The 56371-nt window shown below is 72.2% G+C and carries 54 protein-coding genes and 2 pseudogenes (2 of these 56 cut by a window edge); 36 read left to right on the top strand and 20 right to left on the bottom strand.

Annotation, left to right across the window (positions count from 1 at the left end; translation table 11 throughout):
* On the bottom strand, window positions 1-912 hold the 5' portion of the coding sequence (locus QF034_RS40155; RefSeq protein WP_307179571.1) for a hypothetical protein. Its footprint begins 423 nt before the window's first position; 912 of the gene's 1335 nt are visible here — the first part of the coding sequence; it begins with the start codon at window positions 910-912; its stop codon lies off the left edge, out of view.
* Between the two features lie 96 nt (window positions 913-1008).
* Between QF034_RS40155 and QF034_RS40150 the strand changes: the two genes are divergently transcribed.
* Together QF034_RS40150 and QF034_RS40145 are read left to right on the top strand one after the other, a co-directional pair.
* Window positions 1009-1623: a P-loop NTPase family protein gene (locus QF034_RS40150; RefSeq protein ID WP_307179570.1), complete on the top strand. Its 615-nt coding sequence runs from the start codon at window positions 1009-1011 to the stop codon at window positions 1621-1623.
* 8 nt (window positions 1624-1631) lie between these two features.
* A pseudogene (locus tag QF034_RS40145) lies at window positions 1632-1985 on the top strand (hypothetical protein); the annotation flags it as partial.
* Window positions 1986-2057: 72 nt separating this feature from the next.
* On the opposite strand, the gene QF034_RS40140 reads toward QF034_RS40145, so the two are convergent.
* Complete coding sequence (locus tag QF034_RS40140; RefSeq protein ID WP_150484855.1) at window positions 2058-2294, bottom strand: hypothetical protein; 237 nt, start codon at window positions 2292-2294, stop codon at window positions 2058-2060.
* A 342-nt stretch (window positions 2295-2636) separates the two neighbouring features.
* Here QF034_RS40140 and QF034_RS40135 point away from each other — a divergent pair, with 342 nt between their 5' ends.
* From QF034_RS40135 to QF034_RS40110, 6 genes are read left to right on the top strand one after another with little or no spacing between them, the layout of a single operon-like run.
* Window positions 2637-4238: an ATP-binding protein gene (locus tag QF034_RS40135; RefSeq protein ID WP_307179569.1), complete on the top strand. Its 1602-nt coding sequence runs from the start codon at window positions 2637-2639 to the stop codon at window positions 4236-4238.
* Window positions 4235-4657 (top strand): roadblock/LC7 domain-containing protein, encoded by a 423-nt coding sequence (locus QF034_RS40130; RefSeq protein WP_307179568.1) that lies wholly within the window; start codon window positions 4235-4237, stop codon window positions 4655-4657. Before QF034_RS40135 ends, QF034_RS40130 begins: the two co-directional genes overlap by 4 nt.
* A complete protein-coding gene (locus QF034_RS40125) occupies window positions 4654-5016 on the top strand; it encodes a DUF742 domain-containing protein (protein WP_307179567.1) in 363 nt (120 codons plus the stop codon). Before QF034_RS40130 ends, QF034_RS40125 begins: the two co-directional genes overlap by 4 nt.
* Window positions 4988-5614 carry a GTP-binding protein gene (locus tag QF034_RS40120; RefSeq protein WP_307179566.1) on the top strand — a complete coding sequence of 209 codons (627 nt, stop codon included), beginning with the start codon at window positions 4988-4990 and terminating at the stop codon, window positions 5612-5614. The genes QF034_RS40125 and QF034_RS40120 overlap by 29 nt, the downstream gene beginning before the upstream one ends.
* Complete coding sequence (locus tag QF034_RS40115) at window positions 5611-6849, top strand: cytochrome P450 family protein (protein ID WP_307179565.1); 1239 nt, start codon at window positions 5611-5613, stop codon at window positions 6847-6849. Before QF034_RS40120 ends, QF034_RS40115 begins: the two co-directional genes overlap by 4 nt.
* Window positions 6846-8072 (top strand): cytochrome P450 family protein, encoded by a 1227-nt coding sequence (locus tag QF034_RS40110; protein WP_307179564.1) that lies wholly within the window; start codon window positions 6846-6848, stop codon window positions 8070-8072. The genes QF034_RS40115 and QF034_RS40110 overlap by 4 nt, the downstream gene beginning before the upstream one ends.
* Before the next feature lie 230 nt (window positions 8073-8302).
* On the opposite strand, the gene QF034_RS40105 is transcribed toward QF034_RS40110, so the two are convergent.
* Window positions 8303-9796, bottom strand: a complete 1494-nt coding sequence (locus tag QF034_RS40105) for a helix-turn-helix domain-containing protein (RefSeq protein WP_307179563.1) — start codon at window positions 9794-9796, stop codon at window positions 8303-8305.
* A gap of 172 nt (window positions 9797-9968) precedes the next feature.
* Between QF034_RS40105 and QF034_RS40100 the strand changes: the two genes are divergently transcribed.
* The 5 genes from QF034_RS40100 to QF034_RS40080 all read left to right on the top strand — a co-directional run bounded on the left by QF034_RS40100 (window position 9969) and on the right by QF034_RS40080 (window position 15141).
* The gene (locus QF034_RS40100; RefSeq protein ID WP_243377919.1) at window positions 9969-10589 is read left to right on the top strand and encodes an L-threonylcarbamoyladenylate synthase; all 621 of its coding nucleotides are present in this window, start codon (window positions 9969-9971) and stop codon (window positions 10587-10589) included.
* A 144-nt stretch (window positions 10590-10733) separates the two neighbouring features.
* Window positions 10734-11489 carry a dienelactone hydrolase family protein gene (locus tag QF034_RS40095; protein WP_307179562.1) on the top strand — a complete coding sequence of 252 codons (756 nt, stop codon included), beginning with the start codon at window positions 10734-10736 and terminating at the stop codon, window positions 11487-11489.
* A 121-nt stretch (window positions 11490-11610) separates the two neighbouring features.
* Window positions 11611-12465, top strand: coding sequence for an MHYT domain-containing protein (locus QF034_RS40090; RefSeq protein WP_307179561.1), 855 nt, complete (start codon window positions 11611-11613; stop codon window positions 12463-12465).
* A 46-nt stretch (window positions 12466-12511) separates the two neighbouring features.
* Entirely contained in the window at window positions 12512-14017 is a 1506-nt protein-coding gene (locus QF034_RS40085; RefSeq protein ID WP_307179560.1) for a metallophosphoesterase family protein, read from the top strand.
* An 89-nt stretch (window positions 14018-14106) separates the two neighbouring features.
* On the top strand, window positions 14107-15141 hold the full coding sequence (locus QF034_RS40080; RefSeq protein ID WP_307179559.1) for an LLM class flavin-dependent oxidoreductase: 1035 nt from the start codon (window positions 14107-14109) through the stop codon (window positions 15139-15141).
* A 414-nt stretch (window positions 15142-15555) separates the two neighbouring features.
* Here QF034_RS40080 and QF034_RS40075 read toward each other — a convergent pair whose 3' ends face one another.
* Both QF034_RS40075 and QF034_RS40070 read right to left on the bottom strand, forming a co-directional pair.
* Window positions 15556-16320 (bottom strand): hypothetical protein, encoded by a 765-nt coding sequence (locus QF034_RS40075; protein WP_307179558.1) that lies wholly within the window; start codon window positions 16318-16320, stop codon window positions 15556-15558.
* Complete coding sequence (locus tag QF034_RS40070) at window positions 16313-16894, bottom strand: RNA polymerase sigma factor (protein ID WP_307179557.1); 582 nt, start codon at window positions 16892-16894, stop codon at window positions 16313-16315. Before QF034_RS40070 ends, QF034_RS40075 begins: the two co-directional genes overlap by 8 nt.
* A gap of 154 nt (window positions 16895-17048) precedes the next feature.
* Between QF034_RS40070 and QF034_RS40065 the strand changes: the two genes are divergently transcribed.
* The 3 genes and pseudogenes from QF034_RS40065 to QF034_RS41765 form a co-directional block, all read left to right on the top strand.
* Window positions 17049-17528, top strand: coding sequence for a cupredoxin domain-containing protein (locus QF034_RS40065; protein WP_307179556.1), 480 nt, complete (start codon window positions 17049-17051; stop codon window positions 17526-17528).
* Window positions 17518-17913, top strand: coding sequence for a hypothetical protein (locus tag QF034_RS40060; RefSeq protein ID WP_307179555.1), 396 nt, complete (start codon window positions 17518-17520; stop codon window positions 17911-17913). The genes QF034_RS40065 and QF034_RS40060 overlap by 11 nt, the downstream gene beginning before the upstream one ends.
* A gap of 23 nt (window positions 17914-17936) precedes the next feature.
* Window positions 17937-18378, top strand: a pseudogene (locus QF034_RS41765) (transposase); the annotation flags it as partial.
* A gap of 169 nt (window positions 18379-18547) precedes the next feature.
* On the opposite strand, the gene QF034_RS40050 reads toward QF034_RS41765, so the two are convergent.
* Complete coding sequence (locus QF034_RS40050) at window positions 18548-19120, bottom strand: dihydrofolate reductase family protein (RefSeq protein ID WP_307179553.1); 573 nt, start codon at window positions 19118-19120, stop codon at window positions 18548-18550.
* A gap of 82 nt (window positions 19121-19202) precedes the next feature.
* A complete protein-coding gene (locus tag QF034_RS40045) occupies window positions 19203-20177 on the bottom strand; it encodes a TauD/TfdA dioxygenase family protein (protein ID WP_307179552.1) in 975 nt (324 codons plus the stop codon).
* Between the two features lie 184 nt (window positions 20178-20361).
* Here QF034_RS40045 and QF034_RS40040 point away from each other — a divergent pair, with 184 nt between their 5' ends.
* From QF034_RS40040 to QF034_RS40025, 4 genes are read left to right on the top strand one after another with little or no spacing between them, the layout of a single operon-like run.
* The gene (locus tag QF034_RS40040; RefSeq protein ID WP_307179551.1) at window positions 20362-21771 is read left to right on the top strand and encodes an extracellular solute-binding protein; all 1410 of its coding nucleotides are present in this window, start codon (window positions 20362-20364) and stop codon (window positions 21769-21771) included.
* Window positions 21768-22724 (top strand): carbohydrate ABC transporter permease, encoded by a 957-nt coding sequence (locus tag QF034_RS40035; protein WP_307179550.1) that lies wholly within the window; start codon window positions 21768-21770, stop codon window positions 22722-22724. Before QF034_RS40040 ends, QF034_RS40035 begins: the two co-directional genes overlap by 4 nt.
* A 17-nt stretch (window positions 22725-22741) precedes the next feature.
* Window positions 22742-23596 (top strand): carbohydrate ABC transporter permease, encoded by an 855-nt coding sequence (locus QF034_RS40030; protein WP_307179549.1) that lies wholly within the window; start codon window positions 22742-22744, stop codon window positions 23594-23596.
* The gene (locus tag QF034_RS40025) at window positions 23593-24990 is read left to right on the top strand and encodes a glycoside hydrolase family 32 protein (RefSeq protein WP_307179548.1); all 1398 of its coding nucleotides are present in this window, start codon (window positions 23593-23595) and stop codon (window positions 24988-24990) included. Before QF034_RS40030 ends, QF034_RS40025 begins: the two co-directional genes overlap by 4 nt.
* Here QF034_RS40025 and QF034_RS40020 read toward each other — a convergent pair.
* Entirely contained in the window at window positions 24953-26017 is a 1065-nt protein-coding gene (locus QF034_RS40020; RefSeq protein WP_307179547.1) for a LacI family DNA-binding transcriptional regulator, read from the bottom strand. The genes QF034_RS40025 and QF034_RS40020 overlap by 38 nt on opposite strands.
* Before the next feature lie 110 nt (window positions 26018-26127).
* On the opposite strand from QF034_RS40020, the gene QF034_RS40015 reads away from it, so the two are divergent.
* Genes QF034_RS40015 through ligD (QF034_RS40005) form a run of 3 tightly spaced genes read left to right on the top strand, consistent with a single transcriptional unit; the run spans window position 26128 to window position 28648 of the window.
* Window positions 26128-26958, top strand: coding sequence for an aldo/keto reductase (locus QF034_RS40015; protein ID WP_307179546.1), 831 nt, complete (start codon window positions 26128-26130; stop codon window positions 26956-26958).
* Between the two features lie 38 nt (window positions 26959-26996).
* Window positions 26997-27611 carry a DNA polymerase ligase N-terminal domain-containing protein gene (locus QF034_RS40010; RefSeq protein ID WP_307179545.1) on the top strand — a complete coding sequence of 205 codons (615 nt, stop codon included), beginning with the start codon at window positions 26997-26999 and terminating at the stop codon, window positions 27609-27611.
* Window positions 27612-27616: 5 nt separating this feature from the next.
* Window positions 27617-28648 (top strand): non-homologous end-joining DNA ligase, encoded by a 1032-nt coding sequence (ligD, locus tag QF034_RS40005; protein ID WP_307179544.1) that lies wholly within the window; start codon window positions 27617-27619, stop codon window positions 28646-28648.
* Between the two features lie 6 nt (window positions 28649-28654).
* Here the strand turns inward: ligD (QF034_RS40005) and QF034_RS40000 are convergent, their stop codons facing one another.
* The 4 genes from QF034_RS40000 to QF034_RS39985 all read right to left on the bottom strand — a co-directional run bounded on the left by QF034_RS40000 (window position 28655) and on the right by QF034_RS39985 (window position 32712).
* Window positions 28655-30994 carry an ATP-binding SpoIIE family protein phosphatase gene (locus QF034_RS40000; RefSeq protein WP_307179543.1) on the bottom strand — a complete coding sequence of 780 codons (2340 nt, stop codon included), beginning with the start codon at window positions 30992-30994 and terminating at the stop codon, window positions 28655-28657.
* A gap of 61 nt (window positions 30995-31055) precedes the next feature.
* Window positions 31056-31523: a peroxiredoxin gene (locus tag QF034_RS39995; protein WP_307179542.1), complete on the bottom strand. Its 468-nt coding sequence runs from the start codon at window positions 31521-31523 to the stop codon at window positions 31056-31058.
* Window positions 31520-31900, bottom strand: coding sequence for a DoxX family protein (locus tag QF034_RS39990; protein WP_307179541.1), 381 nt, complete (start codon window positions 31898-31900; stop codon window positions 31520-31522). The genes QF034_RS39995 and QF034_RS39990 overlap by 4 nt, the downstream gene beginning before the upstream one ends.
* A 50-nt stretch (window positions 31901-31950) precedes the next feature.
* The gene (locus QF034_RS39985; protein WP_307179540.1) at window positions 31951-32712 is read right to left on the bottom strand and encodes an AraC family transcriptional regulator; all 762 of its coding nucleotides are present in this window, start codon (window positions 32710-32712) and stop codon (window positions 31951-31953) included.
* 90 nt (window positions 32713-32802) lie between these two features.
* On the opposite strand from QF034_RS39985, the gene QF034_RS39980 reads away from it, so the two are divergent.
* Window positions 32803-33960 (top strand): MFS transporter, encoded by a 1158-nt coding sequence (locus tag QF034_RS39980; protein WP_307180095.1) that lies wholly within the window; start codon window positions 32803-32805, stop codon window positions 33958-33960.
* A gap of 10 nt (window positions 33961-33970) precedes the next feature.
* On the opposite strand, the gene QF034_RS39975 is transcribed toward QF034_RS39980, so the two are convergent.
* On the bottom strand, window positions 33971-34486 hold the full coding sequence (locus QF034_RS39975) for a MarR family winged helix-turn-helix transcriptional regulator (RefSeq protein ID WP_307179539.1): 516 nt from the start codon (window positions 34484-34486) through the stop codon (window positions 33971-33973).
* Between the two features lie 464 nt (window positions 34487-34950).
* Between QF034_RS39975 and ligD (QF034_RS39970) the strand changes: the two genes are divergently transcribed.
* From ligD (QF034_RS39970) to hemC, 4 genes are all read left to right on the top strand, one after another.
* The gene (gene ligD / locus QF034_RS39970; protein WP_307180094.1) at window positions 34951-35931 is read left to right on the top strand and encodes a non-homologous end-joining DNA ligase; all 981 of its coding nucleotides are present in this window, start codon (window positions 34951-34953) and stop codon (window positions 35929-35931) included.
* Between the two features lie 138 nt (window positions 35932-36069).
* On the top strand, window positions 36070-36843 hold the full coding sequence (locus QF034_RS39965) for an NPP1 family protein (protein WP_307179538.1): 774 nt from the start codon (window positions 36070-36072) through the stop codon (window positions 36841-36843).
* A gap of 100 nt (window positions 36844-36943) precedes the next feature.
* The gene (locus tag QF034_RS39960; protein ID WP_307179537.1) at window positions 36944-37966 is read left to right on the top strand and encodes a questin oxidase family protein; all 1023 of its coding nucleotides are present in this window, start codon (window positions 36944-36946) and stop codon (window positions 37964-37966) included.
* A 68-nt stretch (window positions 37967-38034) separates the two neighbouring features.
* On the top strand, window positions 38035-38970 hold the full coding sequence (hemC, locus tag QF034_RS39955; protein ID WP_307179536.1) for a hydroxymethylbilane synthase: 936 nt from the start codon (window positions 38035-38037) through the stop codon (window positions 38968-38970).
* Window positions 38971-38994: 24 nt separating this feature from the next.
* Here hemC and QF034_RS39950 read toward each other — a convergent pair whose 3' ends face one another.
* From QF034_RS39950 to QF034_RS39935, 4 genes are all read right to left on the bottom strand, one after another.
* Window positions 38995-39516 (bottom strand): hypothetical protein, encoded by a 522-nt coding sequence (locus QF034_RS39950; RefSeq protein WP_307179535.1) that lies wholly within the window; start codon window positions 39514-39516, stop codon window positions 38995-38997.
* Between the two features lie 191 nt (window positions 39517-39707).
* Complete coding sequence (locus QF034_RS39945; RefSeq protein WP_307179534.1) at window positions 39708-40568, bottom strand: ABC transporter permease; 861 nt, start codon at window positions 40566-40568, stop codon at window positions 39708-39710.
* Window positions 40528-41385, bottom strand: coding sequence for an ABC transporter ATP-binding protein (locus QF034_RS39940; RefSeq protein ID WP_307179533.1), 858 nt, complete (start codon window positions 41383-41385; stop codon window positions 40528-40530). Before QF034_RS39940 ends, QF034_RS39945 begins: the two co-directional genes overlap by 41 nt.
* On the bottom strand, window positions 41382-41837 hold the full coding sequence (locus QF034_RS39935; protein WP_307179532.1) for a MarR family winged helix-turn-helix transcriptional regulator: 456 nt from the start codon (window positions 41835-41837) through the stop codon (window positions 41382-41384). Before QF034_RS39935 ends, QF034_RS39940 begins: the two co-directional genes overlap by 4 nt.
* Window positions 41838-42114: 277 nt before the next feature.
* Between QF034_RS39935 and QF034_RS39930 the strand changes: the two genes are divergently transcribed.
* On the top strand, window positions 42115-42906 hold the full coding sequence (locus QF034_RS39930) for an RNA polymerase sigma factor SigF (protein WP_307179531.1): 792 nt from the start codon (window positions 42115-42117) through the stop codon (window positions 42904-42906).
* Between the two features lie 27 nt (window positions 42907-42933).
* Here QF034_RS39930 and QF034_RS39925 read toward each other — a convergent pair whose 3' ends face one another.
* The gene (locus QF034_RS39925; RefSeq protein WP_307179530.1) at window positions 42934-43254 is read right to left on the bottom strand and encodes an ANTAR domain-containing protein; all 321 of its coding nucleotides are present in this window, start codon (window positions 43252-43254) and stop codon (window positions 42934-42936) included.
* Window positions 43255-43506: 252 nt separating this feature from the next.
* Between QF034_RS39925 and QF034_RS39920 the strand changes: the two genes are divergently transcribed.
* Window positions 43507-44310, top strand: a complete 804-nt coding sequence (locus QF034_RS39920) for a VOC family protein (RefSeq protein WP_307179529.1) — start codon at window positions 43507-43509, stop codon at window positions 44308-44310.
* 41 nt (window positions 44311-44351) lie between these two features.
* On the opposite strand, the gene glgX is transcribed toward QF034_RS39920, so the two are convergent.
* Complete coding sequence (gene glgX / locus QF034_RS39915) at window positions 44352-46499, bottom strand: glycogen debranching protein GlgX (RefSeq protein ID WP_307179528.1); 2148 nt, start codon at window positions 46497-46499, stop codon at window positions 44352-44354.
* On the bottom strand, window positions 46496-47008 hold the full coding sequence (locus QF034_RS39910) for a pep a2 (protein ID WP_307179527.1): 513 nt from the start codon (window positions 47006-47008) through the stop codon (window positions 46496-46498). Before QF034_RS39910 ends, glgX begins: the two co-directional genes overlap by 4 nt.
* Window positions 47009-47372: 364 nt before the next feature.
* On the opposite strand from QF034_RS39910, the gene QF034_RS41690 reads away from it, so the two are divergent.
* From QF034_RS41690 to QF034_RS39880, 6 genes are all read left to right on the top strand, one after another.
* Window positions 47373-47795 carry a DUF5133 domain-containing protein gene (locus tag QF034_RS41690; RefSeq protein WP_370880919.1) on the top strand — a complete coding sequence of 141 codons (423 nt, stop codon included), beginning with the start codon at window positions 47373-47375 and terminating at the stop codon, window positions 47793-47795.
* 74 nt (window positions 47796-47869) lie between these two features.
* Window positions 47870-49867, top strand: coding sequence for an alpha-1,4-glucan--maltose-1-phosphate maltosyltransferase (locus QF034_RS39900; protein ID WP_307179526.1), 1998 nt, complete (start codon window positions 47870-47872; stop codon window positions 49865-49867).
* On the top strand, window positions 49864-51582 hold the full coding sequence (gene treS / locus QF034_RS39895) for a maltose alpha-D-glucosyltransferase (protein WP_307179525.1): 1719 nt from the start codon (window positions 49864-49866) through the stop codon (window positions 51580-51582). Before QF034_RS39900 ends, treS begins: the two co-directional genes overlap by 4 nt.
* A 28-nt stretch (window positions 51583-51610) precedes the next feature.
* A complete protein-coding gene (locus QF034_RS39890; RefSeq protein WP_307179524.1) occupies window positions 51611-52981 on the top strand; it encodes a maltokinase N-terminal cap-like domain-containing protein in 1371 nt (456 codons plus the stop codon).
* 3 nt (window positions 52982-52984) lie between these two features.
* On the top strand, window positions 52985-55192 hold the full coding sequence (gene glgB, locus QF034_RS39885) for a 1,4-alpha-glucan branching protein GlgB (protein ID WP_307179523.1): 2208 nt from the start codon (window positions 52985-52987) through the stop codon (window positions 55190-55192).
* Window positions 55193-55303: 111 nt separating this feature from the next.
* Window positions 55304-56371, top strand: partial view of a glutamate--cysteine ligase 2 gene (locus QF034_RS39880; RefSeq protein ID WP_307179522.1) — the 5' portion only. It continues 21 nt past the right edge of the window; 1068 of the gene's 1089 nt are visible here — the first part of the coding sequence; the start codon lies at window positions 55304-55306; the stop codon falls past the right edge of the window.

The following is a 56371-nucleotide window of genomic DNA, read 5'->3' as shown; positions in this document are numbered from 1 at the left end:
GTCCGGGACCCCCGGGTCGGTGGCCAGGGTCTCCCACATGCGGGCGTCGTCGTCGAACGGCGGCGGCAGCGGACGGCCTTCGGACAGGGCCGTCAGCGCGCCCGCGACCCAGTCGAGGGCGGTGAGACCGGCCGCTTCACACGCCCGGCGGGCCGCGAACAGGGCCACCGCCCGCTGGGTGGCGGGGCCGGACGCGTCGATCGCGTGGACCAGGGCGGGGTCGAACTCCAGCAGGCCGCGGACGTTGCCGCCGACGTCACGCAGGGCCTGGCTGGGCAGCTGCCCGCCCCATTCCCATCGTTCGAAGGCGAGCCGGCGTTCCCGCTCCGCCGTTTCCTCGGCGAGGCGGGCCTGGCGTTCGGCTTCGGCGCGTTCGGCCGGGGTGGGAGGCGGCGGCAGTTCGCGGGCGTAGCGGTGCCAGTATGCGGCGACCTGCGAGGTCTGCTTCAGAACACGATCCGGCTCGGGCGCGGCAGGCCAGAACTGCAGGAGGTAGCAGTCGAGTCGGGGCTCGCCGTCCGTCCGGGTGTCCCGCTCGCTCGCCTGGTCCATGCCCTGGGCGCAGTACCGCACCCGGTAGTCGGTCTCCTCCAGATCGAGCTGCCAGGAGTCTCCCCCTCCCCATTCCACCAGCGCGCTGTCCGCCGACACCGGGCGGAAGGACACCTCCACCACGTCCTCCCAGGCCGGATCCAGCGGCGGCGCCTGCTCGTGCACCTCGACCGTGAAGCCCACCGAGCCGGTGTGCAGTCCGGTGTTCAGCCACAGGGCGCCCGGTGTCGCCGCCCCGCACAGTCCCGCACTCTGCCCGGCGAACGCCTCCGCGAGGCCCGGCCCGAAGCAGTCCGGATCGGTCTCGACGTAGATCTGGCCGTAGTGCACATGGGCCTCTCCCTCGACCGGTCTGCGCACGATCAGCTCCTTCTCGTCCGGGGATGGGATGGTGAGCTGTCGGCATCGTGGCATCCACCACTGACAATCAGAACGCGATCACGGGAGAGCGCAAGCATGCGGCACGTCTACTGGATCGGGGGCGGAAGCGGCGCGGGCAAGTCCACGATCGCCCGCCGGCTCGCCGCTCGGCACGGCTGGCGTCTCTACGCCACGGACGATGTGATGGGGGATCACGCCCGCCGGACCACACCCGACGAGGCGCCGCTGCTGCACGAGTTCATGGCCATGGACATGGACGAACGCTGGGTGAACCGGTCTCCGGAGACCATGCTCGAGACGTTCCACTGGTTTCGCGGCGAGGGCTTCGGGCTGATCGTCGAGGACCTGCTGCGCATGCCGCCGGACACCTGTGTCGTCGTCGAGGGCTTCCGGCTGCTGCCGCACCTCGTGCAGCCCCTGCTCCCCGGGCCCGGGCACGCCGTCTGGCTCCTGCCCACACCGGAGTTCCGGCAGGCCGCGTTCACGGGCCGGGCCGCGCCGGGCGGAAAGTTCACGGGGCGGACCAGTGACCCGGAGCGGGCGAACCGCAACATCGCCGTGCGGGACCACCTGTTCACGGAACGCCTCCGCGAGGAGACCGCACGCCTCCAACTGCCCACCGTCACGGTCGACCTCACGATGTCGGAGGACGAACTCGCCGAACGGGTGAGCGGGATTTTCGGGTTCTGACCCCGTACAGCGCGGACTCCGCCGCACGGCAGACCCGGCAGATCGCCTCGTCCGTCCTCGGCTCCGACTACAAGATCACTCTCACCGCGCTGCGTTCGACGCAGGACGAGTACGCCGCCTCGGTGCGCCTCCAGGTGTACCCGCAGTCCGACGGCGCCTGGAAGGAGTCGGACCGTGTGACCGTGGGTGACGTGGACGGCTGGTTCTGGTACCCGCTCACCGGCAAGGGCGCCGTCTGCGAGTTCTCGGCCGCGAGCACCGAGCCCGCGCCGCTGACGGTGAGCCTGCTGCGCACGCCGTCCCTCGGCTGCTCCGACCCGGCCGAGTACGTCGTGAAGGAGGGCAAGGTCTACGCCGGCTGAACCCTCCCGGACATGACAGGGCCCGGACGCCGCCGACCGGCGGTGTCCGGGCCTCGTGGCCCCGGTAGGGCCTCAGCCGCCGTTGAGGCGTGCGCGCAGGAGGTTCTTGCCCAGTTCGGCACCCTTGCGGCTGTCCGCCTGCGCCTTGCGGAACAGATCCGCGACCTCGGTGTCCTTGGCGCGCTCCGCGTCCTGGATGTAGCTCTCCAGACGCAGGGCGTTGTTCAGGCACGCCTCGACGTACCAGATCAGGTTGTAGTCCTTGTCCTGCGTACCGGTCACGCCGCCGGTCTCCGTCTCGCTGGCCATTCGGACCTCCTTCTTGCGGAGCGGACCTCTTCAGGCGCCGGACGGGTACCCGTCCTCCGGTCGGACACACAGCCCGCACGCATCACGTTCCGTGACCTTCCGGTCACGTTCTCGCCGGACGGGCGGCCGACCTGACGGTCAGACCCGTACGGACCACCAACTCCCCTCACCCGTACGGCAATACCGACAGTTGCCACAGAAGCGAACAGACGCTGGTCAGTTTCAGAACGAAGTGCCGTTCCACCGTGCGAGACCGGTCGATGACAGTGTGTACTGTGCTGCGGGTGGCTCGTGAGAGCACCTCGGACTCCGCCCTGCCCGACTCTCCCTGGACTCGACTCGATGATCGAATTACCGGACCTGGTCGTCGGCGGTCTCGCCGTCGGCACACTGTCCGCGTTCGCCCTCGGCGGCGGGTTGCTGCGCTCACGGCGGCAACTGGCCGCACAGCGCGCGAAGACGGCCGCTCTGCGGGCACAACTCGATGGCACCACACGGGCGTTCACGGCCGAGGTCGAGCACCTGGCGGCGCGGCGCGTGCCCGCCGCGGCCCGGCAGGCGGCCCATCCGCACGTCGCGGTGCCCGGCCCGCTCAGTCCGCAGCTCTCCGGTTCACCCCTGGGTCTCGCGCTGGAGCAGGTACTGAAGGGGCTGCACACCGAACTCGCCGCGCAGCGCACCCGGATCGACGCCGCCGCGCAGGCCGGGATGCGTGGGGCCACGCGGGAGATCCAGGCGGCGCTGTACCGGTTGCAGGACGCTCTGCGCGGTTTGCAACAGCGCTACGACGACCCCGAGTTGACGCAGACGCTGTTCGAGCTGGACCACGAGAACGAGCAGTCGCTGCGGCGCGCGCAGATCGCCGCGGTGGTGTGCGGGGCCTGGGTGGGGCTGGCCCGGGAGGAGTCCCACCTCGTGGACGCGGTGACGGGCGGTCAGGCCCGGCTCGCGGGCTACCAGCGTGTCCGGATCCACAACCACCTTCAGGCCGGGACGGCCCTGGTGTCCCACGCCGTCGAACCGGTCGCCATCATCGTCGCCGAGCTCCTCGACAACGCGCTGCGGCACTCCGCGCCCGACACCGAGGTCGTGGTCAACCTGGAGGTGGTCCACCACGGAGTCTGCGTCACCGTCGACGACGCCGGGCTGGGCATGACGCAGGACGAACGGGCCCGTGCCCAGCGGATGGTGGCCGGTTCCGAGCCGATCCTGCTCACCGAGCTCGGCGACCCGCCGCGCATGGGACTCGCCGCCATCGGCCGGCTGACCCGGCAGTTCGATCTGAGCGTGGACCTGTCCTCCCCGTCCCCGTACGGCGGTGTGCGGGCGGTGCTGCGGATCGACAGCCACCTGCTGACCCGCATCGATCCCGAGGAACTGCCCCCGGCGGCCAGCGCTCCGCGTTCGACGCGCAGGGCGGAGCGGGACACGGCGGGCGGTGCCGCCTCGTCCCCCGGTGGCGCGTCGTCCCACAGCGACGAGCCGGGCGTACCCGCCCCTGCCGCCCCGGCCTGCGAACCCGATCCGGCCCCAGCCCCCGCCTCCGGGAAGCCCGAGCAGCCGTCCGCCCCCACCTCACCCGACGATCACGGCTACGGCACTGACAAGGACGACCAGGACTCCGCCCCGGCCCCGGGCCACCACGGCCCCCGTGACAACGGCGGACTCCCCCAGCGGCGTCGCCGCAGCCGGGCCACGCCCCTGCCGGGCACCCCGGCCGGCACGCCCGCACCCGCACCGCAGCGCCGCCCGCGGCGTCCCGAGGAGTCCGCCGCCGCCCTCGGCGCCCTCCAGTCCGGCACGGCGGCCGCACGTTTCGCCGCCCGGCCGAACAACGGCGCCCCTCCAGCCGTACCTGAGGGTGCCCCGGCCGCGACCACGGCCGACGGGCCCGACGACACCGGCCGAGACCGGAACGACCACGAAGGGGGAACGGCTCGATGACCAGCCGCGCAACGGGGGACACGGCCTGGGTGCTCGAACCGGTTCTGGAGGTGCCGCACGTCCTGGCCGCCGTCCTGCTCACCCGGGACGGGCTCGTGACCGGCTACACCGACGCGCTGTCGCAGCCGTCGGCCGAGCGGGTCGCCGCCATCACCAGCACCGTGCAGGGCGCCTGCCGTACCGCGGCGGCGGCGTTCGCCGACACCGACCGGGCCGACATCCGGCAGGTGGTCATCGAGTCGGACCACGGCTATGTACTCATCGTGCCGACGGACCACGGCACCTGCGTGGCCGCGTACGGCGACCCCGAGGTGCGTCTGGACCTGCTCGCGCACCGGGTGCACTCGCAGGTCGCGCGGCTGGGTGAGAAGGCGATGGCCGCCGGGCCCCGAGGTGCCGACGGCGACACGCCGGCATGACCGGCCGCCGAGGCGGCCGTCCCCTGGTTCCCGCGTATCTGTCGACCGGCGGCGTGGCCCGGCCCAGCCGTTCCCATCTGGAGCGGCTGTCGGTCCTCACCGGCAGCGGCGAGCCGGCTCCCGCCGATCTGCCCGCCGCGCAGGCGGCCCTGCTGGAGGAGCTGGAGTACGGGTCGCTGACGGTGGTGGAGGCAGCGGCCCTGCTGCGGCTGCCCGTCTCCGCCGTGCTGGTGCTGGCCGCCGACCTCGTCGACCGTGACCTGGTGCTGGCCCGCGCGCCGATCCCGCCCGCCCGGCGCTTCGACCCCGACCTGCTGAAGAGAGTGGCCGATGGCCTCCGCGACCTCAAGCACCGTTGACGCCGCCTCGGGCGGCGACGGCATCCATCTCCCGGACACCGCCCGCGACCTGGTGAAGATCCTGGTCACGGGGCCCTTCGGGGTGGGCAAGACCACCCTGATCGGCTCGGTCTCGGAGATCCGCCCGCTGCACACCGAGGAGCAGCTCACCGAGGCGTCCGCGCAGGTCGACGATCTCGCCGGGGTCCGGGACAAGTCGACCACCACGGTCGCCATCGACTTCGGCCGGATCAGCCTGCCGGGCGGCATCGTGCTGTATCTGTTCGGCACGCCCGGCCAGGAACGGTTCCGGTCGCTGTGGGACGACATCGCCCATGGTGCGCTCGGCGCGCTCGTGCTGGTCGACGCCCGCCGGATCGACGCCTCGTTCGACGTGCTCGGGCTGGTCGAGGAGACCGGGCTGCCGTACACCGTCGCCTTCAACACCTTCCCGGACGCGCCCCGGCACCACACGCCCGAGCAGTTGCGCGCCGCCCTGGACCTGGAACCGACGACCCCGATGGTGACCTGCGACGCGCGGGAGGCGAACTCCTCTATCGACGCCCTGCTCGCCCTGGTCCAGCACCTGATCGACCACCGACCCGCGGAGTACCGGTGACCCACCCGTCCCCTGCCGAGCAGGCCTTCTCCCGCGCGGCGCCCGTCCGCTTGTGGGAGGACGGCTTCGCCCGCGACCCCCGCCCGTACTACGCCGCCCTGCGCGCCCAGGGCCCGGTCGGCTGGGCGGAACTCGCGCCCGGTGTGCCGGCGTACGTCGTCACGGACCGGCGGGCGGCGCTGGATCTGCTGCACGACGCGCGGAACTTCTCGCACGATCCCCGGCCGTGGCAGGCGACCGTGCCCGACGACTCCCCCGTGCTCGGGATGATGCGCTGGCGGCCCAACACCCTGTTCGCCGACGGTGCCGCTCACATCCGCTACCGCACCACGCTGATCGACGCCTTCGACCTGGTGGAGCCGCACGACCTGCGGGACCGGGTCCACCGGGCGGTGCATCTGCTGGTGAGCAGGATCGGCCCGCGGGGCGAGGCCGACCTGGTCGGCGAGTTCACCCGGCCGTTGATGGCGCTGGTGTTCAACAGCCTGTTCGGCCTGCCGGACAGCGCGAGCGACCGGCTCGACGCCGCGCTGGGCAAGCTGATCGAGGGCGGCGCCCAGGCGGCGGAGGGCGAGGCGGAGTACGCCGGGTACGTGCTGGAGCTGATCGCGGCCAAGACCGAGCGGCGCGGCGACGACCTGCCGAGCTGGCTGCTGGACCATCCGGCGGGGCTGACCCCCGAGGAGGTCACCTGGCAGGTGTTCCTCACGCTCGGCGCGGGACACGAGCCGACGGCCAACCTGGTGTCCAACGCCCTGTCCAGGATCCTCGGCAACCCGGCCTACTACTCGACGCTCACCAGCGGCGCCCGCCCGGTGACGGACGCGGTGCTGGAGGTGCTGCACCACGAGACGCCGCTCGCCAACTACGGCATCCACTACGCCCGCACGCCCGTCACCTTCCACGGCGTGTGGATCAGGGCCGCGGTGCCGGTGGTGATCTCGTACGGGGCGCTGGCGCAGGCCACCGAGCAGGAGCGCGGCGCGGACCGGCACCCGGGCGACGCCTCCCACCTGTCCTGGTCGGCGGGCCCGCACGCCTGCCCGGTCAAGCAGCACACGCTGCTCATCGCCACCGAGGCGATCGAACGGCTCACGCAGTGGCTGCCCGACCTGGAACCCGTGCTGCCCCGCGAACGTCTCACCTGGCGGCCCGGCCCGTTCCACCGCTCGCTGACGGCGCTGCCCGTCCGTTTCACTCCCCGCTCCCCCGATCAGCCAGGAGGACGACCGTGACCGTGACCGACCGCATCGCACTCGACCCCTTCGGCGCGGACATCGCGGGCGAGTACGCCCGGCTGCGCGCCCTCGGCCCGATCGTGCCCGTGGAGCTGCCCGGCGGCATCCCCGCCTGGGCGCCCACCCGCTACGACACGCTGAAGCAGCTCATCCTCGACCCGCGGGTCAGCAAGGACCCGCGGCTGCACTGGCGGCTGTGGCCCGAGATCGGCGAGCACCCGTCCTGGGGCTGGATCGTGAGCTGGGTGGGCGTGGTCAACATGCTCACCGCCTACGGCGCGGACCACACGCGGCTGCGCAAGCTGGTGGCGCCCAGCTTCACGCACCGGCGCACCGAGGCGCTGCGGCCCCGGGTGGAGGCGATCACCGCGGAGCTGCTGGACGCGCTCGACGCGGCCGGCGCCGAGGTCGTGGACATCAAGGAGGGGCTCGCCCAACCGCTGCCGATGCGGATCATCTGCGAACTGTTCGGTGTGCCCGACGAGTTACACGGGGACACCGCCCGGATGATCGCGGCCCTCATGGACACCACCGACCCGAGCCCGGAGCACGCGGCGTCCGTCCAGCGGCAGATCGGCACGGTGCTGCCCGCGCTGATCGCGCACAAGACCGCGCACCCCGGTGACGACCTGACCACCGAGCTGATCCGGGTCCGGGACGAGGACGGCGACCGGCTCAGCGACGAGGAGCTGCTGTACACGCTGCTGCTGGTCATCGGGGCCGGCTTCGAGACCACCGTCAATCTCATCGGCAACGCTGTCGTGGCCCTGCTGCGCCGCCCCGAGCAGCTCGCCGCCGTACGGTCCGGGGAGATCGGCTGGAACGCCGTCGTCGACGAGACGCTGCGCGCCCACCCGTCGATCGCCTCGCTGCCGCTCCGGTTCACCGTCACGGACCTCACCGTCGGCGACGTCACGATCCCGGCCGGAGACGCCATCCTCACGACGTACGCCGCCGCGGGGCTCGACCCCGAGCACTACGGGCCGGACGCCGGCGTCTTCGACGCCACGCGCGCCGCAGACGACCATCTGGCGTTCGGGATCGGGGTCCATCGCTGCATCGGGGCACCGCTGGCCCGCCTGGAGGCGCTGACCGCTCTGCCGGCGCTGTTCGACCGGTTCCCCGGCCTGAGCCTGGCCGCCGGTGACGAGGGCCTGCGGCAGGTGGCGTCCTTCATCGCGATCGGCTGGCAGGAGATTCCCGTGCGGCTGCGCCGCTGAGGCAACAGGAGGGCTGCCGCCCCGCAGGCAGCGCGCGGGAGCGCGACCGGTCCCCCGTTCCGGTCGAGCCCCCGCGGTTCGTCGAACCTACGTCGCCGGCCGAGGCCTTGTGAATCGCGCCGATGCCCGTTGCGCGCTCAACAGGGCTCACCCGTGCACAGCGGAGTCCGGATGGCCCGGTTTCGTCCCGCCGGGACCTGGCCAACCGGTTGCCCATGCGGCACAGCCGGTCAGTCGTGGCGGCGGAAAGCCGGCAGATCGAGGTCACCGACGGCCAGGTGGGCCAGCACGACCTCGTACAGGTCGGTGCCCGCGGCGAGGAGTTGGCGTTCCAGGACGGGTTCGGCGCTGCGGACGTGTTCGCGCACGGTCTGCGGGTGCATGCCCAGCGCCTGCGCGGCCCGTTCGGCGTTGCCGCCGGCGGTGATCCAGGCGCGCAGCGTCCGGCGCGGGTTCCTGGCGTCCGCGTCCAGCCGGCCGAGCAGGCCCTGGGCCCAGGTGCGTACGGCGGGACCGGTCAGCAGGTCGGAGAGCCGGAGCGTGGAGTTCCCGGTGTCGTCGGGGTACTGGGCGTCGGGCAGGCCGATCTGGGTGTTGAGCGCCAGGTGGACGACGGCCCGGACCGCGAGATCGGCGAAGTCGGTGCCGAGCAGGGTCTCGACGCGTTCCATGCGGGCGCGGACGGTGTTGCGGCTGACGCCGAGGACCTTGGCGGCGTTGACGGCGGTGAACTCCAGGCCGAGGCGGGTGGTGGCGAGGAGTTCGGCGCGGGTGTGGTGCGGCAGGGTGTCGAGCGGGCGCAGCACCCGGGCCGTCCAGCCGCGCAGCGCCTGCGGGTCCATGAGGCGCTCGGGACGGGTGCGCTCGGCGTAGACCGCCGTCTTGTCGGGCCGGAAGTGGGCCACGGCGAGGGCGCTGACGGCCTGTCCGTACGCGGTGGCGGTCCGGGCGAGGCTCTGCCGGACGCTGCCGCCGAGGAAGATGTCCGGGTGCCGGCCGACCAGGGACCGCAGGGTCTCGCCGGCGGTGTCGTGGGGGCTGACGACGATCACATGACCGTCCATGGCCGGACAGCGCACGACCAGGGCGTCCTCGCCGGTGCTGTCCAGGCACTCCTCGGCGATGCGGTCGCGTACGGCGGCGTCGGACTCGACGACGTACACGCACGCCGTGTCGGCGTCGAGCAGTCCGGGCCAGAGCCCGGCGGCGACGCGGCGGGCGGCGATGGTGTCCTCGACCATCAGCAGTTGCAGGATGGCCAGGCGCAGGTCGGAGGTGGCCCGTCGGAGCCGGTGCCCGGCCGCGGTCGACTCGCGCGCGGTCAGCAGGAGCTCGATCACCTGGGCGGTGTGGGTGACGACGTCGGCGGCCCGACGGTCGAAGGGGGTCTCGCGGGAGACGGCCAGGACGCAGGTGTGGGACGGGTGTTCCACCCTGACCAGGCGCTGGTGGCGCTCCTGGCTCTCCCAGGCGGCGGAGGCGATCCGGCCGGCGGTGATGTCCGTGACGAGGCCCTCGTCCAGCGGGAGCCGGGTTCCGGCGATGAGGTTGCCGGCGGCGTCCTGAAGGGCCACGGATCCGCGCACGGCGCCGGCGAGCCAGCCCACGACCCGGCGCACGTCGCGCCCCGCCGGGCGCAGGTGGTCGAGCAGTTCCTCCGCCCACGCCGGGCCCGGCCCGGCCGGTGTCCGCTGCTGCCGGTTCCCGTCCTCTCGGCCAGCCACCTCGGCCTTCCCCTCGTTGCCCGCGCCGTCTCCGGCGCACCGGTCGGGGACGTTACCCCACACGTCCCGCGCTCTCGTCCCGGGCATCCCGGGCGGACCCGCCCGGCGCCCGCCCGCAGGCCGGCACCCCGCCCTGCGCCACCGCACCGCGCGGGCGGCATAAGCTCGACGGATGGCGAAGTACTACGACGTGCACCCCGACAACCCCCAGCCCCGCACCATCGGCCAGATCGCCGACAGCATCCGTGCGGACGCTCTTGTCGCCTACCCCACGGACTCCTGTTACGCACTGGGCTGCCGCCTGGGCAGCCGTGACGGCATCGAGCGGATCCGTACGATCCGCAAGCTGGACGACCGGCACCACTTCACTCTCGTGTGCCAGGACTTCGCGCAGCTCGGGCAGTTCGTGCGGATCGACAACGACGTGTTCCGCGCGATCAAGGCGTCGACGCCCGGCAGCTACACGTTCATCCTGCCCGCGACGAAGGAGGTGCCGCGCATGCTGCAGCACCCCAAGAAGAAGACGGTCGGCGTGCGGATCCCCGACCATGTCGTCACCCAGGCCCTGCTCGCCGAGCTCGGTGAGCCGCTGCTGTCCAGCACCCTGCTGCTGCCCGGCGAGGAGGAGCCGATGACGCAGGGCTGGGAGATCAAGGACCTGCTCGACCACGTGCTGGACGGGGTGGTCGACTCCGGTGACTGCGGCACCGAGCCGACGACGGTGATCGACTTCTCCGGCGGGGAGGCCGAGATCGTGCGGCACGGCGCGGGCGACACGTCGCGGTTCGAGTAAAGGGCGTGCCACGGGGCGTTCACAGCCGTGCCGTGTGCGGGGGGTGGGCGAAATGCCCCGGGAAGCGGCGTGTCACGATGCCCGTGATCCGCCCGGCTCACGCGGACGGGTTCCTGGCCGACACCGCAGAGAGGCAGCCCAGTCATGACCGCCGTACAGGGAACCGCTGTCGACATCCCCACCGAGGACGGCACCGCCGACGCGTATCTGGCACATCCCGCCGACGGGGCCGCCCACCCGGGGGTCCTGCTCTACATGGACGCCTTCGGACTGCGTCCGCGGCTGCGGTCGATGGCCGACCGGCTGGCCGGCGAGGGCTACACGGTGCTGGTGCCCAACGTGTTCTACCGGCACGGCCGCGCCCCGCTGTTCGAGCTGCCCGAGTTCATCGACCCGGGGGCGCGGCCGGAGGTCTTCGAGCGCATCATGCCGGTCATGCAGGCCCTGACGCCCGAGCTGGCGATGCGGGACGCCGGTGCCTATCTGCGCCGGCTGGCCGAGTCGCCCGCGGTGGCCGACGGTCCGGTCGCGCTGACCGGTTACTGCATGGGGGCGCGCCTGTCGCTGCTCACGGCCGGGACCTACCCGGAGCGGGTCGCGGCCGCGGCCGGCTTCCACGGCGGGCGGCTGGCGACGGACACACCGGACAGCCCGCACCTGGTGGCCGGCAAGGTCACCGCCGAGCTGTACTTCGGCCACGCCGACCAGGACCCCTCGCTGCCCCGGGAGCAGATCGAGCGCCTGGAGGAGGCCCTGACCGCGGCGGGCGTCCGCCACCGGTGCGAGGTGTACACGGGCGCGCCGCACGGTTTCACGCAGTCCGACACCGCGTCGTACCACAAGGAGGCCGACGAGCGGCACTGGGCGGCTCTGCTCGACCTGCTGAAGCGCACATTCTGACCTCAATCGACCCCTGGCCGACAGGACTTGCCGTCCTACCGACGGTAAGGGCTTGCTTTACCACGATCCCTGCGCGTAGACCTTGCGGAACATCAGGCAGGACTCGGGGGGAGTTGGGCTCATGGAGGGCACGGTCGACGGGTTCCGCTACGGTGCGGTGACCCCGGTGGCGGCGTATCTGATGGCCTGTCTGGGAGGGGCGCTGGGGCTGCGGTGCATCGTGCGCTCGCTGCTGAACACGCGGTCCTGGAAGCCGGGTTGGCTGGCGTTAGGCGCCGCCTCCATCGGGTGCGGGATCTGGACGATGCACTTCATCGCCATGACCGGCTTCCACGTGGAGGAGACCCGGGTCCGTTATGACGCGGCCACGACGGTGCTCAGTCTCGTCGTGGCCGTCGCCGTTGTGGGCATCGGCGTGTTCATCGTCGGCTACCGCGGCCCGGGCCGGGGCCCCCTGGCGGTCGCGGGTGTCGTCACCGGACTGGGGGTGGCGGCCATGCACTACCTGGGCATGGCCGCGATGCGGCTGCACGGCGACATCGGCTACGACCCGGTCGGCGTCGTGCTGTCCGTGCTGATCGCCATCGCCGCCGCGACCGCCGCGCTGTGGTCGGCCGTCACGGTCCGCGGCCTGGTGACGAGCCTCGGGGCGAGCCTGGTGATGGGCGTGGCGGTGTCCGGGATGCACTACACCGGCATGGCCGCCGTCAGCATCCAAGTGCACGACACGACCGGCGGGACGTGGGAGGGCGATTCGGCCCTGTCGCTGCTGCTGCCGATGCTGCTGGGACCGGTCGTCTTCCTGCTGCTGGCCGGGGTCGTGATCATGTTCGACCCGCTGCTGGTCCACGGCGAGCGGGCCGGGAACCGGAAGCCCGCCCCGCACGCGGGCCGCTCCGCCGACGTCCGGGTCGCCGGCGCCGTTCCCGCGCCGCGCACTTCGCGGCACGACACGGACTCGCCCTCCCACCGCTGAACGACCCGCCTGCGGACGGCTCGAAGATCATTGTTACCGTGCAGCGGTGTCTGACTCCTCACGCCACACTGCCGAGGGCGCCGGCTGGGGCACCGCCGAACGCGGCGCGTACCGGCAGTTGATGCCGCAGCAGGTCGAGAAGATCTCCTGGCTGGACCCGAGAATGCTGTGGGCCGCCCGCAACGGCGTGCTGGCCTCCTGGTTCGGGGATCCGACCGGCCGCACCCGCGGCCGGTGGGTGGCACAGCGCGCGGCCGCCGGCGCACCGGCGGACAAGGTGATCCGGCGCGACGACCCGGACCGCTTCTCGTTCCTGGTCATCGGCGACACCGGCGAGGGCGACGACCCCCAGTACGCCGTCGTGCCGGGCCTTGTGAAGACCGGTCAGGACACCAGCTTCGCCGTACTGGCCAGTGACGTGATCTACCCGGTGGGCAGCGCGGACGACTACGGCACCAAGTTCTTCCGCCCGTACCAGGACTACCAGGCGCCGATCTACGCGATACCCGGCAACCACGACTGGTACGAGGACCTCGGCGGCTTCATGCGCGTCTTCTGCGACGACGCCCCGCCGCTGCCGCCCGAGCCCCGGCCGCGCCGGCTGACCCGGGCCTGGCTGCGGTCCCTGCTGTGGCACCGGCCGCGACCGGACGACGGTCACGACCTCGCCGAGGCCCGGAAGTTGCGCCCGGCACCCGCCCAGCAGGCCGTCCAGCCGGGCCCGTACTGGGCGATCGACGCCGGAGGGGTGCGGATCATCGGCATCGACACGGGCCTGCTGGGCACCCTCGACGCCGAGCAGGGCGCCTGGCTGCGCGAGGTCTCCCAGGGGCCCCGCCCGAAGATCCTGGTCACCGGGTCGCCCCTGTACGTGGACGGCAGGCGCGAGCCGTGCGCCATCGAAGGGGGCGGCACCGTCGACGACATCGTCCGCGACCCGGAGCACCACTACGTGGCGGCGATAGGCGGCGACATCCACAACTACCAGCGCTACCCGGTCCGGCTGGACGACGGACGCACCATCCAGTACGTGGTCGCGGGCGGCGGCGGGGCGTTCATGCACGCCACCCACACCATCCCCCGCGTCAACGTCGCGAACGTGACCGAGCGGGAGTTCCGCTGCTATCCGCTGCGCGGCGACTCCCTCGCCTTCTACAGCCGGCTCTACGGCCGCAGGCTGCGCATGCCCCGCTTCTTCACGCTCACCGAGGCGGAGGCGACGGCCGTGATCGCCGAGCGCCTGGGCATCCCGCCGACCCGCGTCCCGGGCGCGGCCACTCGCGTCACCCGGCGCGTCCGGCTGGTCGCCGGGCTGCTCGGCACCGGCCGCCGGCCCGACCGGGCCAGGCGGTTCCGGCTGCCGGTGCGCAAGATCTACACATCGCTGTTCTCGCCGGGCTCGGCGACGTACAGCCCGCCGTTCTTCAAGTGCTTCCTGCGCCTGGACGTCTCCCCGGAGTCGGTCCGGCTGCGCTGCTTCGCGGCCACCGGCAACCGCGCCCAGGAACTCGCCCCGCCGGTCGAGGACGAGGTGACGATCCCACTGCGCTGACCCGCGGGAACCGGTGCGGCGGGAACAGTACGGGCCGCGGCCGGGTTGACACAGCCGTAGGCCATTGAACGTTCAACGATGGAGGGCTCGTGTCACCGACCCCACGACCGCTGCGCAAGCTGGGCTTCCTGACCATCGGGCTGTTCGACGAGGCGGATCCGCGGCGCGGCCACGAGTCCACGCTGGAGATCATCGAACTGGGCGAGCGGCTCGGCTTCGACAGCGCGTGGGTGCGCCACCGTCATCTCCAGTACGGCATCTCCTCCCCCGTCGCCGTCCTGTCCGCGGCCTCGCAGCGGACCCGCCGGATCGAACTCGGCACGGCGGTCATCCCGCTCGGCTGGGAGAACCCGCTGCGCCTCGCCGAGGACCTGGCCACCGTCGACCTGCTGTCCGGGGGCCGGCTCAATCCGGGCGTCAGCGTGGGCCCGCCGATGCACTTCGACCAGGTCAAGGGTGCGCTCTACCCGGACACGGCCGACGCCGAGGACTTCGGCTACGGGCGGGTGGAGCGGCTGCTGGACGCCGTGCGGGGCGAGCCGGTGACGGACTTCAGCGGGACGGAAGGGTTCGAGACCTTCTCCGACCGGGTGCAGCCCCACTCTCCCGGCCTGGGCCGCCGCCTGTGGTACGGCGGCGGCAGCCTCCGGTCCGCCCGGTGGGCCGGCGAGCACGGCATGAACCTGCTCACCAGCAGCGTCGTCAAGGCCGAAGGCCCCGACGGGCCCCACGACTTCGCGGAGATCCAGCTCTCCCACATCCGGGCGTTCCGCGCCGCGCACCCCGACGGCGAGGCCGCCCGCGTCTCACAGGGTCTCGTCGTCATCCCCACGGACTCCGCCTCGCCCGGGCAGCGCGCCCGCTACGAGAAGTACGCGGCCGAGCGCACGCCCCGTACGGCCGCGCCGCAGGGCCCGGCGCGGCTGCTGTTCGCGCCGGACCTGGTGGGCACGTCGGAGGAGATCGCCGAACGGCTGCACGCGCACGCGGCGTTCCGGGAGGTGGACGAGGTCGCGTTCGCGCTGCCGTTCACCTTCGAGCACGAGGACTACGTCCAGATCCTCACCGACATGGCAACGAGGCTCGGCCCGGCTCTGGGCCGGCGAGCGGGTACTCCAGTGTGACTTCGTGATCTCGTGCCGCATCACTGCAACGCGGGTCGGCGCTTACCGTCCTTGCCGACGATCACCCCCGGCGGCGTCGTGGTGAGCACGGGTGGTCGTGGAGTTCACGCCGCGATCAGGACCTCCAGCAGGGCGGTGAAGCATCTCCGGTCACTGTGCGCCCGTCCTGAACCGCCATTCCCGTCGTCCACCCGAAGGGCGGGCCCGGCGGTGTCCGGTGCGTGCGCTCGCAAGGCGCCGGAGCCGCCCTCGATGAGGGCCCCCGCGCGAGGTCGTCCGAGCGTGAGGGAGGAGCCACGTGGGCGATTCGGCAACGCGGCGAGCCTGCGGACCAGGCGCCGCCGAGCAGACGGGATCCGGACGCCACGTCTGGCGCCGCTGACCGAACCGGAGGGGCATGGGGGTGATGCGCGGTCACTGGTTCTGCCGTGCGTCGAAGTGGGCCGTGGCCAGGACAGAGCCGTCCGCGGCCAACAGCCGGGCACCGGACACCGTGTCCGGGTCGACATGCGTGGGGGCTCCCCAGTAACCCTGGCCGGCGTCGTCCAAGGAGAACTCCCCGATGTGGACCGACGTGCCGTCCGTACGGTCCAGTCGGCAGCTGACCTTTCCGGCCTCCGGGTACACGTCGCGCGGGCCTGCGGCCTCGGACTGGTCTCGGGTCGGGAAGTCGGATCCGGACCCGTCCCGGCCGAGGTGGACCGACATGTAGACCCAGCCCGGAGATCCGGTATAGGTGAAGATCCGGCCCACCGGGCGGTGGTCGGGGGCCTCCAGAGACGCTGCGAGCAGGCCGTGCTCCGAGCCGGGGGTCTCCGAACTCCATGAGGAGGGAGCCGAAGCTCCCTCGATGGCCGTGCCGACGGCCCAGCCACCGAAGCCGAACCCGAGGGCGATCGCGGCGGCGACCGCCACGCCGGCCCGTGGTCGCCGCCGTCGTGGCGGCCGGTTCAGGCCCAGCCCGTCCGTCACCCGTGTCTCGAAGCCGGCGGGTGGCTCGCTGCCCGGGAGGAGAGAGAGCAGTCCGTCGCCGACGAGGGTCAGCTGCTCGACCTGCTCCCGGCAGGCAGGACAGCGGTCCAGATGGGCGATGGCCTCGGCGCGCTCCTGACCGGGGAGGATACCCAGCGCCAGCTCGTCGGCGACGGCCCTCAGCCACTCGCAGTGCCTGTCAGTCATGATCGGCTCGCTCGGGTCCCAGAACCTTCCGCAGTTTCCCCATCGCCGTCCTGATCCGTGTCTTCGCCGTGCCCAGGGGGATCCCTTCGAACTCGGAGATCTGCCGTGCGGTCATCCCGTAAATTCCGGCCATGACCACGGCACGCGCCTGCTGGCGCGGTAGGCCCGCCACCGCGGCCCGTATGCGGGATGCCGCCTCGTCGGCCAGTGCCCACTGTTCGGGCGTCCGGGTCATGATGCCGAGCAGAGCGTCGAGGTCCTCGGGGGAGACCGGGGTCGCGTTGCGCGCGCGGACGGCGTCGATCGCCAGGTTGTGCGTGATGGTCCCCAGCCAGGTCTTCACCGATCCGCGCCGGGAGTCGTAGACCTGCGCATGACGCCAAGCCCTTTCGAAGGTCTGCTGGGCGATGTCCTCGGCGAGCTGGGGGTCGTCGACGACAGCGATGGCGATACCGAAGACCATGCGCTGGAACCGGCGGACGAACGCCAGAGCGATCTCCGGGGCGCCGGTCGCCATTCCCGCCAGCAGCGCCTCGTCCGAGAGCTGTCCGAGTGGTGGGCCCGATCTCCGCATACCAGTGGATACGGCGAACCTCGCCGAACGGATTCCCCCGGTTCCACGCGGGATCACCGCCCCATTCTCCCGCTGATACCCGCTTGCCGGAAATCCCCTGGCGCGGTCCGTCCGTACCTCTGGACAGGAATGTTTTCTCATGGAGGGCCGAGACATGGCGACGACGCTCATGACGCTCGTGCGCAGGAACGTCGGGCCCGGGCTGGCCGCTGGAGCACTGGCGGGCATCCTCGTGGCGTGCGGAGGCGGAAACGGCAACGGTGGTGGCTCGACAACGTCAGCCCCGGAACAGAGTGGCAAGCCGGAAACCACCCAGGTGGACGTGAAGCTGGTCGACTTCAAGATGGAGCTGTCCGAGAGGACGGTGCAGGCGGGTACCCACACCTTCGTCGTCAAGAACGACGGTCATCACGACCACGCCATGGAGATCGAGGGCTCCGGAACGGAACAGAAGACGCGGACGCTGGCACCCGGAGAGTCCTCGCATCTCACCGTCTCACTGAAGGACGGCAAGTACGAGGTCTACTGCCCTGTCGACGGCCACAAGGACCTGGGCATGAAGACCGAGCTCACCGTGGGCGGAACCGCCTCAACGGGCAGCGACACCCACACGAGCAACGGCCATGGCTACTGAGCGCACCGGCGCGCTCATCGCCCTCCGGCTGGCCACGGCGGGAACGGCCGTGGCCATGGGCGCGATCCACCTCCACCTCTGGTACGACGGCTACCGATATCTGGACACGATCGGCATGCTGTTCCTGTTCAACGCGATCGGGGCCGGGCTGCTCGCGTTGTCGCTGCTGATCACGCCCACCCGCCTCCTGGCCGTCCTCGCGACGCTGGGAACGCTCTTCGCGGCCGGCTCACTGGTGGCCCTGATCGTCAGCCTCACCTCCGGTCTCTTCGGATTTCGGGAGGCTCTCGACGCGAACCTGGTCAAGCCGACCCTCGCCGTCGAAGCCGCAGGGTGCGTTCTCTTGGTGGCGCTGGCCTTGCTGAGCAGACGCGAACGGATATGACCGATGAGTTTCCGATGCCACGCGGCACCGCCGGCCGGATCGAGAACACCCAGGTCGGTGTGTTCCTCGCCTTCGCCTCCAACAGAGGACCGGCACTGATGGACCGCCGGCTCTGCCTGCCCGAACACTCCTGGCCAGGACACCGAGCGCCGCTCCCGAGCCGGGATCCCCGACCGAGTGGGGTTCCCGACCAAGCCCACCCTGGCCGGGCAGATGATCGCGCAGGCACAGGACGCCGGGAGCATCGCCTCCCGGGTGACCGCAGACGAGCCATACGATCACGACCCGGGCCTGCGTGCCCTGCTGGAGTCCCGCCGGATCGGTTAGGTCCTGGCCGTCACCTGCAGAACGCGAGTGCGGATCAACCACGGGCAAACCGCCGTCCGCGCGGACACCGTCGCCGGCCGCCTGCCCGCCTCGGCCGGGCATCGGCAGAGCGCCGGAGCCGGGGCGAAGGGACCGCGCCGGGACCAGGTGCACCGGGGGCACGCGGGGACGGCCAGGCCCAGAGGGAACAGCCTCGCGGGCACCTGGCCCGCGAGCAGGGTGAGAAGCCGTTGGCCATCCTGGTCACGGCGGGCCGACGGGCGGGCCGCGTCCCAGCACCCGTCACCCGCGTCAACAACCCAGCGCGTCACTGCACCTGGCGCGCCACCCGGTGGCGGAGGTAGACGACTCGCGAGCTGAAGGTGCGGGTCTCGACAAGTTCGAGATCCACCCGGCGCTCGGCTCGAGGAAAGAACGGAATGCCACCGCCGAGCAGCACCGGGTAGACCATGGCCCGGTACTCGTCGATCAGACCCGACGCGGCCGCCTCGGCGGCGAGAGTCGCGCCGCCGATCGCGATCTCGCCCTCCCCCGGCTCGGCTCGCAGCCGCTCGATCTCCTCCGCCAGGCCGCCGGAGGCCAGGCGGGCATGGCCCTGTACCGCCGACAGCGTGGTGGAGAACACCACCTTCGGGAGCGGCTTCCAGAGCGCGGCCCACTCGAGCTCCGCGTCGTCGAGCGATGCATTCTGGTCGGCGGTCTCCCAGTACAGCATCGTCTCGTACAGCCGTCGTCCCATCAGATGGACGCCGACGTCCCGGATCTCGTCGATCCAGAAGCGGAAGACGTCCGCGTCGGGCACCGTCCAGTCGATGCCGCCGTCCGGCCCGACGATGTAGCCGTCCAGTGAGACGCTCATCGAATAGGTCACGCTGCGCATGGGTGTCCTCCTCGGCAAGGGGTTCGACAGTACGACCACGGGACACCGCGAAACTCATCGCGACTCGCGGATCGCCTTCGTGTCACCAGCGGCCGGGTGCGGTCCCGGTGATCGGCTCCGACGCCCTGCCGTCCACCCCGACGGGCACGTCCCCGGCGAGCATCACCCGGTGCATGATCCGCGGGTGGTCGAGGTGTCCTGTGTCGCCGGGAGCCAGGTGCATCGTGGCGCGGTTGTCCCAGAACGCCACGCTGCCCGGCTCCCAGCGGAACCGGACCGTGTACTCGGGCCGGACCGCCTGCTCCAGCAGCATCTCCAAGACGGCGGCGCTCTCGGGCCGGGAGAGGCCGGCGATCTGCTCGACGTAGTAGCCGTTGACGTAGAGGATCCGCTCGCCCGTCTCCGGGTGCACGCGCACCAGGGGGTGCAGCGAGGCGACCTGGCGGTCCAGCAGGTGGCGGACGTAGGCGTCGTCGCCGGGCCGGGGCTGGTAGCCGACGCCGAGCCGGTGCTCGGCCCGCAGCCCGTCGGCGAACTGCCGCAGCGGCGCGGAGAGCCCGGCGTACGCCGCCGCGAGGTTCGACCAGCTGGTGTCGCCGCCGTAGGGCGGCACGGTCTCGGCGCGCAGGATCGTCGCGGCGGGCGGGTCGACGCGGGCGCCGTGGTCGCAGTGCCAGCCGCGCAGCAGGGTGTGGCGGCGGCGCCGCAGCCACTCGTCGTGCTCCATGCCGAACCGACCGCCCAGTTCCAGCCGGTCGGCGGTCGTCTCGATCTCGGGGAAGTCCGCGGGTGAGGCCTTGCCGCGCCGCGGCAGCACCACCGTCTCACCGAACCGCCGCGCGAACGCCACGTGCCCGGCGTGGTCCAGCCGCTGCCCCCGGAAGAACACCACCTTCCACCGCAGCACCGCCGCCCTGATCGCGGCGACCACGGTGTCGTCCAGGTCCGCGGCCAGGTCGACCCCGCTGATCTCGGCGCCGATGTGTCCGGCGACCGGCTTCACCTCCACCCCGGTCTCCCGCACCGCCTCGTCCGTCATCGGGCTGTCCGTCGTCATGCGCACTCCGCTGGTCGTGGGCGTGGTCGTGGCTACCGGAAGATCGTGACAGCGATCTCCGGCCGGGGCGACACCGCAGGACCTAACTCGTTAAAGAACAGGCCATGGAGCGTCTTGACAGGCCTGGGCGGCCCTCACATCATCTGGGGCATCACTCCTCGACTAACACGAGTTAGGCCTCACGATGACCGACTCGCACCTCACTCGCCGCGCCCTGTTGCGCTACGGCGCCTACGGCGCGGGGGCCGCCGCTCTGGCCGGCACCGCCGCGAGCTGGGACCGGCTGACCGGTGCCGACATCCCCGGCCGTGACGACGGCTCCCTCGTCGTCGCCACACTGGGCCCCGCCTACGGGCCGGAGGCCATCCGCACGCTCCGCGAGGGCTTCCGCGAGCTGCACCCCGACATCAAACTCCAGATCAACGCCGTGCAGGCCGTGGACTGGTCGGACTTCTTCGCGAAGATCCTCACGCAGGTGGCCGCCGGCACCGCCCCCGATCTGGTCTACGTGGCCACCGAGGGCGTGCAGCTGTTCGCGCAGCGGCTCGGCGTCGCCCTGGACACGTGGGTCAAGCGGGACGCGGCCGAGCTGAAGGAGTACTTCGCCGACGTCCACCCGTCGCTGGTGGAGTCGATGATGTACGAGGGCAGCCTCTTCCAGCTGCCGGTGGAGTTCAACGCGGCCGACATGTACCTCAACCGCCAGGTGCTGCGGCGGGCCGGAGCGGAGTACCCGCCGGCCGACTGGACCCGCGACGACTTCACGGCGCTGCTGCGGCACATGAAGCAGGCGAGCGGCTCCCGCTTCACGCCCTACTTCTGGACCAACCGGCTGTGGGGCGGCGTGGTGCCCTGGCTGTTCGCGAACGGCACCAATCTGCTGGCGGAGTCCAAGGCGCCCGGCGGCGCGTGGCTGTGGGACTCCTTCTATCCGGCCGAGCAGCGCAGGGGCCGCGGGAGCGGCTTCCGGTGGACGACGCCGCAGGCCACGCACGACCGGGTGGAGGAGGTCTACGACTACCTCGCCTCCCTCGTCCGGGACGACCTGTGCACCCGCCCCGAGGGCGGGAACGGACAAAACCTCATCGGCGTGTTCTCCACCGGCCGGGTCGGGGTCACCCCGGCGGGCGGCTTCTGGGCGGGCGGCCTGCACCTGGCGGGGATGGACCGGGACGGGTTCGACGTGCAGTACTTCCCGCGCTGGCGCGCCCAGCGCATGCAGTACGGCGCGGCGGGCTACGCGCTGCTGCGCACCTCGAAGAAGCAGGAGGAGGCCTGGGAGTTCATCAAGTACGCGGCCCGCAGAGACACCCTGACGCGGCTGTTCACGACGAACCAGACGACCCCGGCCCGCCGCTCGATGCTGACCGCCGACCGCTACGGGGAGACCGGCCCGGCGCACTGGCCGGTCTTCTACGACACCCTCGACCGGTTCCCCGACACCGGACCGATTCCGGCGCCGCCGCAGGTCGCCGAGGTCGAGCAGCTGCTGCTCAAGCACACCGGCACGGCCCTGGCCTCCCCGCGCTCGGTGCGTCCCGCGCTGCGCCGGTTGCAGGGCGACCTGGAGAAGGCCATGGAGCGTGACGCATGACGAACACCCGGACACCGCCCGCGCGAACCGAAGGGCCCGAGGCCCGGCCCGCCGAGGACGCACCGCGTCCCGCGGCCCGTGACCGCGGCACCCGGCTGCTGGCCACGCTGTTCCTGGCCCCGACGATCGTCGGCATCGTCGTCTTCACGGTCGTCCCGATCGTCGGCTCGGTGGTGCTGAGCCTCTTCCACTGGAACGTGATCGACTCGCCGCGCTTCGCCGGCGGCTCCAACTACGGGGCGGTCTTCGGCGACGAGACCGTGCTGGTGTCCTTCCGCAACACCCTCGTCTTCATGGTCCTCGCGGTGGCGCTGCAACTGCTGGTCGCCCTGGCGCTCGCGCTGACGCTGAACGGGCGGATGCCCCTGTGGCTGCGGTCGGTGTTCCGCTCGGCGTTCTTCTTCCCGCTGGTGCTGTCCGCCGCCTCGATCTCGGTGGTGATGAAGTACCTGTTCAACCAGGACTTCGGGGTGGTCAACTGGCTGCTCGGCTTCGTCGGGATCGCGCCGGTGCCGTGGCTGACGTCGGAGAACGCGGCGATGGTGACCGTGGTCCTGGTCTACGTGTGGCAGCAGTTCGGCTTCTCGTTCCTGCTGTTCGTCGGCGGTCTGAACAACATCCCGAAGGAGATCCACGAGGCGGCCGCGCTGGACGGCGCGACCGGCCTGCGCAAGCACCTCAGCGTCACGCTGCCGCTGCTGTCGCCGACGCTGCTGGTCGCCTCGGTGGTCGGCATCATCAACGCTCTCCAGGTCTTCGAGCAGCCGTACGTCCTGACCAACGGTGGTCCCGGCGACTCGACCCGCACGGTCGTGATGGTGATCTACGAGACCGCGTTCGAGCAGCTCCGCTTCGGCGAGGCGTCCGCGGTGGGTGTGCTGCTGTTCGTGCTGATCATGGCGGTCACGGCCCTCCAGTTCCGGCTCAGCCGGCGTTTCGTCCACTACCAGTGAGCCGGGTGAGTCTTCCCATGAGCCAAGCAACCCTGTCCTACAGCCGTGTGCGGCACGGGCTGGCGCCCTGGGCCCGGATCGCCGGGCTGACGGTGTGCGCCCTGCTGACCCTCGGCCCGGTCGTGTGGACCGTGTCGACCTCGTTGCGCACCCCCGCGGAGGCGTTCGACCTGCCGCCGCAGCTCATCCCGGCGCACCCCTCCACCGAGGCGTACCGCGGGGTGTTCGACCAGATCGACGTCTGGCTGCTGGCGTTGAACTCCACCTTGGTCACGGGGCTGATCGCGGTCGGCCAGATGATCACGGCGGGGCTGGCCGGATACGCCTTCGCCCGCCTGGAGTTCCGCTTCAAGAAGCCGCTGTTCGCCCTGGTTCTCGCGACGATGATGGTGCCCTTGCAGGTCACGATCGTGCCGGTGTTCCTGGTCCTGAAGTCGATGAGCCTGACAGACACCCTGCTCGGGCTGATCATCCCGGCCTTCCCGACGGCGTTCGGCACGTTCCTGATGCGGCAGTACTTCCTGGGCATGCCCAAGGACCTGGGCGAGGCGGCGATGCTGGACGGCGCCGGGCCCTGGCGGACGTTCCGGTCGGTGTACGCCCCGCTGGCCGCGCCGGGCCTCGCGATCGTCGGTGTGCTGGCCTTCAACTACCACTGGAACGAGTTCTTCCGGCCGCTGATCCTCGAAACGTCGGGGCAGAACTACACGTTGCCGCTGGGGCTGGTCTCCCTCCAGGGCAACCTCGGCACCGGCTCCATCTCGGTGGTGCTCGCCGGTGTCGTCCTCTCCATGATCCCCGCCGTCGCCGTGTTCGTCGTCGGCCAGCGCCCTCTGCGTGAGGGCATCACGTCCGCAGGAGTCAACCGTTGAGCCTCGGCGCTCCCCCGCAGGACCCGCACGCCCCGCGCTTCAGGGTCCGCCCGCCCGCCAACTGGATGAACGACCCCAACGGCCCGTTCTACTGGCGGGGCCGCTACCACCTGTTCTACCAGCACAACCCCGACGCCCCGGTCCACGCGAACGTCCACTGGGGCCATGCCTCCAGCCCCGACCTCGCCCGCTGGGAGCACCACCCGATCGCCCTCGCGCCGACTCCGGGCGGCCCGGACGAGGCGGGCTGCTGGTCCGGGTGCGTGGCCGACGACGGGGGCGTGCCGACGGCCGTCTACACCGGCGTCGGCCGCGACCACAGCGGGCTCGGCACGGTCTGCCTGGCCCGGGCTGCGGATCCGGACGACCCCGCGCTGACCGACTGGACTCCCCTGCCCACTCCGGTGGTGACGGGCCCGCCCGAGGGCCTGGACGTGGTGATGTTCCGCGACCCGTTCGTCTTCCGGCACGACGGACGGCGCTGGGCCCTGGTCGGCGCCGGCCAGGCCGACGGCACGGCGTCGGTGCTGCTGTACGACTGCGACGACCTGACCGACTGGCGCTTCGCGGGTGTGCTCCTGGACGGCCGGGACCCGGCCGCCGCGGCGGCCTTCGGCGACCGGGCGACCGGCTGGGAGTGCCCGCAGCTGTACGCGACGCGGGGCGGGGAGTGGGTGCTGGTCGTGTCCCTGTGGGACGGCGACCCGTGGACCACCGGTTATCTGACGGGACGTCTGGACACCGGCCCCGCTCCGACGGACCTGCGCTTCTCCGCCCGGGCGGGCGGCCGGCTCGACCACGGCCGCGACTTCTACGCGCCCGCCGTCCTCCAGGAGCCGGATAGGGCCTTGATGTGGGGCTGGTCGTGGGAGGCCCGCGAGCCGGGCGAGGCGGACTGGGCCGGCGTCCTGACCGCGCCCCGGGTCGTCGACGTCCATCCGGACGGGGCGCTGCGGGTGGCTCCGACCCCGGAACTGCACCGCCTCCACGCCGCCGCACCCTTCGTCGTCGCCCCGGGCCGGGTCGCGGCGCCCCTCGCCTACGACCTGACGGTCAGCGCCCGCGCTCACGCCACGGTGAGTCTCCTGCGGTCGTCCTCGGGCGCCGAGCTGACGGTCCGGCTGGCCCCGGACACAGGCACCGTGACACTCGACCGGGGCGACTGGCCGCGCGGGGAGGCCGAAGCGGCGGCGCCGGTCGTCGTGCGGGTGCCGCCGCGGGGGGAGCTCACGGTGCGTGTCCTCGCCGACGGCTCGCTGTACGAGCTGTTCGTCGGCGACCGGGCCATGGTCACCGAGCGCGTCTACCACCGGCCCGATGACGTAAGGGAGTTGAGCGTGCCGTCCGGCGTGGCCGTCACCGGATGGGAGCTGGTCCCACCGACGCGCGGCTGATCACCGGGCAGGCCAGGCGCCGCACGGTGGCGGGCGGGGTCCGGCCGGTGGCGATGGCGTCGAGCAGGAGCCGGGCGGCGGCCTCGCCCATCGCCCGGTGGGGCAGCGCGACGGTGGTGAGGGGCGGCGCGAGGTACGCGGCCATGTGCTCCTGGTCGTCGTAGCCCACCACCGACAGGTCGCCGGGTACGGCGATGCCGAGCCGGGTCGCAGCGTGCAGGACGCCCGCCGCGACCCGGTCGTTGTAGGTGAAGATCCCGGTGGGCCGACGGTCGGCCGGGGTGCCGTCGAAGAGGCGGACGGCACCCTCGTAGCCGCCGGAGATCTCCCCTCCGGTCCGTACGATCCAGTCCCTGGGGACGGTGATGCCCTCGGCGCGCAGCGCGTCGCGGAAGCCGCGCAGCCGCTCCGCGGAGGCGATGTCGTCCTGCCCGCCGACGAGTGCGACCCGCCGGTGCCCCTGCTCCAGCAGCAGCCGGGCCGCCGTGCGGCCGCCGGCGCGCTCGGCGGGGATGACGGCGGGCAGCGAGTCGTCCGCGGGCAGGCAGTTGGCCAGCACGGAGTGGGTGCGGTGCAGTCCCTCGGGGACCCGGACGCGGCGCAGGGACATGGCCGCGTAGATGATGCCGTCGACGCGCCGGTCGAGGAGCTCGGCGACCGCCGCGTCCTCCTTGGCCGGGTCGCCGCCGGAGTCGACGGTGAGGACCAGGTGCTCCCCGGCCCAGGCGGTGTCCATGGCGCCGCGCAGCAGCCGCCCGGCGAACGGGGAGGAGGCGATCTCGTCGGTGACCAGGCCGATCACGGCCGTACGGCTGCGGCGCAGGCCGCGGGCGACGGGGTCGGGCCGGTAGCCGAGCTGGACCGCGGCCTGCCGGATGCGCTCCTGGGTGGCGGGCGAGAGGTTGCCCTCGGCGCGACCGTTGAACACGAAGGACACCGCGGTGTGCGACACGCCGGCGAGCCGGGCGACGTCCCGCGAGGTGGGGCGCCGCGGTCGTGCCGCCGGCTTCTCCTCGGCGCTGTCCATGCCGTCCGCCGCCCTCATCCCCCACCCGTCCGGTTGATCACCGCTCACCCTATCCGTGACGCTGGAGGGACGACACAGTCAGACCGCACAGTCAACGGGAAGGCCCGACGGTGATCAGCATCCCGACGCACACGCTCAACGACGGTACGACGCTCCCCGCCCTCGGCCTCGGCACCTGGCCGCTCGGCGACGACGAGGCCCAGCAGGCGGTGCTCTCGGCCCTGGAGGCGGGTTACCGCCTGATCGACACGGCGACGAACTACCGCAACGAGACGGGGGTCGGCCGGGCCGTGGCCTCCGGGGTGGTGCCGCGCGAGGAGATCGTCGTGACGACGAAGCTCCCGGGCCGGCACCACGGCTACGAGGAGACGCTCGCCTCCTTCGAGGAGTCCCGGGCCCGTCTGGGCCTGGAGTACGTCGACCTGTACCTGATCCACTGGCCGCTGCCGCGCGTGGACCGGTACGTCGACTCCTGGAAGGCCATGATCAAGCTGCGCGAGGAGGGGCTCGTCCGGTCGATCGGCGTCTCGAACTTCACGGCCGGGCACATCGAGCGGCTGGAGAAGGAGACCGGGGTGCTGCCCTCGGTCAACCAGATCGAACTGCACCCGTTCCTGCCCCAGGACGACCTGCGCGCTTTCCATGAGGCCAAGGGCGTCCTGACCGAGAGCTGGAGCCCGCTGGGCCGGGGCACGCCCCTGCTTCGGGATCCCGCGGTGGCACGGATCGCCGAGGCGCACGGGGTGACGCCCGGGCAGGTCGTGCTGCGCTGGCACACGCAGCTGGGCGCGGTGCCCATCCCGAAGTCGGCGAACCCGGAGCGGCAGCGCGAGAACCTCGACGTCTTCGGCTTCGAGCTGAGCGAGGAGGAGATGGCCGCCGTCGCGGACCGGGCGCGGCGGCGGGTCGGCGGGGACCCCGAGGTGCACGAGGAGTTCTGACGGGTACCCGGGGCCCGCGAGGCAGGAAGGAGCCGCAGGTGGCTGAGCGGGACCGGCTGCGGGACTACCGCGGCAAACGCGACTTCGACCGGACCGGCGAGCCCCGGGGCAGCGGGGGGTCCGCCGCGGACCGGCCCCGGTTCGTGGTGCAGATACACGACGCGAGCACGATGCACTTCGACTTCCGGTTGCAGGTCAACGACGTCCTGAAGTCCTGGTCGATCCCCAAGGGCCCCTCGGCGGACCCGAAGGACAAGCGGCTGGCCGTTCCCACGGAGGACCATCCGCTGGAGTACGAGGAGTTCGAGGGTGTGATCCCCCGCGGCGAGTACGGCGGCGGCACGGTGATCGTCTGGGACCACGGCACGTACGAGCCGCTGAGCCACGACCGCAAGGGACGGCCGGTGGACTTCGCCGAGTCGCTGGAGCGGGGGCACGCCACGTTCCGGCTGAGCGGGGCGAAGCTGCGCGGCGAGTACGCCCTGACCCGGTTCCGCGGCGACGGCAGTGGTGACGGCGAGGAGGCCTGGCTGCTGGTGAAGCGGGCCGGGGGCCGGGCGCGTACGCACGGGGCCCCCGACCCGCGCCGGGCGCGTTCGGCCATGTCCGGGCGCACCCTCGCCCAGGTCGCCTCGGACGCGGCCGGGGAGTGACGGAGATGACCGGTCTCCTCGACACCCTGCCCGAGGGACAGCGGCGGCTGCTCGGGGCGGCCCGTCCGGGGGCGGAACTGGCGGCGCGCCCGATGCTCGCCACGCTGAGCGACCGGCGCGACTTCTCGGACGCGGACGAGGAGTGGGTGTTCGAGCGGAAGCTGGACGGCATCCGAGTGCTGGCGGTCCGGGACGGGAAGCGGGTGACGCTGCTGTCGCGGTCGGGCCGCCGGCTGAACGACACCTACCCGGAGATCGTGGACGCGCTCGCCGCACAGTCGTGCGCGGACTTCGTCCTCGACGGGGAGATCGTCGCGTTCTCGGGCGGGCGCACCGACTTCTCCCGGCTCCAGCAGCGCATGGGCCTGACCCGGCGTCAGGACGTGGCGGCGAGCCGGGTGGCCGTGACCTACTACGTGTTCGACCTGCTCCGGCTGGACGGGGCCGACACCAGGGGCCTGCCGCTGCGGGCCCGCAAGTCGCTGCTGCGCCGGGCTGTGGCGTACCGCTCCCCGCTCCGGCTGACGCCGCACCGCAACGCGGGCGGCGCCGAACTGCTGGCGGACGTGTGCGCCCGGGGCTGGGAGGGCCTGATCGCCAAGCGCGCCCACGGTGTCTACGAGCCGCGCAGGTCGTCGGACTGGCTGAAGCTGAAGTGCTCCCAGGGGCAGGAGTTCGTCGTCGGCGGTTTCACCGAACCGGCCGGGAGCCGGGTGGGGCTCGGCGCGCTGCTGCTCGGCCACTACGAGGGCGGGCGGCTGCGGTACGCGGGCAAGGTCGGCACGGGTTTCGGCCGGCGCACGCTGCTGGACCTGCGCGAGCGGCTCGACGGGCTGCGGGAGTCCGGCTCACCGTTCGACGGGCCGGTGCGGGAGGCGGGCGCGCGCTGGGTGCGGCCGGAACTGGTGGCGCAGATCGCGTTCTCCGAGTGGACGCGTGACGGCATGCTGCGCCACCCGCGGTACCTGGGGCTGCGGGACGACAAGAAGCCAGGGGACGTGGTGCGGGAACGCCCGTCGGGTCACGCCGCCGCGTGAGGCCGGTCAGAACAGCGGTGTGAGTGACTGTTCGCACCAGATCGTCTTGCCCCGGGTGGTCTGCCGGCTGCCCCAGCGCTGGGTGAGCTGGGCGACCAGCAGCAGTCCGCGGCCGCCCTCGTCGTCCTGGTGGGCCCGCCGCAGGTGCGGGGAGGTCGAACTGCCGTCGGAGACCTCACAGATGAGGGCCTGGTCGCGGATCAGCCGGAGCTGGATGGGCTCGGTGCCGTACCGGATGGCGTTGGTGACCAGTTCGCTGACGACGAGTTCGGTGACGAAGGCCGTCTCGTCCAGGCCCCACGCGGTGAGCTGCTCGGTGGCGGCCTGGCGGGTGGCGGCCACGTGCGCGGGGTCCGGCGACACGTCCCAGGTGGCGACCCGGTCCGCGCCGAGCGCCCGGGTACGGGCCAGCAGCAGGGCCACGTCGTCGCCGGGCTCCTCCGGCAGTACGGCCTTCAGCACGGTGTCGCACAGGGCGTCGAGCGAGTCGGCGGGCGCTGTCAGGGCGCGGCACAGCTCGTCCGTGGCGTGGTCGACGTCGCGGTCGCGGTCCTCGATGAGCCCGTCGGTGTAGAGGGCGACGACGGAGCCCTCGGGCAGTTGGAGCTCCGTCGCCTCGAACGGCAGCCCCCCGACGCCCAGCGGGGGCCCCGCGCTCATGGGGATCAGCCGAGCGGACCCGTCGGGCAGGACCAGGGCGGGGGCGGGGTGCCCGGCGGCGGCCAGGTTCAGCCGGCGCGTGACCGGGTCGTAGACCGCGTACAGGCAGGTCGCGCCGAGTTCGGCGACCTCCTCGTCGTCGTCCGACGCGAGATGGGTGACCAGGTCGTCGAGGTGGGTGAGGAGTTCGTCCGGCGGCAGGTCCACGTCGGCGAGGGTCCGTACGGCCGTGACCAGGCGGCCCATGGTCGCCGAGGAGGGGATGCCGTGGCCCACGACGTCACCGACGACGAGCGCGACCCGGCTGCCGGACAGCGGGATCACGTCGAACCAGTCGCCCCCGATGCCGGCCGCCGAGCCGGAGGGCAGATAGCGGTGGGCGACCTGGACGGCGGCCTGGCCGGGCAGTCCTCTCGGCAACAGGCTGTGCTGGAGGGCCAGCGCTGTGGTGCGTTCGCGGGCGAAGCGGCGGGCGTTGTCGACGCAGACCGCGGCCCGGCTGGCGAGTTCCTCGGCGAACACGGCGTCGTCGGCGGCGTAGTCGTCCACCTGCCGGATGCGCACGGCGACCGCGACGCCGAGGGTGGTGCCGCGGGCCCGGAGCGGCACCGCCATCATCGAGTGGACGCCCTGGCGGTAGGGGCTGCCCTGCGGGGCGCGTGTGTTGCGCTCGGCGACCCAGCGCATGAAGGACGGCTCCCCCGCCTGGCTGAGGACCGCCCGGCCCTCCCGCATCGCCCGCGCGATGGGGGAGAACGAGGGGTAGGCGTCCACTTCTCCCAGATGGACGGCGGCTTCCGGGGTGCCCTCGTTGACGGAGCCGTGGGCGACGCGGCGCAGCACGATCTCGTCGGTGGGCACGGCCGGCGACTCCTCCGCGCCGAGGACCCAGTCGAACAGGTCCACGCTCGCGAAGTCGGCGAACCGGGGCACCACGACCCCGATCAGCTCCTCGGCCGTGCGCACCACGTCCAGGGTGGTGCCGATGGCCGCCGCGGCCTCGTTCAGCAGGGCCAGCCGCTGCCGCGCCCAGTACTGCTCGGTGCTGTCGAACGCGGCCAGGGCGGTGCCCAGGAACTCGCCGGAGTGGTCGCGGACCGGCCACATCTCGGTCACCCAGGCGTGCTCCCGGTTCAGGGCCGGGGCGCCCGTGTAGCTCTCGTAGCGGAGCGGGCGGCCGGTCTCGACGACGTGCCGGAGGTGCCAGTTGAAGCCCTGGCTGTGCTCGGCCTCCTCGACGGTCTCCGGGAAGTGCCGCCCCAGCAGGGTCTCCTCGGGCACGCCCATCACATGGCAGGCGGCGTCGTTGAGCCGCAGATAGCGCTGGTCGGTGTCGAACACGGACATCGACATGGACGCCTGCTGGAAGGCCTTTCCGGCCAGGGACGTCTCGGCGCTGCCGGGGGGCTCGGCGGTGATCACGTAGCCGTCCGGTGCCCCGTCGGGGCCGGTCACGGCGCAGGCTGTGACGCGCAGCCCGACCAGATAGCCGTCGTGGTGCCGCACCATGACGGTGCCCGACCGCGCGGACAACGCCTCGGGCGGCACGTCCTCGGCGAGCAGTCCCCGTACGGACCGGCCCACGGCCTCCTCGGCCGGGTAGCCGGTCAGTCGCCGGGCACCCTCGCTCCACCCCGTCACGGTGCCGCGTGCGTCGATGATCGCAGCAGCGGAGGCGTCCTCCATATCGTCCAGGATTCTCCCATTGTCGCCCTGTATCAACCGCGCCGGAGCATTCGTGACAGTGTCAGCTCCGGTGAGCGCGCAGGGCGGCGAGCGCCCGGTCGGCGTGCGCGTTCATGCGCATTTCGCTGCGTACGACGTCGAGGACGGTGCGGTCCTGCCCTATGACGAAGGTGGTGCGTTTGGTCGGGGCCAGGGAGAAGCCGCGTTTCACGCCGAACCGCTCGCGGACCGTGCCGTCGGCGTCGGACAGCAGGGGCATGCCGAGGGCGTGCTGTCCGGCGAACTCCTGCTGGCGCTCGACGGTGTCCCCGCTGATGCCGACGGGGCGTGCGCCGATGGCGGCGAACTCGGCGGCGAGATCGCGGAAGTGGCAGGCCTGTGCGGTGCAGCCGGGGGTCAGGGCGGCCGGGTAGAAGAAGAGCACGACCGGCCCCTCGGCGAGCAGCCCGGACAGGCTGCGGACGGTGCCGGTCTCGTCGGGCAGGGCGAAGTCCTCGACCGTGTCCCCGGCCTCCACGCGCGCGGTCACGACCGGCCCCGCGCGTTCCGTGCGACGCCGCGGGCCCAGAGCACGAGGGGCAGCTGGAGCGGCAGGCGTCCGAAGGCCGCGGCCTTCTGCGGCGCGGGGCGGTGACGCCAGTCGGCCGCCATCTTCACGTTGGCGGGGAACACCCCGACGAAGAAGGCCGCCGTGGCCAGCGCGGCGGCCTTGCGGGTACGCGGCAGCGCCAGGCCCGCGGCCAGCGCGAGCTCGGCGGCTCCGCTGGCGTAGGTCCAGGTCCTGGGCGTGCCCGGCAGGCCGCTCGGGATGGTCGCGTCGAACGGGCGTGGGGTGGCGAAGTGGGCGATACCCGCGGTGGCCAGCAGGCCGGCGAGCAGCAGGGGCGAGCGTTCGGACCGGGACACGGTTCCTCCTCTGATGACCTGCCGCGCGATATTACTGGACGGTAGAAAGGTCAGTTCGCCGGGTCCTGCCGACGCCGTTGGTGAGCACCCGGGGTGTAGCCGAACGAGCGGCGGAAGACGTCGATGAAGGCACTGGCGGAGGACCAGCCGCAGCGGTGGGCGACGGTCGTGACGGGCAGGCCGTCGGCCAGCATCCGCAGGGCGTGGTAGAGCCGTGACTGGGTGCGCCACTGCGGGAACGTCATGCCGAACTCGCTGCGGAAGAGCCGGCTGAGGGTGCGCTCCCCCACCCCGGTCGCGGCACCGAGGGCGGCGAGGGTGCGGGCGTCGGCCGGGTCGGCGTGCACGAGCGCGCAGACGGCGGCCAGGCGCGGGTCGGCGGGCGTGGGCAGGCGCAGCGGCTGCTGGGGCGAGAGGCGCAGCTGGTCGCACAGGACGGCACGCAGCCGGCGTCGCTCGGGGCTGTCGTCGCCGGGGTCGCGGGTGTAGGCGAGGATCAGCTCGCGCAGCAGCGGGCTGACGGCGAGGACGGCCGGGTGGTCGAGGCCCAGGGGATTGTCGCCCGTGGGCAGGCCGATCAGGTGCAGGTCCAGCCGGCCGTGGGCGCGGTGGGCGTGCACGGTGCCGGCGGGGACCCAGAGGGCGCGGGTGCCGGGCGCGAACCAGGTGCCGGCGTCGGTGGTGACGGCGACGACGCCGGAGCCCGCGTAGACGATCTGGTGGTCGTCGTGCCGGTGCGCGTCGATGCGGTCGCCCGCGGTCAGCCGCTGGGCCCGGGTCGGGGCCGTCGGGGTGTGGCGGATGTTCGGCACAGTCCGGCAGATTATCGGAAGCGGGCCAGGCGTTCGGGCGGCGACGATCTCCGGGTGACCGCTTCCCGCCGCAACCGGCCCGTCGCTCTGATGTCCCTGGGACACGCCTGCGTGGACGTGTACCAGGGCGCCGTGGCCGCTCTGGTGCCGTACTTCGTCGCCGAACGCGCCTACTCCTACGCCGCCGCCTCCGGCGTCGTCCTGGCCGCCTCCCTGCTCTCGTCGCTGGTGCAGCCGCTGTTCGGGGTGCTCACCGACCGCTGGGCGATGCCGTGGCTGCTGCCGCTCAGCGCGCTGACGGCCGGGGCGGGCGTCGCCCTGAGCGGGGTGACCGGCTCCTACGCGTCGACCCTGGCGGTCGTCGCCGTGTCGGGGGCCGGGGTGGCCGCCTACCATCCGGAGGCCGCCCGGGTGGCCCGGGCCGTCGCGCACGGCCGGCACACGGCGATGGGCTGGTTCTCCTTCGGCGGCAACGCCGGTTTCGCCCTGGCACCGCTGCTGGTCCTCGCCGTGATGGCGATCGGCGGACTGCGCGCCTCTCCCCTGCTGGCCGTCCCGGCGGTGGCGGGAGCGGCGCTGTGCGCGGCGGCGGTGCGCGCGGCCGCGTCCGGCGCGACGCAGGCGGGTGTGCCCGTCGGCGCGGGCCATGACGACTGGCCGGCCTTCCTGCGGCTGTCCGGGGCCGTGATCTGCCGCTCGGTCGTGTTCGTCGGCCTGAGCGCGTTCGTCTCGCTGTACGTGCGGGAGCGGACCGGGGGCGGGGAGCCGGCCGGTACGGCGGCGCTGTTCGTGCTCTACGCCGGTGGCGCGGTGGGCACGCTGGCCGGGGGGCGGCTGGCCGAGCGGTACGGGCGGCTGGCGGTGGTGCGCCGGTCGTACGCGCTGACGGTGCTCGCCGTGGCCGGACTGGTCCTGGTGCCGGGGCCGGTGGTGTACCTGTTCGTCGCGCTGGCGTCGGCCGGCCTGTACGTGCCGTTCTCGCTGCACATCACCCTCGGGCAGGACTGTCTGCCCCGGCGGGTGGGGACCGCGAGCGGGGTCACGCTCGGGCTGACGGTGAGCGTCGGCGGCCTCACCGCGCCCCTGCTCGGGGTGCTGGCCGACGCGACGTCCCTGCGGACGGCCCTGCTGCCGCTCATCGCCCTGCCCGCGGTGGGCCGGCTGCTGCTGTGCCGACTGCGCGAGCCCGCACCGCCCGGTCCCGCGATCGCCGAGCGCGCGGATCCGCGCGATCCGGCCGCGCGGTGACCGGAGGGGCTCAGGCCCGGCCCGCGGGGGCGGACCGGTCCTCGGGCTCCTCGTCGACGGCGTGGGCGAGGAAGTCGTCGACCATGCGGTGGAAGAGCGTGGCGAGCTGCCGCAGCTCGTCGGGGGACCAGTCGGACAGGGCCATCTGCATGCCGCGGACCCCGGCCTCGCGGACCTTGGCGATGGCCTGCCGGCCGGTGTCGGTGAGCTCGATGCGCTGGGCGCGGCGGTCGTCCGGGTCGGGCACGCGGGTGACGTAGCCGGACTTCTGCAACTGCTGCACCGTGCGGGTGACGTGCGAGGCCTCCACTCCCAGCCGGGCGGCGAGCTCCCCCGGCCGCAGCGGCTCGGAGTCGGCGACCTGCCGCAACAGCGCGACGGCGGCCCGGTCGAGCGGCACGCCCGCCAGGGCCATCAGCCGGTCGTGCTGGCGGGCGCGCGTGCTCAGGTACGTGATACGGGTGAGCGCACGCTCGATCTCGATCACTTCCGGGGTGGGGGCGTCGGGGAGCGGTGGTGTGGCCATGCGGGCCACTTTACCATCTCGTTGCCTAACTCAAGTAATTCACGACGCACGGACCCCCTCGGGTTCGGCGACGCCGCGGCCCGGCCGGCAGCCGAAGCCGCGGCGCGTGTGGATCAGTGCCGGGGCGTCCCGGTCCACCGTGCGGCGCAGCCGGGAGACGAGCTGTTCGATCGCGTTGCCGCCGCGGAAGTCACCCCGTCGGGTCGAACGCCCGCGAGTGCGGCGGTGCGCCGCCCGTCCAGCCGCGCCACATCGGGCAGTTCGCCGTCGAGGACGACGACATCGAACCGGCGCGCTCGACCCGCGCCGGCGCTTCGGCCGCGGAGTCCGCGAGAGCGACCCGGCAAGCAAAGCCGATGGAGCGCCGACGGCGTGACCTCCGAGGCCGGCACCAGGTCGACGCCGTTCGGGGGAAAGACGCAAGAACGCGCGTGACCGGACGCACGGGCGTCCACAACTCACCCGTGGACCTGCCCCTGATCCCGCCCATGCTCGCCACGCCCGGCATCCTGCCGCCCGCCGCGCAGGACGCGCGCTGGGCCTATGAGACCAAGCAGGACGGCCAGCGCGTGGTGGCCTATCTCCCCGGGGACGGCAGCGTGCTGCTGCGCGCCCGCTCCGGGGAGGACATCACGGCCGCGTACCCCGAACTGCGGCCCCTGGGCGCCGCCTTGGGCCCCGTGCCCGCCGTGCTGGACGGGGAGATCCTTGCCCTGGACGAACAGGGCCGGGCGAGCTTCCAGTTGCTCCAGTCCCGCATGGGCCTGGCGCACGCGCCCGCGAGGGCGGCCCGGCGAGCGGCGGAGGTTCCGGTCCATCTCGTGCTGTTCGATCTGATGCATCTGCAGGACCACTCACTGATCAGGCTGCCCTACGCACGACGCCGCGCGGCGCTGGAGCACCTCGGCCTCACCGGGCCCTCCTGGTCGACCCCGGCCGCGATCGTCGGCCACGGCCCCGAGGCCCTGGCCGCCACGCGCGAGCACGGCATGGAGGGCCTGGTCTGCAAGCGGCTGGACTCGGTGTACGAGCCGGGGGTGCGCTCCAAGGCCTGGATCAAGATCCGCAACATGCGCACCGAGGACGTCCTGGTCGGCGGCTGGCAGCCCGGCAAGGGACGGCTCACCGGCCTGCCCGGCGCGGTGCTGGTCGGGCAGCGTGCCGCGGGGCGGCTGCGCTACGTCGGGAGCGTGGGCACCGGCTGGAGCGAGGCCGAACGGACGGAACTCGCCGGGCTGCTGCGGGCCGCCGCGACCGACGCCTGCCCCTTCGACCCCGCCCCGCGGGCTCCGGGCGCGCACTGGGTCGTACCCCGGCTGGTCGGCGAGGTCCGCTACAGCACCCGCACCCGGGAGGGTCTGCTGCGGCAGCCGTCCTGGCTGCGGCTCCGGCCGGATCTCGCACCCGAGGAGGCCGCGGCCGACATCCCGGACGACATGGTCTGAAGCGGCACACAACTCCGGTTGTTGCAGTGCGGTTCACCTCTGAGATCACCTCTCCCTCTTGGCATGGACGCGTTCAACCTGGAAGCTGAACCTCCCTTTCCCCCACAGCCGTTGGGCTGCGCCCAAGAGGAGGACGCAGTGTCGTCACGCCCGTTCGCACCCCCCAGGAAATGGCTCACCGGACTGGCCGGTGCCGCCGCCCTCGTCCTCGCCCTCCCCGCCACGGCCTTCGCCGCCCCGCCGCGGGCGCTGCCCGCCAACGCAGACGCGCTGGAGAAGACGTACCAGCCCGCCTACGACTACGACACCGACGGCTGCTACTCCACGCCCGCCATCGGCGCCGACGGCACCGTCAACGGCGGGCTCAACCCGACCGGCGCCCTCAACGGCGACTGCCGCGACGCCTCGGACCTGGACAACACCAACGGCTACGCGCGCTCCAAGTGCAACAACGGCTGGTGCGCCATCCTGTACGCCCTCTACTTCGAGAAGGACCAGGCGGTGGCCGGCAGCAGTATCGGCGGCCACCGGCACGACTTCGAGCACGTCGCGGTGTTCGTGCAGGACAACCAGGTCAAGTACGTCTCGACGTCCGCGCACGGTTCGTTCAGCGTGCAGGCGGCGTCGCAGGTCCGCTTCGACGGCACGCACCCGAAGATCGTCTACCACAAGGACGGGGCGAGCACCCACTGCTTCCGTCTCGCGAACGCGAACGACGAGCCGCCCGAGAACCACAAGAGCACCTGGCAGTACCCGACGCTGGTCGGCTGGAACGGTTACCCCGCCGGCGTGCGCGACAAGCTCACGTCCTACGACTTCGGCAGCGCCAATTTCGGCCTCAAGGACGCCAACTTCGCCAACCACCTCGCGTCGGCCAAGCCTTCGGGCATCGCGTTCGATCCCTACGCCTGATCCGGCACCGGTCCGGCCGGTGGCCTAGGTCCCCCGGCCGGACCGGCTTCCGCCCCGCGTCCGATCCGCCGGCGCGGGGCGGCCGCGTAGCGTCCCGTTCATGGACGCACACGACACGACGGGGACACTCGAGGAAGCCCTCGAACGGCTCCACGCCTCGGGGCCGGAGCGGCTCGGCCGGCTCACCAACCACGCCCCCATGGTCGTGGAGACGCTGGCCGCGCACGGGCAGGCGGGCGCCGTGCACCGCTGGCTGGATCTGTACCGGCCCAAGCTGGAGGACTTCCCCACCCCCGTGGCACCGGTGACCGGCGCCAACTGGCGCGAGGCGCTGGGAGATCCGCGCCGGGCCGCCGACTGGATCGGGTATTTCGGCCACGCCCTGGCGCAGCAGCCGTGGCGGGACGTCCTCGCGGCCTGGTGGCCCCGACTGCTGCCGGGGCTGTACGGCGGCTCCACGCATCCGGTGATCCGCGTCGGCCACGCCGTACGGGCGCTGGAAGCCGGCGAGAGCGCGCCGCGGCTCGCCGAACTCGCCCACGGGCTGGGCTACTGGGCGGCCCGGCACCGTCCCGTGTCCGGCATCGCCGTACTGCCCGCCGCGCCGAGTGCGGCGCGGTCCCTGGACGCCGTGCCGCCGATCGCCGATCCCCGAGGCGGCTTTCCCGACCGGCTGGCGGCCGTACGGCGGCTGCCGATGTGGGCTGGCGACGTGACCGACCCGGACACGGCACGCGCACACCTGATCGAGCTGGTCCGGGCCGCGACCCATCGGTACGCCACGCACGGCCACGGCGAGGAGACCATGCTGGTGCACGCGGCGACGGCCCCCAACGCCGTGCTGCGCGCCCTCGGTTCGCTGCCCCGCGAGCTGTGGGCTCCGAGCCTGCACGCGGCGTGGACCGCGTCCGCGGCGGTCACCGCCATGTACGCCCAAGCCGAGCCCCTCACCCACGTCCCCGCGCCCGGCCGCACCGCCGGGGAGGTGCTGGAACGGGCCCTCGCCCACGGCGACGAACACGTCATCAAGCTCACCGACACCGCCCTCGACGTGGGCGACGAGCGGGCGCTCGCCGCGGCCCTGCGGGCGGTCGAGCTGAGCGAGAGGCTCGTCCCGAACTGACGTACGCCGAAGGGCGGTCGGAGGAGGTACGGCACGGACGTACCCCCTGGAGGGTCTATCGTGTCCGCATGTCCGTCCCCGAGCTGATCCGTATCGTCTCCCGCGACTCCCCCATGGCGCTCGCCCAGGTGGAGCGAGTCCGGGACGAGCTGGCCGCCGCCCATCCCGGAGTGCGCACCGAGGTCGTACCGGTGAAGACCACCGGCGACAAGTGGATGGGTGATCTGTCCAAGGTCGAGGGCAAGGGCGCGTTCACCAAGGAGGTCGACGCGGCGCTGCTGGCCGGTGAGGCCGACCTCGCCGTGCACTGCGTGAAGGACGTGCCCGCCGACCGACCGCTCCCGGCGGGGACGGTGTTCGCCGCGTTCCTCAAGCGGGACGACATCCGGGACGCCCTGATCCACCCCGGCGGGCTCACCCTGGACGAGCTGCCGGCCGGGACGCGGATCGGCACCTCCTCGGTGCGCCGGGTCGCCCAGCTGGCCGCCACGCACCCGCATCTGGAGTGCGTGCCGTTCCGGGGCAACGCCAACCGGCGCCTGGCGAAGCTGGCCGCGGGGGAGGCCGACGCCCTGCTGCTCGCGGTCTCCGGCCTGGAGCGCATCGGCCGGCAGGACGTGATCAGCGAGATCCTCTCCACCGAGACGATGATGCCGCCCATCGGCGCGGGCGTGCTGGCGCTCCAGTGCCGCGAGGACGACGCCGACCTGATCGACGCTGTGAGCGGTCTCGGCGACCCGGACACCCACCGGGAGACCACCGCCGAGCGCATGTTCCTGCATGTGCTGCAGGGTCACTGCAACAGCCCCATCGCCGGGTTCGCTCAGGTCGACCGCAGTGGCGAACTGTCCTTGCGGGCCTGTGTGTTCACCCCGGACGGCAAGACCCGGCTGAACGCCCACGAGTGGGCGGGCCGGCTCGACCCGGCCACGCTCGGCACCTCGGTCGCCGTGGCCCTGCTGCGCCAGGGTGCCCGCGAGATCATCGACGGCATCCCGCACTGACCCGCGGGACGCCTTGACGCCGGATCAGGCGGTGCCTTCCCCCGCCTGGTCCTGGAGGAAGACGCTCACCTGGTGGGCCAAGCTGTCGCGCAGCGCGCCCTGCTGGGCCCCGGCGGGACCCTCGTGCGCGCCGATGCCGCCCGACCACAGCCGGCGGTCGGCCCACTCCTCCTCGACGCGCAGCTGGACCTGGACGTCCACGAGGCTGAGGGACACCTCGGCGCCGGCCGCGTACAGCACGGCGGTGGCCCGGCGCAGCGGGTAGACGTCGAAGCCCTCGATGAACTGCGAGTTGCGCCAGTCGAGGAAGGCACTCTCCCCGTCCGGGCCGATCCGCACGTCGACCTGGCCGTCCTCGAGATGGACGCCGAGATGCCGGCTGCCTCGGTTCTCGACGGTCACGCGGAGACTGAAGTACGTCAGCCCCTCTGCGGCGTCGTCACGGCCGCGGGGCGGCTCGGCCAGTTCCAGACGGTGGACGCGGACGCGCAGACCGGCATGCTCGTCGTACTCCTGCCAGTCTCCGACCACGTTCGGCTCGTACACGCTGCCCCTCTCGACCTCTGGAAGCTGCTTCCTATCTGTGGTCTCAGCGCACTGTCAAATGAGCGGAATGCGCTGTGGCCTGGCAGTTCATCCCATTTGATCGGTGATCAAGCCGTGCCCAGCGGTTATCCGGAAACAAACGGAGAAAGCGCTTGCGGCGGCGTGCCACACATCACTTTCCAGAGTGAAGATCAACGGGCCAGACGGCCCAGCAGGGCCGAGGCGGCGGTGACGCCGAGGGCGGCGGCCACGCACAGCACCGCGAAGTCGGACGCCAGGTGGTGCGGTGTGCCCAGGAGGAGCCCGCGCAGGGCGTCGACCTCGTAGCTGAGCGGGTTGGCCTTGCTGACCGCCTGGAGCCAGCCCGGCATCACGGACACCGGGTACAGGGCGTTGGAGCCGAAGAACAGCGGCATGGTGATCGCCTGCCCGAAACCCATGAGGCGGTCGCGGCTGAGGACGATGCCGGCGATGGTCATCGACAGGCAGGAGAAGAAGGCCGAGCCGAGGACGACGATCGCGGCGACGGCGAGCAGTTTCAGCGGGTTCCAGGTCAGCGCCACGCCGAGCAGGGCGGCGATGAGGAGCACCACGACCGCCTGGACGAGCGACTTGACGCCCGCCGCGAAGGCCTTGCCGGTGATCAGCGCGGAGCGCGGGGTCGGCGTGACGAGAAGCTTGTCGAGGGTGCCGGCGTCGCGCTCCCAGATGATCTGGATGCCGTAGAAGATGGCGATGAACATGGCGGACTGGGCGATGATGCCGGGTGCCAGGTAGTCGACGTAGGGGATGCCGCCGGTGGGGATGGCCCTGATGCGGGTGAAGGTCTGGCCGAAGATCAGCAGCCAGAGGGCCGGCTGGACCGCCCGGGTGTAGAGCTCGGTGCGGTCGTGGCGCAGCTTCTGCAGTTCGACCGCGCACATCGCGCCGACGCGGGCGGCCAGCAGCCGCCGGCCGGCGCGCGGCTGCGGGGGCTTGAGCAGCAGATCGATGCCGGGGCCGCGGGCGGGGTCAGCCGACACGGCGGGCGGTGCGGCGGGTGCTTCGGACATCGCGGAAATCTCCTGCCTCGTCGTCGAGACCGCTGCCGGCCACGTCGCGGAAGACGTCCTCCAGCGTGGGCGGCGTGTCCGCGGCCGCGCCCGCGGCGCGGCGGCGGGCGCCGAGTCCTTCCCTGAGCTCGGCCGGGGTGCCGAGGGCCCGGATCCGGCCGCGGTGCATCAGGGCGACCCGGTCGCAGTACTGGTCGGCCTCGTCCATGGAGTGGGTGGTGACGAGCACGGTCATGCCGGTGGCCGCGCGGACCGCTTCGATGTGGTCCCAGACGCCGGTGCGGGCGATCGGGTCGAGGCCGATCGTGGGCTCGTCGAGGATCAGCAGCCGCGGGGCGCTGACCAGGGCCTGGGCGAGTTCGAGCCGGCGCACCATGCCGCCGGAGCAGGTGGCGGCGAGCCGGTCGGCGGCGTCGGTGAGGCCGACCGCGGCCAGGGCCTGGGCGACGCGTTCGGCGCGTTCGCGGCGGGGCACGTCGAAGACCCGGGCGAACAGGGCGACGTTCTCCCGCCCGGTGAGTCCGGCGTCCGCCGAGAGCTGCTGCGGCACATATCCGAGCAGCCGGCGTACGGCCATGCGCTCGCGGGCGGCGTCGTGGCCGAAGACGCGGACCGTGCCGGCCGGCACCGGCAGCAGGGTGGTGAGGCAGCGGATGACCGTGGTCTTGCCGGCGCCGTTCGGGCCGAGCAGTCCGAAGACCTCGCCCTGCCGGACCGTGAGATCGAGTCCGTCGACGGCCCGGGTCGCGCCGAAGGCGTGGACGAGCCCGGTGCAGGCGACGGCGTCGGCCGGTGACCGTCCGGTGTCCCGCGTCATGACTCCTCGGCCTCCTCGTGCAGGGTGCCGGCCAGCTTGCGCAGGGCCGGGATCGCGGCGTGCAGGGCCTCGCGGTCCGCCTCGTCGAGCCGCGACACATGGCGTCGTACGAGCTCGGCGCGGCGACGGCGCCACTCGCGCAGCCGGGTCCCGGCGGCGGCCGTGGGCAGCAGCCGGGCGGCCCGCCGGTCGGCCGGGTCGGTCTCGCGGATCAGATAGCCCGTCCGCACCAGCTGGTTGACCAGGGTGGACACCGAGTTGGCCGCCAGCCCGAGGTCCTTGGCCGCGTCGGAGATGCCGATGCCAGGCCGCGTCACGGCCAGGCGCAGCAGCTCCACCTCGGCGCCGCGCAGCCGGGGGTCGGGCATCTCGCGACGCAGGCGCCGCCGCACCAGCCGCTGGACCCCGACGAGCGCGTCGGCCAGCTCTTCGGGGAAGGTTTCCGGCTCCATGCGGCCGAGATTAGCTCTGTCACAGAGGTAATCGGTCCAAGGCGGGGTCAAGAGACGCACTCGAAACGGCAGCGGCTCCCGGAAAGCCCATGCCCACGAATGGGCGTATTGTCGGAATTGTTTCGTGGTCTCCCCGCCCGGGAATGGGCGATGAAGTGCTTCGGACCGGAGGCACGTCCGTGGGAGACGCCCGGGCCCCCGGTGCCCTCCGTGAGGTCCGAGCCCGTGCTTCCCACGGTGTCTGTCCTTTCGGCACCTGCTCAGGGAGGTGCGCACCATGCGTATCGCCGGCAGCACCAGAACGCACCCCCACGACGACGCTCCCGACACAGCCGCGGCGTTCGAACGCCTCGTGCGGCTGCCCGAGGGGCCCGAGCGCAAGGCCCTGCGCGACGAGCTGGTCGAGGCCTGGCTGCCCATGGCCGAGCGGATCGCCGTCCGCTTCCGGGGCCGGGGCGAGGCCCTGGAGGACCTCTACCAGGTTGCTGCCCTCGGTCTCGTCAAGGCCGTCGACCACTACGACCCGGCCCGCGGCAACGCCTTCGAGGCCTACGCCGTGCCGACGGTCACCGGCGAGATCAAGCGCCACTTCCGCGACCACATGTGGACGCTGCACGTCCCCCGCCGGGTCCAGGACCTGCGCAACCGCGTGCGGCACGCCGCCAAGGAGCTGTCGCAGACCACCCCCGGCCGCTCCCCCACGGTCGCCGAGATCGCCGAGTACGCCCACCTCACCGAGGGCGAGGTGCGCACCGGCATGGAGGCGCTGGAGTGCTTCTCCGCCCTGTCGCTGGAGGCGGAGATGCCCGGCACGGACGGCTACGCCCTCGGGGACGCGCTCGGCGGGCCGGACCCAGCCTTCGACACGGTCGTCAACCGCGTGGCCGTCAAGCCCTGTCTGGAGGCGCTGCCGGAGCGCGAGCGGATCATCCTCTACCTGCGGTTCTTCAAGGGCATGACGCAGAGCCGCATCGCGGAGCAGCTCGGCATCTCGCAGATGCACGTCTCCCGGCTGCTCAGCAGCTGCTTCGCCCATCTGCGCGAGGAGCTGCTGACCGAGGCCCGGTGACCGCCCTTCGTCGGCGCCGCCGGGGGATCACTGCTCCGGCGGCGCTTCGGGGATCTGGGTCGGTCCGACGCGGTCGAGGGCGTCCTCCAGCTCGGCCCGTATCTCCCGGGGCATCACACCCGTGCGTCCCCACACGAGGATCAGTTCCGCGACGTTGCGCAGCTTGATGTTGGTGTGCTGGGAGACCTCCTTCAGCACGGCCCAGCCCTGGTCGGGCGAGATCCGGCCGAGCATGACGACCATCCCGATCGCCTGGTCCACGACCGCGTGGGAGACGACCGCCTCCTTCAGCTGCCGGACTTCCTCCTGCAACTGGAAGATCCGCTCCGAGCCCCCGTCCGTGGGCATGGTCACCTCCGGGTCCGGTGCGCCGCTGTCCCCATGGCCTCGTGGGGTGCTTGAGTGCCTTGACGCAGTGTCCGACGCCTCCATCGTCGTCACTCGGCCCGCCCGGTGCCACCGGGGCGGTCCGGGCCGGTCCACCACACCGTTTTGCTGCCGTCGCCGGGGTACTCGGCAGGCGCCCACGGGGGTTCCGGTTGGACACTGGTGTCATTCCTCCGGTGGCTGCCAGGCCGACGAGATCAGGACGCGACTGCCATGAACCACGACATCCCCACCCCGTCCGGCACCAAGGACGTCATCTCTTCACACTCCGTGTTCGGCGCACCGTGCTGGGTGAGCCTGACCAGCCGGGACGTCAAGGCGACCGAGGAGTTCTACGGGGCCGTGCTGGGCTGGCAATGGCGGCCCGCCAAACTCGGCGACCGCTTCCGGATCGCGCTGGCGGACGGCTCGCCGGTGGCCGGGATCGCGGGGGTGGCCACCATGTGGCAGATGGCGGTGGCGTGGACGCCGTACTTCGCCGTGCGGAGCGCGGACGACGCGGTGGCGCGGGTGCAGGAACGCATGGGCACGGTCGCGGTCGGGCCGATCTCGCTGCCGCCGGGGCGGGCGGCGCTGCTGGCCGACCGGGACGGGGCGACCTTCGGGATCTGGGAGGGCGACCTGTTCACCGACTGGGAGACCTGGCGCAACGCGCAGCCGGCCTTCATCACGCTGCACACGCGGGACGCCTTCGACGCCGCCATCTTCTACGGCGAGGTCCTCGACTGGGCGTCGGAGAGCCCCGGCTGCTGCGAGGTCCACTACGAGGGCGGGGAGGTCGTGCTGCGCAGCCGCGGTGACGTGGTGGCGCGGATCGAGTCGGGGGCGCTGGAGGCGGCCCCCGACCCGACGATCCGGCCGCACTGGCAGGTCCACTTCAGCGTCGACGACGTCGAGGCCTGCACCCGGGCCGCGGAACTGCACGGTGGCAGCGTGCTGTCCAAGGGCAGCGACGAGGCCGTGCTGCGCGACCACGACGGCGCGCAGTTCACGGTGACGGCGCGCCCGGGCCGCTGACCGATCTGCCGACATCCCCTGGTCGTCGTCAGTCAGTCAAGTCACCCGGCCTCGGTGCGGGAAGGCCGCGACATCAGCACCAGGCTGCGTGCCTCGACCGTCAGCACCGTGCCCGCCTTGTGCTCCGCCTCGTCGGGCGGGCCCTCCGGGGCGGCGGTGTCGATCAGGGCCGTCCAGCGTTCGCCGTAGGCGGCGTCCGGGAGACGGAAGTCGACCGGCTCCCAGTGGCTGTTGAACAGCAGGAGGAACGAGTCGTCGACGACGGGGCGGCCGCACGGGTCGGGTTCGGCGATGGCGTCGCCGTTGAGGAAGACCCCGACGGAGTGCGCGTCGCCGCGCTGCCAGTCGTCGTCGGTCATCTCCTGGGCGTCCGGCGCCAGCCACACCAGGTCGGGCAGCGGCTGGTCCGCGCGGGTCATGGTCTCGCCGAGGAAGAAGCGGCGGCGGCGCAGCACGGGGTGCCCGGTGCGCAGCCGGATGACGTACCGGGTGAACTCCAGCAGCTCGCGCTGCTCCTCGGTGAGCCGCCAGTCGATCCAGGAGATCTCGGTGTCCTGGCAGTAGGCGTTGTTGTTGCCGCGCTGGGTGCGGCCGAGCTCGTCGCCGTGGCAGAGCATCGGGATGCCCTGGGAGAGCAGCAGCGTGGCGAGGAAGTTGCGCTGCTGGCGGGCGCGCAGCTCCAGGACGGCCGGGTCGCGGGTGGCCCCCTCGGCGCCGCAGTTCCAGGACCGGTTGGTGCTCTCGCCGTCCTGGTTGTCCTCGCCGTTGTCCTCGTTGTGCTTGTCGTTGTAGGAGACGAGGTCGCGCAGGGTGAAACCGTCGTGCGCGGTCACGAAGTTGACGCTGGCGCGGGGCCGGCGCCGGCTGTGCTGGTACAGGTCGGAGGAGCCGGTCAGCCGGGAGGCGAACTCGCCGAGCGTGTGGTCCTCACCGCGCCAGAAGTCCCGTACCGCGTCGCGGTACATGCCGTTCCACTCCGACCACAGCGGCGGGAAGTTGCCCACCTGGTAGCCGCCCTCGCCGACGTCCCACGGCTCCGCGATCAGCTTGACGCGGCTGATCACCGGGTCCTGCTGGATCAGGTCGAAGAACGCCGACAGCCGGTCCACCTCGTGGAACTGCCGGGCCAGGGTGGCCGCGAGGTCGAAGCGGAAGCCGTCCACATGCATCTCGGTGACCCAGTACCGCAACGAGTCCATGATCAGCTGGAGCACGTAGGGGTGGCGCATCAGCAGGCTGTTGCCGGTGCCGGTGGTGTCGTAGTAGTGCTCCCAGTCGCCGTCGACCAGGCGGTAGTACGAGGAGTTGTCGATGCCGCGGAAGGACAGGGTGGGGCCCTTCTCGTTGCCCTCGGCGGTGTGGTTGTAGACCACGTCGAGGATCACCTCGAGCCCGGCCGCGTGCAGGGTCTTCACCATCGACTTGAACTCGGCGACCTGCTGGCCGCGGGTGCCGTGCGCGGCGTAGCCGTTGTGCGGCGCGAAGAAGCCGATCGTGTTGTAGCCCCAGTAGTTGGCCAGGCCGCGGTCGTGCAGCACGCCGTCGTGGACGAACTGGTGCACCGGCATCAGTTCCACCGCCGTGACGCCGAGCGAGGTGAGGTGCTCGACGGCCGCGGGGTGGGCGAGCCCGGCGTAGGTGCCGCGCAGTTCCGCGGGCACCCCGGGGTGGGTGCGGGTCAGGCCCTTGACGTGCGCCTCGTAGATCACCGTGTCGGCGTAGGGCCGGCAGGGCCGGGTGTCGTCGCCCCAGTCGAAGGCCGGGTCGGTCACCACACCGAGCATGGTGTGTCCGGCACTGTCGGCCGGGTCGGGGCCGTCCGGGTTCCGTTCGTAGAGCGAGGGGTGGTTGTCGATCTGCCCGTCGACCGCGCGTGCGTAGGGGTCGAGGAGCAGCTTCGCCGGGTTGCAGCGGTGGCCGGCGCTCGGGGCCCACGGCCCGTGCACGCGGTAGCCGTAGCGCTGGCCGGGGCCGACGCCGGGGAGGTAGCCGTGCCAGACGAAGCCGTCGACCTCGGTCAGCGGTACCCGGGTGTGGGTGCCGTCGTCGTCGACGAGGATCAGCTCGACGCGTTCGGCCACCTCGCTGAAGAGCGCGAAGTTGGTGCCCTCCCCGTCGTACTCCGCGCCCAGCGGGTAGGGGCGTCCGCTCCACGCGGACGCCGCTTTCCGGGTCTGCCGCCGGGTCACCGGGCGTCCTCCAGGACCTCGTCCGGGGTACTGGCCGGGCCGGCCAGCTGTGCGACGCGCACCTCGCGGGGCACGTCGAGGCCCTCGCTGAGGTACGGGGAGGGCGCGGTCGGCACCAGCGGGACGCGTTCGCCGGCCCGGGCGCGCTGCGAGAACCAGATGACCTTGCTGCCGGTCTCGGTGGCGCAGCAGCCCCAGCCGTCGCTCATCGCCGCGAGGTGCTCCAGGCAGCCACGCAGCTCCTGGTCCGGGCGCAGAGCGCGGTCGTTGTCCCCGATGGCGGTGATCAGGTGCTGGCCGTTCCACCACATCTCGATCGACGTGTTCTTGTCCGTGGCGTGCTCGTCGATGGCCTTGAGCAACATCTCGGCACCGCCGCAGACGGGCTGGATCAGGTTGTCCAGGTCCCAGAACCTCAGGTGAGCGGCCAGAATGCGGCTGACCTGTCCCACCCGTTCCGGGCTGACTTCCACGTCGAGGTGGTAGTAGCAGGGCACTGCGGTCTTCATCGGTCGGCTCCTCACCGCGAAGCTCAGCTCCTTCTCGCTCCCGCGGTCCTGCGGGACGAGCCCCGAACACGGAACGTGAGCGCGTATCGCTTCTGAGTCACCCTCAGCCTGAGGGCGCTAGCCCGTTCGTGCAACACGAGCGCACAGATGAGGTGCTTGAGCTCCCAGGTGAGCAAGTCTGAACGGTGTCGGCGGCTCAGCCGAGCCGCTATTGGTTGAAGATCCAACAAGACGTTGCGTCGTCACCCGTGCACCATGTGTGAAGAACTCGATCGCCGTTACGGGTCCGTGCCGCTGTGTGCACGGCCGCCGTCCGACCGTCGGGGAGACCATGCCCCTCGTAGCCCGAAAGGTGATCGGCGCCATGCTGCTACCCGCCAAAGCCGAAGTCGCCCGGCAGTTGCGGCGTTACCGGGCCTGGGAACGCGTGATGCTCGCGGCACCGAACGACCGCACGGTGCGCACCACGTTCGAGGACTCCGGCTACACGCTCTGTGTGCTGATGGGCAAGCGCTGCGCGCGGGAGGCGGCGGACGCGGCCGAGCGGTATCTGCGCACGAACCAGGTCACCTCGGTGCAGGAACAGAACCAGGCCGCCTACGCGCACGAACCGCAGGCCGCCCTTGCGCAGGAACCGCAGGTCACCTGTGCGCACGAACCGCAGGCCGCCTATGCGCAGGACCCGCAGGTCACCTGTCTGCAGGAACAGACCGAAGGGCCCCGTCCGGCCACCGCGGTCCGGCGAAGACCGCCGGCGGCGGAGCGGCGCTCCCCCGCGGGACGGTAGCCGCCGTCCCGCACATCTCGTCCCCTGGACCGGGCCCGTGGGCCCGGCTTTCGAGCACGGTGGAGGTGAGGACCATGAGTAGGACCCGGGCCATCGGCCGTATCCCGGTACGGGACGTCCGCCCGGCCGTGGAGGGCGGCAACCGGCCGGCCAAGGCGGTCGTGGGCGAGACGTTCGAGGTCACCGCCACCGTATTCCGGGAGGGGCACGACGCGGTCGCCGCCAATGTCGTCCTGAAGGATCCGGAGGGCCGCCCCGGCCCCTGGACGCCGATGCGTGAGCTGGCCCCGGGCAGCGACCGCTGGGGCGCCGAGGTCACCGCGGACGCCGTCGGCCGCTGGACGTACCGGGTGGAGGCCTGGAGCGATCCGGTGGCCACCTGGCGCCACACGGCGGGCATAAAGGTGCCGGCCGGCATCGACCCCGGTCTGGTCCTCGAAGAGGGCGCCGAACTCCACGAGCGAGCGGCGGCCGGCGTTCCCAGGGAAGCCGGCCGCGGTGTGCTGCTCGACGCCGCGCAGGCGCTGCGCGACGACGCGCTGACCCCGGCGGCGCGGCTGGCGGCGGCGCTGACGCCGGAGGTGGACGAGGTCCTGGCCCGCCATCCGCTGCGGGACCTGGTCACGACCTCCGAGCCGCTGCCCCTGCTCGTGGAGCGGGAGCGGGCCCTGTACGGCTCCTGGTACGAGTTCTTCCCGCGTTCGGAGGGCACCCGGCAGCAGCCGCACGGCACGTTCCGCACCGCCGCCCGCCGGCTGCCGGCGATCGCCGCGATGGGCTTCGACGTGGTCTACCTGCCCCCCATCCACCCCATCGGCACGACCTTCCGCAAGGGTAAGAACAACACCCTCTCCCCCGGCCCCGACGACGTCGGCGTGCCCTGGGCGATCGGCTCGCCCGAGGGCGGCCACGACGCCGTCCACCCCCGGCTCGGCACCCTGGACGACTTCGTCTGGTTCGTGGACCGGGCCCGGGATCTGGGGCTGGAGATCGCGCTGGACTTCGCCCTGCAGTGCTCCCCGGACCACCCCTGGGTACAGAAGCACCCCGAGTGGTTCCACCACCGCCCGGACGGCACCATCGCCTACGCGGAGAACCCGCCGAAGAAGTACCAGGACATCTATCCCATCGCCTTCGACGCCGACATGGACGGCCTGATCGCCGAGACCTGCCGGGTGCTGCGGCACTGGATGGACGCCGGGGTGCGGATCTTCCGGGTGGACAACCCGCACACCAAGCCGGTCGTCTTCTGGGAGCGGGTCATCGCGGACATCAACCGCACCGACCCCGACGTGATCTTCCTTGCCGAGGCGTTCACCCGGCCCGCGATGATGCACACCCTGGCCCAGATCGGCTTCCAGCAGTCCTACACGTACTTCACCTGGCGCAACACCAAGCAGGAGCTGACCGAGTACCTCACGGAGCTGTCCGGGGAGGCCGCCTCCTACATGCGGCCGAACTTCTTCGCCAACACCCCCGACATCCTGCACGCCTACCTCCAGCACGGCGGCCGCCCCGCCTTCGAGGTCCGCGCCGTCCTCGCCGCGACCCTGTCGCCGACCTGGGGCATCTACTCCGGCTACGAGCTGTGTGAGAACACCCCGCTCAGGGAGGGCGGCGAGGAGTACCTCGACTCGGAGAAGTACCAGCTCAGGCACCGCGACTGGGAAGCCGCCGAACGCGAGGGCCGCACCATCACCCCGCTGCTGACCAGGCTCAACACCATCCGCCGGGAACACCCCGCGCTGCACCGGCTCAGGAACCTCCGCTTCCACCACACCGACAACGACGCGCTCCTCGCGTACAGCAAGCGCACCGGGTCCGACGTCGTCCTGGTGGTCGCCAACCTCGACCCGCACCACGCCCAGGAGGCCACGGTCGCGTTGGACATGCCGCAACTCGGCCTGGACTGGCACGAGTCGGTGCCGGTGCGCGACGAGCTCACCGGCGAGACCTACCGCTGGAGCAGGAACAACTACGTGCGTCTGGAGCCGGGGCGGGCTCCCGCGCACGTCTTCCACGTCCACTCGCCGCCCGCCTCGCAGGGGAACGGAGGGGCAGAAACGTCATGACCGTGAACGAGCCCGTACCGGACACCTTCGAGGACACTCCCGCCAGGGACCGGGACCCGGAGTGGTTCAAGCGCGCCGTCTTCTACGAGGTGCTCGTCCGCTCGTTCCAGGACAGCGACGGCGACGGCGTCGGTGACCTGAAGGGCCTGACCTCGAAGCTCGACTACCTCCAGTGGCTCGGCGTCGACTGCCTGTGGCTGCCGCCGTTCTTCAAGTCACCCCTGCGTGACGGCGGCTACGACGTCTCCGACTACACCGCCGTGCTGCCGGAGTTCGGTGACCTGGCCGACTTCGTGGAGTTCGTCGACGCCGCCCACCAGCGCGGCATGCGCGTGATCATCGACTTCGTCATGAACCACACCAGTGACCAGCACCCGTGGTTCCAGGAGTCGCGCAAGGACCCCGACGGCCCCTACGGCGACTACTACGTGTGGGCCGACGACGACAAGGGCTATCCGGACGCCCGGATCATCTTCGTCGACACCGAGACGTCGAACTGGACATTCGACCCGGTGCGCGGCCAGTACTTCTTCCACCGCTTCTTCTCGCACCAGCCGGACCTCAACTACGAGAACCCGCGCGTCCAGGAGGAGATCCTGGCCGCGCTGAAGTTCTGGCTCGACCTCGGCATCGACGGCTTCCGGCTGGACGCGGTGCCGTACCTGTACGCGGCCGAGGACACCAACTGCGAGAACCTGCCCGCCACCCACGCGTTCCTCAAGCGCGTCCGCCGCGAGATCGACGCGCAGTACCCGGACACGGTGCTGCTGGCGGAGGCCAACCAGTGGCCCGAGGACGTCGTCGACTACTTCGGCGACTACGCGAGCGGCGGCGACGAGTGCCACATGGCGTTCCACTTCCCGGTCATGCCGCGCATCTTCATGGCCGTACGGCGGGAATCCCGCTACCCGGTCTCGGAAATCCTGGCCAAGACGCCGGCCATCCCCTCGGGCTGCCAGTGGGGCATGTTCCTGCGCAACCACGACGAGCTGACCCTCGAGATGGTCACCGACGAAGAGCGCGACTACATGTGGGCCGAGTACGCCAAGGACCCCCGCATGCGCGCCAACATCGGCATCCGCAGGCGCCTCGCTCCCCTGCTGGACAACGACCGGCACACCATCGAGCTGTTCACCGCGCTGCTGCTGGCCCTGCCCGGCTCGCCGATCCTCTACTACGGCGACGAGATCGGCATGGGCGACAACATCTGGCTCGGCGACCGGGACGCGGTGCGCACGCCGATGCAGTGGACGCCCGACCGCAACGCCGGGTTCTCCACCTGCGACCCGGGCCGCCTCTACCTGCCGGCGATCATGGACCCGGTCTACGGCCACCAGGTCACCAACGTCGAGGCGTCGATGTCGTCGCCGTCGTCGCTGCTGCACTGGACCCGCCGCATGATCGAGATCCGCAAGCAGAACCCGGCTTTCGGCCTCGGCTCGTACACGGAACTGTCGTCCTCCAACCCGGCGGTGCTGGCCTTCCTGCGGGAGTACGAGGACGACCTGGTGCTGTGCGTGAACAACTTCGCGCGGTTCGCGCAGCCCACCGAACTCGATCTGCGCGAGTTCGCCGGGCGCCATCCGGTGGAGCTGTTCGGCGGGGTCCGCTTCCCCGCGATCGGCGAGCTGCCGTATCTGCTGACCCTCGGGGGCCACGGCTTCTACTGGTTCCGGCTCACTCGAGTCGCATCCCGCATCGGCCGGCGACTGTGAGCAAGCGCCGACGAAAGGAGGCGTGACCATGCCGAAGACCGCATCCCTCCGCCCGAGTCTCACGCGCCTGGCCGAGCCCATGGAGTCGCTCGGCGGGCTGCTGCGTGACTGGCTGCCCCGGCAGCGCTGGTTCGCGGGCAAGGACCGGCCCGTCACGGAGCTCGGCCTGCTGTCGATGACCGAGCTGTTCCCGGGCTGTCTGCATCTGCTGGTCCACGCCGGTCACGCGGGTCACACGGGTGTGCCGTCCCCGGGCGGCGCTCCGCCGGCCGGCGACTGCTACCAGCTCCTGCTCGGCGTGCGGGAGCATCCGTCGCCGCGTCTCGGGCGGGCGCTCATCGGGCGGGTGCAGGACGGGCCGCTGGCCGGTCTGACGGTCTACGACGCGCTGCACGACCCCCGTTCGGCCCAGCTGCTCCTGGACCGGCTGCGGCACCCCGGCACCGCCGGTCCCCTGCGGTTCGACTGCCACCCGGACCAGCCGGTGCCCGGTGGACTGGTGCCGCGGCTGCTGGACGCGGAGCAGTCCAACTCCTCGCTGGTGTACGGCGACGAGTACATCCTGAAGGTCTTCCGGCGCATCCAGCCGGGCGTCAACCCGGACCTGGAGGTGCCGGGCGCGCTGGCCCGGCAGGGCTGCCACCGGGTGCCCGCGCCCGTGGCCTGGTTCCAGACGAAGCATCCGTTCAAGGCCACCCTCGGCGTGCTCCAGCCGTATCTGCGGGACGCCTCCGACGGCTGGACGCTGGCGCTGCACGCCCTGGCCGCCGGCGACGACTTCACGGCCCAGGCCCGGGCGCTGGGCGCGGCCACGGCGGAGGTGCACCTCGCCCTCGCCTCGGCCTTCCCGGTCGGCGAGCCCGGGGAGAACGGGCGTACGGCGGCCGCCATGACCGAGCGGCTGGCCGCCGCCGCGCACTGCGTGCCCGCGCTCCAGCCGTACGTGCCGGGCCTGCGGACCGCGTTCGCCGCCCTCACCACCTGCGACGCCGGGCCGCCCGCCCAGCGCATCCACGGCGACCTGCACCTGGGTCAGGTGCTGCGGGCCGGACGCGAGTGGTTCGTCATCGACTTCGAGGGCGAGCCGTCCAGGCCGCTCTCCGAACGGCGCAGCGCCCACTCCCCCGTGCGGGACATCGCCGGGATGCTGCGCTCCTTCGACTACGCCGCCCGGCAGCGCCGCCCCTGGCGCCCGGAGTGGGCGCGACGCTGCCGCGAGGCCTACTGCGCGGGCTATGCCGCCCGCGCCGGCTGGGACCCGCGGAAGAAGCACGGACTGCTCCGGGCCTATGAGACGGACCGGGCCGTGTACGAGGTGCTGTACGAGGCACGGCACCGCCCCGACTGGCTGCCTGTACCGATGGCGGCGATCGAGCGCCTCGCTGTGAGAGGAGACTGAGCCGTGGCCCTGCGCGACACCTCAATCCCGGAGCCGTCCGGCCCGGTCCCGGGCGCGACCGCGCCCGCCCTGAGCCCGGAGGACCGCGGGCGCCTGCTGGCGGGAGCCCATCACGATCCGCACGCGCTGCTGGGCGCCCACCCGGTCCCCGGCGGGATCCTGTTCCGGGCACTGCGCCCCTTCGCCCGCTCGGTGAGCGTGGTGACCGGCGGCAAGCGCACCCCGCTCGTCTCGGAGGGCGACGGCCTGTTCGCCGGCGTGCTGCCGCTGACGGAGATCCCCGCGTACACGCTGCACGTGGTGTACGAGGGCGGTGAGCAGGAGGTGCACGACCCGTACCGTTTCCTGCCCGCGCTCGGCGAGCTCGACCTGCACCTGATCCGCGAGGGCCGGCACGAGCAGCTGTGGCAGGCCCTCGGGGCGCAGCCCATGACCCACGAGGGCGTGCCCGGCACCCGGTTCACGGTGTGGGCGCCGAACGCGCAGGGCGTGCGGGTCGCCGCGGACTTCACCTACTGGGACGGGACGCAGTTCCCGATGCGCTCGCTCGGCGCGTCCGGTGTGTGGGAGCTGTTCCTGCCGGGCGTCGGCGAGGGCACGGCGTACAAGTTCGAGATCACCTCCCGCTACGGCCACCGCTTCCTCAAGGCGGACCCGATGGCCCGCCGCACCGAGGAGCCGCCCCACACGGCGTCGATCGTGACGGCCTCGCACTACGAGTGGGGCGACGCCCAGTGGATGGCGCACCGCGCCGACACGCCGGTGCACGAGGCGCCGTTCTCGGTGTACGAGGTGCATCTGCCGTCCTGGCGCCCGGGGCTGGACTACCGGCAGCTCGCCGAGGAACTCCCGGCGTACGTCAAGGACCTCGGCTTCACGCACGTCGAGCTGATGCCGGTCGCCGAGCACCCCTTCCACGGTTCCTGGGGCTACCAGGTCACCGGCTTCTACGCGCCGACCGCGCGGCTCGGCACCCCGGACGACTTCCGGTACTTCGTCGACGCCTGCCACCGGGCGGGCATCGGCGTGATCATGGACTGGGTGCCGGCGCACTTCCCGAAGGACGACTGGGCGCTCGCCCGGTTCGACGGGGATCCGCTGTACGAGCCCGGGGACGCGCGGCGCGCCGAGCACCCGGACTGGGGCACGTACGAGTTCGACTTCGCCCGCACCGAGGTGCGCAACTTCCTCGTGGCGAACGCGGTGTACTGGTGCGAGGAGTTCCACATCGACGGACTGCGGGTGGACGCGGTGGCGTCCATGCTCTACCTGGACTACTCGCGCGAGGACGGCCAGTGGGAGCCCAACGCCTACGGCGGCCGGGAGGACCTGGCGGCCATGGCGTTCCTCCAGGAGATGAACGCGACCGTGTACCGGCGTGCCCCGGGTGTGGTGACGATCGCGGAGGAGTCCACGGCCTGGGGCGGGGTGACGCAGCCCACCGACGCGGGCGGGCTCGGTTTCGGCCTGAAGTGGAACATGGGCTGGATGCACGACTCCTTGGAGTACCTGGCCCACGAGCCGGTGCACCGCAAGTACCACCACCACGAGATGACCTTCTCGATGGTGTACGCCTACAGCGAGAACTACGTCCTGCCGATCTCCCACGACGAGGTGGTGCACGGCAAGCAGGCGCTGGTGTCGAAGGCGCCGGGCGACTGGTGGCAGCGGCGCGCGAACGTCCGTGCCTACCTCGCCTTCATGTGGAGCCATCCCGGCAAGCAGCTGCTGTTCATGGGGCAGGAGTTCGCGCAGGGCGCCGAGTGGTCGGTGGAGCAGGGGCCGGAGTGGTGGCTGCTCGACGACGGCTACCACTCGGCGGGCGACCACCGGGGCGTGCGGGACCTGGTCCGTGACCTGAACACGGTGTACCGGGCGACGCCGGCGCTGTGGCAGTGCGACACCCGCCCGGAGGGCTTCCGGTGGGTGGCGGTGGACTCGGCCGACGACAACGTCTTCGCGTTCCTGCGGTACGACGCGCAGGGCGGGGCGTTGCTGGCCGTGTCGAACTTCTCCCCGGTCGTCCGGCACGACTACGGTCTCTGGGTCCCGGGTGACGCGGTCGCCTGGCAGGAGATCCTCAACACCGACGACCCGCGCTACGGCGGCAGCGGCGTCACCCACCCGGATCCGGTCAAACCGGAGGACGGTTGTGTCCGGATCACGCTGCCGCCGCTGGCCACCGTGTGGCTGACGCCGTTCGCTGCGTGAGGTCCCGCGGCCGCACCAGGTGTCCGACCCGCCTGTGAGGGGCACTGGGTGTCGTACCACCGGGAAGGCCCGGTGGCCGACGCGGCAGGGTCACGAAGGGCGGGCATCAGGGTGCGCACTGTCGGAGTGGAGGAGGAGCTCCTCCTGGTCGATCCCGAGACCGGGGAACCGCGGGCGATGTCCGCCGCGGTGCTCGCCCGGGCCGCGCAGGACGACGCGGATCAGGACGTCTTCGAGAAGGAACTCCACGAGCAGATGCTGGAGTTCGCGACCCATCCGCAGTCGTCCATGGAGAGCCTGCGCGCGGAGATCGTCCGCTGCCGCAAGGAGGCGGCCCGGCACGCCGGGGAGCTCGGCTGCGCGGTCGCGGCCCTCGCCACGTCCCCGCTGCCGGTCAGTCCCGCGGTCGGCGTCAACCGCCGGTACCAGTGGATGGCCGACCAGTACGGCATCGCCACCCGGGAGCAGCTCGTCCTGGGCTGCCATGTGCATGTGTCCGTCGAGTCCGACGAGGAGGGTGTCGCGGTCATCGACCGGGTGCGGCCCTGGCTCCAGGTGCTGACGGCGCTCAGCGCGAACTCGCCGTTCTGGCAGGGCAAGGACACGGGCTACAGCAGCTACCGCAGCCGGGTGTGGCTGCGCTGGCCGTCGGCCGGCCCGACCGAGATCTTCGGCTCGGCCGAGCGGTACCACCGGCTGATCGCGGACATGGTGGCCACCGGCGCGCTCCTCGACGACGGGATGATCTACTTCGACGCGCGGCTGTCCCGGCGGTATCCGACGGTGGAGGTCCGGGTGTCGGACGTCTGTCTGCACTCGGGCACGGCCGCGCTCGTCGCCACGCTCGTGCGCGGGCTGGTCGAGACCGCCGCCCGCGAGTGGCGGGCCGGCCGCGAACCGCTCGGCCACGGTGTCAGCCTGCTGCGGCTGGCCGACTGGCTGGCCGCCCGGTCCGGTCTGTCGGGCGAGCTGCTGCACCCCGCGACCATGCGGCGGCTGCCCGCCGAGGCGGTCGTGCGTGCCCTGCTGGACCACGTCGAGGAGGCCCTCACGGACACCGGTGACCTGGAACGGGCCCGGGCCGCCTGCGAGGAGCTGCTGCGGGACGGCAACGGGGCACAGGTGCAGCGCGCGCTGATGGAGCGCACGGGAAGCCTGCGGGACGTCGTCACCGAGTGC

It is taken from the genome of Streptomyces africanus (genome assembly GCF_030816955.1).
In the GTDB taxonomy this organism is placed as follows: Bacteria; Actinomycetota; Actinomycetes; order Streptomycetales; family Streptomycetaceae; genus Streptomyces; species Streptomyces africanus.
This window is presented reverse-complemented; position numbering and strand designations above follow the sequence as displayed.

Coding starts and splice junctions, on each gene's coding strand:
- QF034_RS40150 (WP_307179570.1), top strand. CDS start 1,009: ATGCGGCACGTCTACTGGATCGGGGGCGGAAGCGGCGCGGGCAAGTCC.
- QF034_RS40140 (WP_150484855.1), bottom strand. CDS start 2,294: ATGGCCAGCGAGACGGAGACCGGCGGCGTGACCGGTACGCAGGACAAG.
- QF034_RS40135 (WP_307179569.1), top strand. CDS start 2,637: ATGATCGAATTACCGGACCTGGTCGTCGGCGGTCTCGCCGTCGGCACA.
- QF034_RS40130 (WP_307179568.1), top strand. CDS start 4,235: ATGACCAGCCGCGCAACGGGGGACACGGCCTGGGTGCTCGAACCGGTT.
- QF034_RS40125 (WP_307179567.1), top strand. CDS start 4,654: ATGACCGGCCGCCGAGGCGGCCGTCCCCTGGTTCCCGCGTATCTGTCG.
- QF034_RS40120 (WP_307179566.1), top strand. CDS start 4,988: ATGGCCTCCGCGACCTCAAGCACCGTTGACGCCGCCTCGGGCGGCGAC.
- QF034_RS40100 (WP_243377919.1), top strand. CDS start 9,969: ATGGCGAAGTACTACGACGTGCACCCCGACAACCCCCAGCCCCGCACC.
- QF034_RS40095 (WP_307179562.1), top strand. CDS start 10,734: ATGACCGCCGTACAGGGAACCGCTGTCGACATCCCCACCGAGGACGGC.
- QF034_RS40090 (WP_307179561.1), top strand. CDS start 11,611: ATGGAGGGCACGGTCGACGGGTTCCGCTACGGTGCGGTGACCCCGGTG.
- QF034_RS40075 (WP_307179558.1), bottom strand. CDS start 16,320: ATGACTGACAGGCACTGCGAGTGGCTGAGGGCCGTCGCCGACGAGCTG.
- QF034_RS40070 (WP_307179557.1), bottom strand. CDS start 16,894: ATGCGGAGATCGGGCCCACCACTCGGACAGCTCTCGGACGAGGCGCTG.
- QF034_RS40065 (WP_307179556.1), top strand. CDS start 17,049: ATGGCGACGACGCTCATGACGCTCGTGCGCAGGAACGTCGGGCCCGGG.
- QF034_RS40060 (WP_307179555.1), top strand. CDS start 17,518: ATGGCTACTGAGCGCACCGGCGCGCTCATCGCCCTCCGGCTGGCCACG.
- QF034_RS40050 (WP_307179553.1), bottom strand. CDS start 19,120: ATGCGCAGCGTGACCTATTCGATGAGCGTCTCACTGGACGGCTACATC.
- QF034_RS40045 (WP_307179552.1), bottom strand. CDS start 20,177: ATGACGACGGACAGCCCGATGACGGACGAGGCGGTGCGGGAGACCGGG.
- QF034_RS40040 (WP_307179551.1), top strand. CDS start 20,362: ATGACCGACTCGCACCTCACTCGCCGCGCCCTGTTGCGCTACGGCGCC.
- QF034_RS40035 (WP_307179550.1), top strand. CDS start 21,768: ATGACGAACACCCGGACACCGCCCGCGCGAACCGAAGGGCCCGAGGCC.
- QF034_RS40030 (WP_307179549.1), top strand. CDS start 22,742: ATGAGCCAAGCAACCCTGTCCTACAGCCGTGTGCGGCACGGGCTGGCG.
- QF034_RS40020 (WP_307179547.1), bottom strand. CDS start 26,017: ATGGACAGCGCCGAGGAGAAGCCGGCGGCACGACCGCGGCGCCCCACC.
- ligD (WP_307179544.1), top strand. CDS start 27,617: ATGACCGGTCTCCTCGACACCCTGCCCGAGGGACAGCGGCGGCTGCTC.
- QF034_RS40000 (WP_307179543.1), bottom strand. CDS start 30,994: ATGGAGGACGCCTCCGCTGCTGCGATCATCGACGCACGCGGCACCGTG.
- QF034_RS39980 (WP_307180095.1), top strand. CDS start 32,803: ATGTCCCTGGGACACGCCTGCGTGGACGTGTACCAGGGCGCCGTGGCC.
- QF034_RS39975 (WP_307179539.1), bottom strand. CDS start 34,486: ATGGCCACACCACCGCTCCCCGACGCCCCCACCCCGGAAGTGATCGAG.
- QF034_RS39960 (WP_307179537.1), top strand. CDS start 36,944: ATGGACGCACACGACACGACGGGGACACTCGAGGAAGCCCTCGAACGG.
- hemC (WP_307179536.1), top strand. CDS start 38,035: ATGTCCGTCCCCGAGCTGATCCGTATCGTCTCCCGCGACTCCCCCATG.
- QF034_RS39945 (WP_307179534.1), bottom strand. CDS start 40,568: ATGTCCGAAGCACCCGCCGCACCGCCCGCCGTGTCGGCTGACCCCGCC.
- QF034_RS39940 (WP_307179533.1), bottom strand. CDS start 41,385: ATGACGCGGGACACCGGACGGTCACCGGCCGACGCCGTCGCCTGCACC.
- QF034_RS39935 (WP_307179532.1), bottom strand. CDS start 41,837: ATGGAGCCGGAAACCTTCCCCGAAGAGCTGGCCGACGCGCTCGTCGGG.
- QF034_RS39930 (WP_307179531.1), top strand. CDS start 42,115: ATGCGTATCGCCGGCAGCACCAGAACGCACCCCCACGACGACGCTCCC.
- QF034_RS39925 (WP_307179530.1), bottom strand. CDS start 43,254: ATGCCCACGGACGGGGGCTCGGAGCGGATCTTCCAGTTGCAGGAGGAA.
- QF034_RS39920 (WP_307179529.1), top strand. CDS start 43,507: ATGAACCACGACATCCCCACCCCGTCCGGCACCAAGGACGTCATCTCT.
- QF034_RS39910 (WP_307179527.1), bottom strand. CDS start 47,008: ATGAAGACCGCAGTGCCCTGCTACTACCACCTCGACGTGGAAGTCAGC.
- QF034_RS41690 (WP_370880919.1), top strand. CDS start 47,373: ATGCTGCTACCCGCCAAAGCCGAAGTCGCCCGGCAGTTGCGGCGTTAC.
- QF034_RS39900 (WP_307179526.1), top strand. CDS start 47,870: ATGAGTAGGACCCGGGCCATCGGCCGTATCCCGGTACGGGACGTCCGC.
- treS (WP_307179525.1), top strand. CDS start 49,864: ATGACCGTGAACGAGCCCGTACCGGACACCTTCGAGGACACTCCCGCC.
- QF034_RS39890 (WP_307179524.1), top strand. CDS start 51,611: ATGCCGAAGACCGCATCCCTCCGCCCGAGTCTCACGCGCCTGGCCGAG.